The organism is Tabrizicola sp. (assembly GCF_016793705.1).
GTDB lineage: Bacteria > Pseudomonadota > Alphaproteobacteria > Rhodobacterales > Rhodobacteraceae > Tabrizicola.
Window position 1 is genome coordinate 1 of record NZ_JAEULO010000028.1, and the last position, 55784, is coordinate 55784.

Annotated in this window: 52 protein-coding genes, 2 tRNA genes and 1 pseudogene; 38 read left to right on the forward strand and 17 right to left on the reverse strand. The window is 67.1% G+C overall.

Annotation, left to right across the window (positions count from 1 at the left end; genetic code table 11):
• The 11 genes from lon to JNJ68_RS06135 form a co-directional block, all read left to right on the forward strand.
• The coding region (gene lon / locus JNJ68_RS06085) for an endopeptidase La (protein ID WP_294980216.1) at window positions 1-1504 on the forward strand (1504 nt) is incomplete at its 5' end.
• Window positions 1505-1634: 130 nt separating this feature from the next.
• Window positions 1635-2027: an HU family DNA-binding protein gene (locus JNJ68_RS06090; protein WP_294980219.1), complete on the forward strand. Its 393-nt coding sequence runs from the start codon at window positions 1635-1637 to the stop codon at window positions 2025-2027.
• A 13-nt stretch (window positions 2028-2040) separates the two neighbouring features.
• Window positions 2041-2115: transfer RNA gene (locus tag JNJ68_RS06095), tRNA-Val, on the forward strand.
• Between the two features lie 94 nt (window positions 2116-2209).
• A complete protein-coding gene (locus JNJ68_RS06100; protein WP_294980221.1) occupies window positions 2210-2896 on the forward strand; it encodes a hypothetical protein in 687 nt (228 codons plus the stop codon).
• A 46-nt stretch (window positions 2897-2942) separates the two neighbouring features.
• Window positions 2943-3018, forward strand: a tRNA-Val gene (locus JNJ68_RS06105).
• A gap of 115 nt (window positions 3019-3133) precedes the next feature.
• Entirely contained in the window at window positions 3134-4390 is a 1257-nt protein-coding gene (locus JNJ68_RS06110; RefSeq protein WP_294980224.1) for an efflux RND transporter periplasmic adaptor subunit, read from the forward strand.
• A gap of 1 nt (window position 4391) precedes the next feature.
• Window positions 4392-5111: an ABC transporter ATP-binding protein gene (locus JNJ68_RS06115; RefSeq protein ID WP_294980226.1), complete on the forward strand. Its 720-nt coding sequence runs from the start codon at window positions 4392-4394 to the stop codon at window positions 5109-5111.
• A complete protein-coding gene (locus tag JNJ68_RS06120) occupies window positions 5108-6310 on the forward strand; it encodes an ABC transporter permease (protein WP_294980228.1) in 1203 nt (400 codons plus the stop codon). Before JNJ68_RS06115 ends, JNJ68_RS06120 begins: the two co-directional genes overlap by 4 nt.
• A 128-nt stretch (window positions 6311-6438) precedes the next feature.
• Window positions 6439-7155, forward strand: coding sequence for an ABC transporter ATP-binding protein (locus JNJ68_RS06125; protein WP_294980230.1), 717 nt, complete (start codon window positions 6439-6441; stop codon window positions 7153-7155).
• Window positions 7149-9512 (forward strand): ABC transporter permease, encoded by a 2364-nt coding sequence (locus JNJ68_RS06130; RefSeq protein ID WP_294980233.1) that lies wholly within the window; start codon window positions 7149-7151, stop codon window positions 9510-9512. Before JNJ68_RS06125 ends, JNJ68_RS06130 begins: the two co-directional genes overlap by 7 nt.
• A 3-nt stretch (window positions 9513-9515) precedes the next feature.
• Window positions 9516-10700, forward strand: coding sequence for an HlyD family efflux transporter periplasmic adaptor subunit (locus JNJ68_RS06135; protein ID WP_294980235.1), 1185 nt, complete (start codon window positions 9516-9518; stop codon window positions 10698-10700).
• A gap of 6 nt (window positions 10701-10706) precedes the next feature.
• Here JNJ68_RS06135 and JNJ68_RS06140 read toward each other — a convergent pair whose 3' ends face one another.
• The 4 genes from JNJ68_RS06140 to JNJ68_RS06155 form a co-directional block, all read right to left on the reverse strand.
• Window positions 10707-11843, reverse strand: a complete 1137-nt coding sequence (locus tag JNJ68_RS06140) for a serine/threonine-protein kinase (RefSeq protein ID WP_294980238.1) — start codon at window positions 11841-11843, stop codon at window positions 10707-10709.
• Window positions 11844-12322: 479 nt separating this feature from the next.
• Window positions 12323-13885 (reverse strand): CRTAC1 family protein, encoded by a 1563-nt coding sequence (locus JNJ68_RS06145; RefSeq protein ID WP_294980241.1) that lies wholly within the window; start codon window positions 13883-13885, stop codon window positions 12323-12325.
• Entirely contained in the window at window positions 13882-15201 is a 1320-nt protein-coding gene (locus JNJ68_RS06150) for a vanadium-dependent haloperoxidase (protein ID WP_294980244.1), read from the reverse strand. Before JNJ68_RS06150 ends, JNJ68_RS06145 begins: the two co-directional genes overlap by 4 nt.
• A 72-nt stretch (window positions 15202-15273) precedes the next feature.
• Window positions 15274-16647, reverse strand: a complete 1374-nt coding sequence (locus JNJ68_RS06155) for an FAD-binding oxidoreductase (protein ID WP_294980246.1) — start codon at window positions 16645-16647, stop codon at window positions 15274-15276.
• A gap of 125 nt (window positions 16648-16772) precedes the next feature.
• Between JNJ68_RS06155 and JNJ68_RS06160 the strand changes: the two genes are divergently transcribed.
• The 6 genes from JNJ68_RS06160 to JNJ68_RS06185 all read left to right on the forward strand — a co-directional run bounded on the left by JNJ68_RS06160 (window position 16773) and on the right by JNJ68_RS06185 (window position 21157).
• Entirely contained in the window at window positions 16773-18350 is a 1578-nt protein-coding gene (locus JNJ68_RS06160) for a N,N-dimethylformamidase beta subunit family domain-containing protein (RefSeq protein ID WP_294980249.1), read from the forward strand.
• 69 nt (window positions 18351-18419) lie between these two features.
• A complete protein-coding gene (gene ccmA / locus JNJ68_RS06165) occupies window positions 18420-19034 on the forward strand; it encodes a heme ABC exporter ATP-binding protein CcmA (protein WP_294980251.1) in 615 nt (204 codons plus the stop codon).
• On the forward strand, window positions 19031-19687 hold the full coding sequence (gene ccmB, locus JNJ68_RS06170) for a heme exporter protein CcmB (RefSeq protein ID WP_294980254.1): 657 nt from the start codon (window positions 19031-19033) through the stop codon (window positions 19685-19687). The genes ccmA and ccmB overlap by 4 nt, the downstream gene beginning before the upstream one ends.
• Before the next feature lie 54 nt (window positions 19688-19741).
• Window positions 19742-20470, forward strand: coding sequence for a heme ABC transporter permease (locus tag JNJ68_RS06175; protein WP_294980257.1), 729 nt, complete (start codon window positions 19742-19744; stop codon window positions 20468-20470).
• Complete coding sequence (gene ccmD / locus JNJ68_RS06180) at window positions 20467-20628, forward strand: heme exporter protein CcmD (protein WP_294980259.1); 162 nt, start codon at window positions 20467-20469, stop codon at window positions 20626-20628. Before JNJ68_RS06175 ends, ccmD begins: the two co-directional genes overlap by 4 nt.
• Window positions 20621-21157: a DsbE family thiol:disulfide interchange protein gene (locus JNJ68_RS06185; RefSeq protein WP_294980260.1), complete on the forward strand. Its 537-nt coding sequence runs from the start codon at window positions 20621-20623 to the stop codon at window positions 21155-21157. Before ccmD ends, JNJ68_RS06185 begins: the two co-directional genes overlap by 8 nt.
• 37 nt (window positions 21158-21194) lie before the next feature.
• Here JNJ68_RS06185 and JNJ68_RS06190 read toward each other — a convergent pair whose 3' ends face one another.
• Together JNJ68_RS06190 and acnA are read right to left on the reverse strand one after the other, a co-directional pair.
• Complete coding sequence (locus JNJ68_RS06190; protein WP_294980263.1) at window positions 21195-22364, reverse strand: Hint domain-containing protein; 1170 nt, start codon at window positions 22362-22364, stop codon at window positions 21195-21197.
• 299 nt (window positions 22365-22663) lie between these two features.
• Window positions 22664-25411 carry an aconitate hydratase AcnA gene (gene acnA, locus JNJ68_RS06195; protein WP_294980264.1) on the reverse strand — a complete coding sequence of 916 codons (2748 nt, stop codon included), beginning with the start codon at window positions 25409-25411 and terminating at the stop codon, window positions 22664-22666.
• A 180-nt stretch (window positions 25412-25591) separates the two neighbouring features.
• Between acnA and JNJ68_RS06200 the strand changes: the two genes are divergently transcribed.
• Entirely contained in the window at window positions 25592-26287 is a 696-nt protein-coding gene (locus JNJ68_RS06200) for a DUF1223 domain-containing protein (RefSeq protein ID WP_294980267.1), read from the forward strand.
• Window positions 26288-26357: 70 nt separating this feature from the next.
• Here the strand turns inward: JNJ68_RS06200 and JNJ68_RS06205 are convergent, their stop codons facing one another.
• Both JNJ68_RS06205 and JNJ68_RS06210 read right to left on the reverse strand, forming a co-directional pair.
• Window positions 26358-27245 (reverse strand): lauroyl acyltransferase, encoded by an 888-nt coding sequence (locus JNJ68_RS06205; RefSeq protein ID WP_294980269.1) that lies wholly within the window; start codon window positions 27243-27245, stop codon window positions 26358-26360.
• Window positions 27246-27257: 12 nt separating this feature from the next.
• Window positions 27258-28133, reverse strand: a complete 876-nt coding sequence (locus tag JNJ68_RS06210; protein ID WP_294980271.1) for a DMT family transporter — start codon at window positions 28131-28133, stop codon at window positions 27258-27260.
• A 363-nt stretch (window positions 28134-28496) separates the two neighbouring features.
• Here JNJ68_RS06210 and JNJ68_RS06215 point away from each other — a divergent pair, with 363 nt between their 5' ends.
• Window positions 28497-28943 (forward strand): VOC family protein, encoded by a 447-nt coding sequence (locus JNJ68_RS06215; RefSeq protein WP_294980274.1) that lies wholly within the window; start codon window positions 28497-28499, stop codon window positions 28941-28943.
• 99 nt (window positions 28944-29042) lie between these two features.
• Here the strand turns inward: JNJ68_RS06215 and JNJ68_RS06220 are convergent, their stop codons facing one another.
• From JNJ68_RS06220 to purB, 4 genes are all read right to left on the reverse strand, one after another.
• On the reverse strand, window positions 29043-30119 hold the full coding sequence (locus JNJ68_RS06220; RefSeq protein ID WP_294980277.1) for a FliG C-terminal domain-containing protein: 1077 nt from the start codon (window positions 30117-30119) through the stop codon (window positions 29043-29045).
• A gap of 62 nt (window positions 30120-30181) precedes the next feature.
• Window positions 30182-30340 carry a hypothetical protein gene (locus tag JNJ68_RS06225; RefSeq protein ID WP_294980279.1) on the reverse strand — a complete coding sequence of 53 codons (159 nt, stop codon included), beginning with the start codon at window positions 30338-30340 and terminating at the stop codon, window positions 30182-30184.
• A 16-nt stretch (window positions 30341-30356) separates the two neighbouring features.
• Window positions 30357-30890 carry a tetratricopeptide repeat protein gene (locus JNJ68_RS06230; RefSeq protein ID WP_294980282.1) on the reverse strand — a complete coding sequence of 178 codons (534 nt, stop codon included), beginning with the start codon at window positions 30888-30890 and terminating at the stop codon, window positions 30357-30359.
• A gap of 98 nt (window positions 30891-30988) precedes the next feature.
• Window positions 30989-32293, reverse strand: a complete 1305-nt coding sequence (purB, locus tag JNJ68_RS06235) for an adenylosuccinate lyase (RefSeq protein ID WP_294980284.1) — start codon at window positions 32291-32293, stop codon at window positions 30989-30991.
• Window positions 32294-32495: 202 nt separating this feature from the next.
• Between purB and JNJ68_RS06240 the strand changes: the two genes are divergently transcribed.
• The 7 genes and pseudogenes from JNJ68_RS06240 (at window position 32496) to JNJ68_RS06270 (ending at window position 39030) form a co-directional block, all read left to right on the forward strand.
• Entirely contained in the window at window positions 32496-33392 is an 897-nt protein-coding gene (locus JNJ68_RS06240) for an endonuclease/exonuclease/phosphatase family protein (protein ID WP_294980286.1), read from the forward strand.
• Window positions 33393-33531: 139 nt separating this feature from the next.
• Window positions 33532-34412, forward strand: a pseudogene (locus JNJ68_RS06245) (bestrophin family ion channel).
• An 81-nt stretch (window positions 34413-34493) separates the two neighbouring features.
• Complete coding sequence (locus tag JNJ68_RS06250) at window positions 34494-34859, forward strand: LysR family transcriptional regulator (protein WP_294980289.1); 366 nt, start codon at window positions 34494-34496, stop codon at window positions 34857-34859.
• A 62-nt stretch (window positions 34860-34921) separates the two neighbouring features.
• Window positions 34922-35680, forward strand: a complete 759-nt coding sequence (gene modA, locus JNJ68_RS06255) for a molybdate ABC transporter substrate-binding protein (protein ID WP_294980291.1) — start codon at window positions 34922-34924, stop codon at window positions 35678-35680.
• Between the two features lie 22 nt (window positions 35681-35702).
• Window positions 35703-36401: a molybdate ABC transporter permease subunit gene (gene modB, locus JNJ68_RS06260; RefSeq protein ID WP_294980293.1), complete on the forward strand. Its 699-nt coding sequence runs from the start codon at window positions 35703-35705 to the stop codon at window positions 36399-36401.
• Window positions 36398-37486 (forward strand): molybdenum ABC transporter ATP-binding protein, encoded by a 1089-nt coding sequence (modC, locus tag JNJ68_RS06265; RefSeq protein ID WP_294980334.1) that lies wholly within the window; start codon window positions 36398-36400, stop codon window positions 37484-37486. Before modB ends, modC begins: the two co-directional genes overlap by 4 nt.
• Window positions 37487-37599: 113 nt before the next feature.
• On the forward strand, window positions 37600-39030 hold the full coding sequence (locus tag JNJ68_RS06270) for an aldehyde dehydrogenase family protein (RefSeq protein ID WP_294980296.1): 1431 nt from the start codon (window positions 37600-37602) through the stop codon (window positions 39028-39030).
• A 44-nt stretch (window positions 39031-39074) separates the two neighbouring features.
• Here JNJ68_RS06270 and JNJ68_RS06275 read toward each other — a convergent pair whose 3' ends face one another.
• Complete coding sequence (locus JNJ68_RS06275) at window positions 39075-39785, reverse strand: GntR family transcriptional regulator (RefSeq protein WP_294980298.1); 711 nt, start codon at window positions 39783-39785, stop codon at window positions 39075-39077.
• A gap of 176 nt (window positions 39786-39961) precedes the next feature.
• On the opposite strand from JNJ68_RS06275, the gene JNJ68_RS06280 reads away from it, so the two are divergent.
• From JNJ68_RS06280 to JNJ68_RS06325, 10 genes are all read left to right on the forward strand, one after another.
• A complete protein-coding gene (locus JNJ68_RS06280) occupies window positions 39962-41149 on the forward strand; it encodes an ABC transporter substrate-binding protein (protein ID WP_294980300.1) in 1188 nt (395 codons plus the stop codon).
• Window positions 41150-41236: 87 nt separating this feature from the next.
• Window positions 41237-42106 carry a branched-chain amino acid ABC transporter permease gene (locus JNJ68_RS06285; protein WP_294980303.1) on the forward strand — a complete coding sequence of 290 codons (870 nt, stop codon included), beginning with the start codon at window positions 41237-41239 and terminating at the stop codon, window positions 42104-42106.
• Window positions 42107-42110: 4 nt separating this feature from the next.
• A complete protein-coding gene (locus tag JNJ68_RS06290) occupies window positions 42111-43118 on the forward strand; it encodes a branched-chain amino acid ABC transporter permease (RefSeq protein WP_294980305.1) in 1008 nt (335 codons plus the stop codon).
• Window positions 43115-43897, forward strand: coding sequence for an ABC transporter ATP-binding protein (locus JNJ68_RS06295; protein ID WP_294980307.1), 783 nt, complete (start codon window positions 43115-43117; stop codon window positions 43895-43897). The genes JNJ68_RS06290 and JNJ68_RS06295 overlap by 4 nt, the downstream gene beginning before the upstream one ends.
• 42 nt (window positions 43898-43939) lie before the next feature.
• A complete protein-coding gene (locus JNJ68_RS06300; RefSeq protein WP_294980337.1) occupies window positions 43940-44653 on the forward strand; it encodes an ABC transporter ATP-binding protein in 714 nt (237 codons plus the stop codon).
• Between the two features lie 3 nt (window positions 44654-44656).
• Complete coding sequence (locus JNJ68_RS06305; RefSeq protein ID WP_294980308.1) at window positions 44657-45367, forward strand: aspartate/glutamate racemase family protein; 711 nt, start codon at window positions 44657-44659, stop codon at window positions 45365-45367.
• 138 nt (window positions 45368-45505) lie between these two features.
• On the forward strand, window positions 45506-46897 hold the full coding sequence (locus JNJ68_RS06310; RefSeq protein ID WP_294980340.1) for a circularly permuted type 2 ATP-grasp protein: 1392 nt from the start codon (window positions 45506-45508) through the stop codon (window positions 46895-46897).
• A gap of 4 nt (window positions 46898-46901) precedes the next feature.
• A complete protein-coding gene (locus JNJ68_RS06315) occupies window positions 46902-47852 on the forward strand; it encodes an alpha-E domain-containing protein (protein ID WP_294980309.1) in 951 nt (316 codons plus the stop codon).
• Entirely contained in the window at window positions 47852-48658 is an 807-nt protein-coding gene (locus tag JNJ68_RS06320; RefSeq protein ID WP_294980312.1) for a transglutaminase family protein, read from the forward strand. Before JNJ68_RS06315 ends, JNJ68_RS06320 begins: the two co-directional genes overlap by 1 nt.
• 30 nt (window positions 48659-48688) lie before the next feature.
• Window positions 48689-49411, forward strand: a complete 723-nt coding sequence (locus JNJ68_RS06325) for a proteasome-type protease (protein WP_294980315.1) — start codon at window positions 48689-48691, stop codon at window positions 49409-49411.
• A 17-nt stretch (window positions 49412-49428) separates the two neighbouring features.
• On the opposite strand, the gene JNJ68_RS06330 is transcribed toward JNJ68_RS06325, so the two are convergent.
• The 4 genes from JNJ68_RS06330 to JNJ68_RS06345 all read right to left on the reverse strand — a co-directional run bounded on the left by JNJ68_RS06330 (window position 49429) and on the right by JNJ68_RS06345 (window position 53533).
• Window positions 49429-50943 (reverse strand): tripartite tricarboxylate transporter permease, encoded by a 1515-nt coding sequence (locus JNJ68_RS06330; protein WP_294980317.1) that lies wholly within the window; start codon window positions 50941-50943, stop codon window positions 49429-49431.
• 3 nt (window positions 50944-50946) lie between these two features.
• Window positions 50947-51435 carry a tripartite tricarboxylate transporter TctB family protein gene (locus tag JNJ68_RS06335; protein WP_294980320.1) on the reverse strand — a complete coding sequence of 163 codons (489 nt, stop codon included), beginning with the start codon at window positions 51433-51435 and terminating at the stop codon, window positions 50947-50949.
• Window positions 51432-52376, reverse strand: a complete 945-nt coding sequence (locus tag JNJ68_RS06340; protein ID WP_294980323.1) for a tripartite tricarboxylate transporter substrate binding protein — start codon at window positions 52374-52376, stop codon at window positions 51432-51434. Before JNJ68_RS06340 ends, JNJ68_RS06335 begins: the two co-directional genes overlap by 4 nt.
• Window positions 52377-52486: 110 nt before the next feature.
• A complete protein-coding gene (locus tag JNJ68_RS06345) occupies window positions 52487-53533 on the reverse strand; it encodes an ABC transporter substrate-binding protein (RefSeq protein ID WP_294980326.1) in 1047 nt (348 codons plus the stop codon).
• A 172-nt stretch (window positions 53534-53705) separates the two neighbouring features.
• On the opposite strand from JNJ68_RS06345, the gene JNJ68_RS06350 reads away from it, so the two are divergent.
• Both JNJ68_RS06350 and JNJ68_RS06355 read left to right on the forward strand, forming a co-directional pair.
• Window positions 53706-54371 (forward strand): response regulator transcription factor, encoded by a 666-nt coding sequence (locus tag JNJ68_RS06350; protein WP_294980329.1) that lies wholly within the window; start codon window positions 53706-53708, stop codon window positions 54369-54371.
• Window positions 54372-54374: 3 nt separating this feature from the next.
• Window positions 54375-55751: a sensor histidine kinase gene (locus tag JNJ68_RS06355; protein WP_294980332.1), complete on the forward strand. Its 1377-nt coding sequence runs from the start codon at window positions 54375-54377 to the stop codon at window positions 55749-55751.
• Window positions 55752-55784 lie beyond the last annotated feature (33 nt).

Consider the following 55784-nt stretch of genomic DNA (forward strand, 5'->3'; position numbering starts at 1 on the left):
GGGCGTGAAGTCCCGGGTCAAGAAGGATCTGGCCCGCGCCGAGAAGGTGCTGGATGACGACCACTATGGCCTCGAGAAGGTCAAGGAGCGGATCATCGAGTTCCTGGCGGTGCAGCAGCGCTCGCAGAAGCGGAAGGGGCCGATCCTGTGCCTCGTCGGGCCTCCGGGTGTCGGCAAGACCTCGCTGGGGCGGTCGGTGGCCAAGGCCACGGGGCGCGAGTTCATCCGCATCAGCCTTGGCGGCGTGCGCGACGAATCCGAGATCCGCGGCCACCGGCGGACCTATATCGGCTCCATGCCCGGCAAGATCATCCAGTCCTTGAAGAAGGCCAAGACCACCAACCCGCTGATCCTGCTGGATGAAATCGACAAGATGGGTCAGGACTTCCGGGGCGACCCGGCCTCGGCCTTGCTTGAGGTGCTGGACCCCGAACAGAACAATACCTTCATCGACCACTACTTGGAGGTCGAATACGACCTGTCGAACGTGATGTTCATCACCACGGCGAACTCCTACAACATGCCGGGGCCGCTGATGGACCGGATGGAGATCATTCCGCTGGCCGGCTACACCGAGGATGAAAAGCGGGAGATCGCGAAGCAGCACCTCTTGCCGAAGCAGATCGCGGCGAACGGGCTGAAGAAGGGCGAGTTCAGCGTCAGCGACGACGCGCTGAACCATGTCATTCGTTACTATACTCGGGAAGCCGGGGTGCGGAACGTGGAACGCGAGATCGCGAAACTCGCCCGCAAGGCCGTGACCGACATCCTGAAGGGCAAGACGAAGAAGGTGGAGGTCGACCCGGCGAAGGTCGAGGAATATCTGGGTGTCCAGCGCCACCGCTATGGCCTGGCCGAGAAGGAGGATCAGGTCGGCGTGGTGACGGGCCTCGCCTGGACCTCTGTGGGCGGCGATCTGCTTCAGATCGAGGCGCTGAAGCTGCCGGGCAAGGGCCGGATGAAGACGACCGGGAAACTGGGCGACGTGATGAAGGAATCCATCGACGCGGCGGCCAGCTACGTCCGCTCGGTCAGCCCCCAGATCGGGGTGAAGCCGCCGAAGTTCGACACGATCGACATCCACGTCCACGTTCCGGACGGGGCGACGCCGAAGGACGGTCCCTCGGCGGGTCTGGCGATGGTGACCTCCATCGTCTCGGTCCTGACCGGGATTCCGGTGCGGAAGGACATCGCGATGACGGGCGAGGTTTCCTTGCGCGGCAACGCCATGCCGATCGGCGGGCTGAAGGAGAAACTGCTCGCCGCGCTGCGGGGTGGGATCAAGACCGTCTTCATTCCGGAGGAGAATGCCAAGGATCTGGCGGAGATTCCGGAGAACGTGAAGACAGGCCTGAAGATCATCCCCGTGAGCCATGTCCGCGAGGTCCTGGCCCAGGCACTTGTGCGCCAGCCCGAGCCGGTGGAGTGGGACGAGGCGGCGGAAGAGGCTGCCGCAGCGGCCCGGGCGGCGGCGGCGGTGCAGCCGGTGCAGACCGCGCACTGATCGCTCGACGAGATGGAAAAGGCGCGCCTTTCGGGCGCGCCTTTTCGCATTCGGGGCGGGGGAATCGGCTGGCCCTGGGACCGAACCCACTCTATCGTCCGCCGCCGACAGCGTTTGAAGGACAGGCAGGATGGCCCGCACCCCCAAGGACAAGACCGACACGAAACCCGCCAAGGCGGCGAGGCCCGCAAAGGCAAGGTCCGCCGCCGAAACGACCGCCAAGCCCGCACTGACGGTGGTCGAAACCGCACCCGAGGCCAGTGGCGGCACGATGAAGCTGAAGGACCTGATCGAGGCGGTGGCCAGCGCGACCGGCGGCCGGAAGCCGGAGGTGAAGGCGGCGGTCGAGGCTACGCTCGCCGCCTTGGGCGAGGCGCTGGCCAGCGGCAAGGCGCTGGCGGTGCCACCTCTGGGCAAGCTGCGGGTGGTCAAGACCAAGGGTCCGGCGCTGACCCTGAAGCTGCGCCGCGCCGAGGCGAAGCCTGCGGGATTGGCCCTTGCGGACAGCGAAGAGGATAGCTAAAAGCCGCGGCATCGGGCGATTAGCTCAGCGGTAGAGCGCTTCGTTCACATCGAAGATGTCAGCGGTTCAAATCCGTTATCGCCCACCATCCTAGCGAAAGCGCGCCCCGCCCGGGCGCGCTTTCTGCATTCCGGCGGGGATGCTTGCAGGCTATGCTCGCGGTCCGACGATCGGAAGGGCCCATGCGTTCGTTCGACTTTTCCAGCTGGCAATCCGTGCTGACGACGCTGATCGGCATCGCGCTTTTCGCGCTGGTGGGGATCGGCATCCGCATCCTGTTCATGGTCACGCTGCAACAGCGGCGGGAACGGATGAACCGGCAGATCAACGAGCGGCTGAAGGTGCTGATCGCCGCCTACAAGGTCTTGGGCGGGTCATTCACCGGGAACCTTGCCGTCGATCCGCGCCATCTGCGGGACCTGGCGCCGGACGCGGAAAGTCCGGGGTCGGACCGTTCGCGCCGCATCCGCGATGCGGTGGAGGGTGCCTTGTCCGACATCCTGCTTCTGGGCACCGAGGAGCAGGTGGAACTGGCCGCCGCCGCCGCACGCGACCTGGCGGCGGGGCGTCCGGTTCCGACGCAACCCTTGGTCGCCTCACTGCGTGCCTTCATCCGCAGCGCGCTGGATCTGACGCCGATCCCCGCAGGGGTCGCGATTCCCGCGCAGGGGCCGACCCGTCCCGGCGGGGGCAGCGGCGGCAAGGGCGGGGGTGGACGCGAGGGCGGGGGCCGGGGTGGCGGTGGCGGGCAAGGGGGCGCAGGGGGTGGCGGCATGGCTATGGGCATGGGCCTCGGAGCCGGGGCCGGAGCCGGGCTTGGCGCCGCTGCGGACCCCTCCGACGACCCGCCTGCGACCGGCGCAGGCTGAACCGGCTTGCATCATGCCCGCCGCTTCGCTACTTCGACGAAGGTCGGGGCGGTTAGCTCAGTTGGTAGAGCGTCTCGTTTACACCGAGAATGTCGGGGGTTCGAGTCCCTCACCGCCCACCATCCATCCTGCGACCGGCGACGGAAACGCCATTCTGCGGCGTTGAAACAGTGGCACAGCGGTCCGGTCACCGGAAGCGCACTGCCGACGATGTGACTGCAACAAGGAAAATGCGCGATGGCGAAGTCGGCGGATGACATGGCCCGCATCCTGGGACAGGGCAGGCATCCACGCCGCCGTTGGTTTTGGCTGCTGCTGGCGGCGCTGGCCCTGTCCGGCGGAGGCGCCTGGCTCTGGCTCGGGCTGCGGCAGGAGGCTGGCGTGGTCCGCTATGAGACCGAGGCGGTCAGCCGGGGTCAGCTGGTCGTGACGGTGACGGCGACGGGATCGGTCCAGCCGACGACGCAGGTCGACGTGTCGTCGGAACTGTCCGGGGCGCTGGCCGAGGTCGCGGTGGATTTCAACGACCGGGTCCAGGTGGGGCAGGTGCTGGCCCGGCTGGACGACACCAAGCTCAACGACCAGATCCTGACCGCCGAGGCGCAGTTGCAGGCCGCCGAGGCAAGCCTGGAACAGGCCGAAGCCGCAGTGCGCGAGGCCCAAGTCACCTATGAGTCGCAAGCCGAACTGGACAAGCGCGGTCAGAGCACGCGGCTGAAGATGATCGCTGTCGAGGTGGCACGCGACCGGGCGCTGGCGGTTGTCGATGGTGCGAAGGCCGAGGTGGCGCTGGCCCGGGCGCGGCTTTCGGAAGCGAAGACGGAACTGGGCAAGGCCACGATCCGCTCGCCGATTTCCGGGGTGGTGCTGAACCGGGCCGCCGAGCCGGGGCAGATCGTCGCCGCCTCGCTGAACGCGCCGGTGCTGTTCACCCTGGCCGAGGACCTTGCGCGGATGGAACTGCGGGTGGATGTGGACGAGGCAGACATCGGCCGGGTGGCGGTGGGCAACGAAGCGCGCTTTACCGTCGATGCCTTCCCGGGCCGGAGCTTTCCGGCGGTGATCACCACGGTGCGCTACGCCCCCGAGACGACGGATGGCGTAGTCACCTACAAGGCGATCCTCTCGGTCGACAATGGTGAGGGCTTGCTCCGTCCGGGCATGACCGCGACGGCGACCATTGCCGTCACCGTGGTCGAGGATACCCTGCGGGTGCCGGGCGCCGCTCTTCGCTACGAGCCGCCACAGGTGGCGCAGACCGGCAGCGGCCGGGGTGGCAACGGGCTGATCGGCATGATCATGCCACGCCGGCCGGACGCGGCGCCGAAGGAGACCGGCGGGTCCGACACACCGACCGTCTGGGTCCTGCGCGATGGCATCGCCACCGAGGTCGAGGTCCAACCGGGTGAAAGCGACGGCAAGCTTACGGCGGTGGCCTCTGAGAACCTGTCGGAGGGCGATCTAGTGATCCTCGACCAGAGCACGGGGAGCTGAGATGTCCGAAGCCGTCGACCCGCCGCTCATCGAGCTGTCCGATGTCTCGCGTGTCTATGGCAGCGGAGAGACCGAAGTGCGCGCGCTGGACCATGTCGACCTGGTGATCGGCCAGGGCGAGTTCGTCGCGATCATGGGGCCGTCGGGATCGGGGAAATCCACCGCGATGAACACGATCGGGCTGCTTGACCGGCCGACCTCGGGGCGCTTCCTGTTCAACGGGGTCGAGGTCCAGGGATTGGACCGCGACCGCCGGGCGCTGCTTCGGCGGCATTTCCTGGGCTTCGTCTTCCAGGGCTTCAACCTCTTGCCGCGCACCTCGGCGCTGGAGAACGTGGAACTGCCGCTGATCTACAAGGGCATGCCGCGCGCCGAGCGGATCGAGCGCGCCCGTGCCGCGCTGCACAAGGTCGGGCTGGAGGGGCGCGAGGACCACGATGCCTCGCAACTGTCCGGCGGCCAGCAGCAGCGCGTCGCCATCGCCCGGGCGCTGGTCGGCGACCCGAAGGTGATCCTGGCGGACGAGCCTACCGGCAATCTCGACAGTCACCGCAGCCACGAGATCATGCGGCTTCTCCAGTCCCTGAACCGCGAGGACGGCATCACCATCGTCATGGTCACGCATGAAGAGGATATCGCGGCCTATGCCGGCAGGCTGATCGTCTTTGCCGATGGCAAGGTGCGCAGTGACGGGCCGGTGCCGGAAAGGGCGGGCGCATGATCTGGGAAACTCTGCGCCTGGCGCTTCTGGCCCTGCGGCGCAACAAGCTGCGCTCGGGGTTGACCATGCTGGGCATCGTCATCGGGGTAGCGGCAGTCATCGCGATGGTGACGGTGGGGCAGGGGTCGTCGCGGTCGGTCACGGCCAGCGTGGCGAGCCTGGGGACCAACGTGCTGTCGATCCGCCCCGACCGCGGGCCCGGTCCCGGCGGTACAAGCGTGACGCGCCCCTTCACCCTGCGCGACGCCGATGCCCTGGAAGAGCTGTCGGTGATTGCCACCCTTTCGCCCACGGTGAACAGCACGCAGACCGTGGTCGCGGGCGGGCAGAACCTGTCCACGACGATCACCGGCGCGACCTCGGGCTATCTGGTCACCGGCAACTGGACGCTGTTGCGCGGGCGAAGCTTCAGCCCGTCGGAGGACCGCTCGGGCACCGCCGTTTGCATCATCGGCGAGACGGTGCGCCGCGCGCTCTTCGGCAATTCCGACCCGACCGGCCAGCAGATGCGGGCGGGCAATGTCTCGTGCGAGGTGATCGGGCTCCTGCAAGCGAAAGGCGCCGGGACCTTCGGGCAGGACCAGGACGACATCGTGCTGATGCCGATCCGTACGGTGCAGCGCCGCCTGCTGGGCAGCGACAACGTCAGCTCGATCTCGGTGGAGCTTGCTTCCGGCGTCTCCAGCGCGCGCGGTATCCGCGAGATCCAGACGCTGATGCGCGAACGGCGGCGGATCGCGGTGGACGAGGAGGATGATTTCAGCGTCATGGACATGGCGCAGCTGGCCTCGATCCTGACCGGGATCAACGCGGTCCTGACCGGGATGCTGTCCTCGGTCGCCGCCGTCAGCCTGCTGGTCGGCGGGATCGGGATCATGAACATCATGCTGGTCTCGGTCACCGAACGCACGCGCGAGATCGGCATCCGGCTGGCTGTCGGGGCCGAGGGGCGGCAGGTGCAGATGCAGTTCCTGGTCGAGGCGGTGGTGCTGTCTCTGGTCGGCGGCATCATCGGCGTCGCGGTGGGGCTGGCGCTGGCCTTCGTCGCCTCGCTTTACATGGCGATCCCCTTCGCGCCGCAGCTTTACGTCGTGGTGCTCGCCTTCGGCTTCTCGGCGCTGATCGGGGTGATCTTCGGCTACTTCCCGGCGCGCAAGGCCGCCGCGCTTGACCCGATCGTCGCCCTTCGGCACGAATGATCCAGGCGTCGTCGCGTGCGGGGCCGCAGCGGTATGCGCGCAAGCTTTGCGCGTGGCGGCCGCGCTTGATGCGGATCAACGCGCCCCGCGTCTCGGGCGAATAGGTTGCGGGCCGAAGGAGGCCCCCGATGCTCCAGCCGAGCGAAACAGTCTTCCGGGCGGAAGGCCTGACCAAGGTCTACCGCAACGGCGCGCTCGAGGTGCAGGCGCTGCGCGGCATCGACTTCAAGGCGCGGCGGGGCGAGTTCATCGTCATCCTCGGCCCCTCCGGCTCGGGGAAATCCACCTTCCTCAACATCGTCGGCGGGCTGGACCGGGCCACGGGCGGCGAGGCCTGGTTCGGGGACCAGCAGCTCACCCGCCTGAGCGAGGCGCAGCTGACCCGCTACCGGCGCGATCATGTGGGTTTCGTCTTCCAGTTCTACAACCTCGTCCCCAGCCTCACTGCGCGCGAGAATGTCGAGCTGGTGACCGAGATCGCCCGCCAGCCGATGCCCGCCGACCGGGCGCTGGCGCTGGTGGGGTTGTCGGACCGGGCCGACCATTTCCCGGCGCAGCTGTCGGGCGGCGAACAGCAGCGCGTCGCCATCGCCCGCGCCATCGCGAAGAATCCCGAGGTGCTGCTCTGCGACGAACCCACCGGGGCGCTGGACAGCACAACCGGCATCAAGGTGCTGGAGGCGCTCACCCTGGTGAACCGCGCCGTGGGGGCGACGACGCTGGTCATCACCCACAACGCCGCGATCCGCGAGATCGCCGACCGCGTCATCCGCTTTGCCGATGGCCGGATCGTCGAGGAGACCGTCAACGAGGTGAAGAAGTCACCCGCGGAGGTCGCATGGTGATCAGCCCGCTGCGCCGCAAGGTCCTGCGCGACCTGCGAAGGCTCTGGGCGCAGGTGCTGGCCATCGCGCTGGTGCTGGCGGCAGGGGTGGCGACGCTGATCCTGGGCAACGGGGCCTATGCCTCGCTGCACGAGACGCGGGCGCGCTATTATGAGGACTACCGCTTCGCCGATGTCTTCGCCACTGTGACCCGCGCCCCGCGCGCGCTTCTGGCCGAGATCGAAGAGATCGGCGGCGTGCTCGATGCCGAGGCGCGGATCGTCAAGCTGGGCAGCCCCGATCTGCCGGGCATGTCCGGCCCGGCCTCGGTCCAGCTGGTCTCCTTGCCCGAGGGCGCGGCGGGATTGAACCGGCTCTACCTGCGGCAGGGGCGGCTGCCGGATCCGCAATCGCTGCGCGAGGCGGCGGTGTCCGAGGGCTTTGCCCGGGCCCACGGGCTTGGTCCCGGCGATGTGCTGCCGGTGGTGATGAACGGCCAGCGGCGCGAGCTTCTGGTCACCGGGCTGGCGCTGTCGCCCGAGTTCATCTACGCGCTCGGTCCCGGTCAGATGATGCCCGACCCGGATCGCTTCGGCGTGGTCTGGCTGCCGCGCGCAAGCCTTGAAGCCGCCTACGATCTGGAAGGCGCCTTCTCTAGCCTGGTGCTGAAGCTTGCCCCCGGCGCCAGCCCCGAACGGGTGATCGAAAGCCTGGACCGGCTGATCGCGCGCTATGGCGGGGCGGGGGCCACGGCGCGCAAGGACCAGATCTCGCATGCTTTCCTTGATGCCGAGTTGCAGCAGCTTTCGGCGATGGTGAAGGTCCTGCCGCCGATCTTCCTTCTGGTCGCGGCCATGCTGGTCAACATGACGCTGTCGCGGCTGATCACCCTGGAACGCGAGCAGATCGGCCTTCTGAAGGCGATCGGCTATTCCTCGCGCGCGGTGGCGCAGCATTATGTGGAATTCGTCCTGCTCATCGCCGTCGCGGGCATCCTGATCGGGTTTGCCGCCGGGGCCTGGCTGGGGGTGGGACTGGCGGGGATGTATGCCCGGTTCTTTGCATTTCCCTATCTCGTCTTCACCCGCGATCCGCAGCTTTACGGGCTGGCGGCGCTGATCACCCTCGCCGCGGCCGTGGGCGGCGCCCTTTACGCAGTGCGCTCCGTGGTACGGCTGCCGCCCGCCGTGGCCATGTCGCCGCCCGCGCCCGCAGCCTACCGCGCGCGGCTGGGCGGGCTGCGCCGTCTGTTTCACCTGCGCCAGACCGGGGTGATGGTCGCCCGCCACCTGATGCGCCGACCGTTCCGGACGGCCAGTTCGACCCTCGGCGTTGCCATGGCCGGCGCGATCCTGGTGGCCTCGCTTTGGTCCTTCGGGTCGATCGAGCGGATGATCGAGATCACCTTCTTCCGGTCCGAACCCCATGATGCGCAGATATTCTTTGCCGCGCCCGAGCCTCTGCGCGCGGTATATGCCGTGCGCGGCCTGCCGGGGGTGATCTCGGCCGAGCCGTTCCGCCAGGTTGCCACCCGGATCAGCCATCGCGGCTGGTCGAAGACGCTGGCGATCATCGGCCGCCCGGTCGAGCCACGGCTGTCGCGTGTGCTCGACCCCGGGCTGCGGCCGATGAAGCTGCCCGAGGCCGGGCTGATCCTGTCCGAGGCCCTGGCGGATGCCCTGCATGTCCGCCCCGGTGATCTCGTCACCGTCGAAGTCCAGGAGGGCCGGCGCCCGACAGTGACCCTGCCGGTCAGCGGCCTCTCGGTCGGCTATGTCGGCCTTGGCGCGGCGATCGAGATCGGAGCGCTGAACCGGCTCATGGGCGAGGATGCGATGGTTTCGGGCGTCAACCTGCGCCTCGACCGCGCCGGGGAGGCCGCCTTCTTCGCCGCCGCGAGGGCCGCGCCGAAGACCGAACTGATCAGCGTGACCCGCCTGATGCTCGACCGCTTCCGCGCCACGCTGGCCGAGAACATCACCGTGATGATCACGGTCTATACCGGGCTCGCGGGAATCATCGCCATCGGCGTGGTCTACAATTTCTCGCGCATCGCCTTGTCCGAACAGGGCCGCGAACTGGCCAGCCTGCGCGTCCTGGGCTTCACCAGCCGCGAGGTGTCGGGCGTCTTGTTCGGCGAAGTGGCGGTGGTGGTGGCGCTGGCGCAGCCGCTGGGCTGGCTTCTCGGCCATGGCATCGCGCGGGCGATGGTCGCGGCCTTTTCCTCGGACCTTTACCGCGTGCCCTTCGTCATCGGGCGCGAGGTCTATGCCATCGCCAGCCTTGTCGTCTGCGCCGCTGTGCTGGTTTCTGCCATTGCGATCCGCCGCCGGATCAACACGCTCGACATGATCGAAGTCCTGAAAACGCGGGAGTGACCCATGCGCCGCCTGCTGCCCCTTGCCGCCGCTCTTGCCGTGATCGCCGCACTGGTCTGGGCCTTCCTGCCGCGCCCGGTCGAGGTGGACCTGGCCGAGGTCGCGGCTCGTCCGCTGGAAGTGGCGGTCGAGGAAGAGGGGGAGGCGCGCATCCGCGAGGTCTTCACCGTCTCGGCGAGCATCGCGGGCCGGTTGCAGCGGATCAGCCTGCACGCGGGCGACGCGGTGCGCGAGGGCGAGCGGGTGGCGGCCATCGGCCCGGCGGCGCCGGTGCTTCTGGACAGCCGGTCGCGCGCGGTGGCCGAAGCGACGGCGGCCGCGGCGGTGGCGGCGACCGAGCTTGCCCGCGCGCAGCTGGCCCAGGCCGAGGCGACGCAAGACTTCATGACCGCCGAGGCCGCGCGGGCCACGGCGCTCTACCGCAAGGGCGCGCTGTCCGCGCGGGCCTATGACAGCGCGGTACGCGAGGAAAAGACCGCCCGCGCCGCCGTCGCCAGCGCGCTGGCCAATCTGGCGGTGCGTGAAAAGGAACTGGAAAGCGCGCAGGCGGTGCTGCGCCTGGACGGGGCCAGCCCCCCGGCCGCCTGCTGTGTCGATATCCTCGCCCCGGTGTCCGGGCGGGTGCTGCGCGTGCTGACGGAAAGCGAGCAGGTGGTGCAGCCTGGCACCCCGATCCTGGAACTGGGCGATCCGGGCAATCTGGAGATCGTGGTCGAGCTTCTGTCGCGCGATGCCGTGCGTGTGGCCGAGGGCGCGCAGGCCACGGTTTCGGGCTGGGGTGGTGCCCCCATCGCCGCGCGGGTCGAACGGGTGGAGCCTGCGGCGGTGACGCGGGTCTCGGCCTTGGGGATCGAGGAGCAGCGGGTGACGGTGGTCCTGGCGCTGGAGGGAACCCCGGCGGACCGCAGGCAGCTGGGCCACGGCTTCCGCGTCACCGCCCGGATTGCGATCTGGCAGCAGGAGGGGGTGCTGACCATCCCGGTCGGCGCGCTTTTCCGCGACGGGACGGACTGGGGCACCTACACTCTGCGCGACGGTCGGGTGGCGCTCCGGAAAATCGTTCTGGGCGAGCGCAACGAGGATTTCGCGCAGGTGCTTGACGGGCTCGCGGCCGGGGACCGGGTCATCCTGCACCCGTCCGACCGGGTGGCCGACGGGGTGCGCGCGGTGGCGCTGCCGGGCGGCTGAGGCGGCTCAGGTCAGGAGCGACAAGAGGACCGCGATCCCCGCCATGAGGAACACCGTCCCGGCGCCGATGACATAACCCATGTTGTCGGCAAGGAACCTGCCCGGCGGCGGGACCGGCTGGCGGGTAACGGGACGGGTCTTCAGCTTCGGCGGTTCCTCGGTCAGCGCGGCGGGGAGCGGTCCGCCCTCCTCGCCGATGCGGATCCAGTCCAGCCAGTCGCCCGCCGACTGGATGCGGTCCTTCGGCATGACGCGCACCGCCTTGTCGATCGCCTCCAGAAAGCCCGGCGGATACCCGTCGAACCGGCCCGCGAGCGGCTGGTAGGGATCGGCCTCGCCCTCGGCCACGCGGGCGAGGCGGCGCTGGCTTTCCGGTGGCGGCTGGCCGGTAATGACGTGGTAGAAGGTCGCGCCCAGCGAATAAAGATCGCTCGCCGGGCTTTGTTCCGCCCCGGTCAGGTAGAACTCCTGCGGCGAATAGCCTTCCTTGATCACCCGCCGCCCGGTCAGCACCCGGGTCGCGCGCGCGACCTGTTCGCTGGCGGCGCCGAAGTCGATCAGGATCGGGTTGCCGGACCTGTCGACCAGCACGTTGTCGGGCGAGATGTCGCGGTGCAGGATACCGACCTGGTGGATGAACTCCACCGCACTGAGCATCCTCTTCAGCATCGCGACGATCTGGTCGGGGGTGAAGGCGTGGTCCGTGGAATCGAGAATGTCGTGCAGGTCGCGCCCGTCGATGTAGTCGATCGCCATATAGGCGGTATCATTGTCCTCGAACACCTGGTGCACTCCGACGATGTTCGGATGCACGAGGCGGGCAAGGCTCTTCGCCTCGGCCAGGAAACTGTCGACGAAGCCCCGGAAATCGCCCTGGTGCTTGCGCGACCGCGCCCGGACCAGGCTGGTCGAGCGGCGGCAGAGCGCGTTTGGGAAGCATTCCTTGATCACGACCGTGCGGTCGAGGCTGTCCTTCGCCAGGTACGTGATCCCGAATCCGCCGCTGTTGAGGAAGCCCTCGATGGTATAATGCCCGCCCAGAAGCCGAGTGCCGGGTTTCAGGTCATCGGCGAACGCCTCGGGGTCGACCCGGCCCAACTCGCCCTCGAGTTGATTGCTGATCTGTGTCGGACCCTGTGTCACGTTCGTTCCTCGGTTGGCAACTCATCACAAAAGATTACGCAATCGCGGAACGCGTTGCGCCATCGCAAACAGCTCTACTTTCCCACCGGTAAATCCGCTCCGGCCCCAGCATCGGATCGGCATTTGTCCTAGTTCCATTCTAGCGCTTGACGCTGCGTCTGCGCAAATACGCTGCGCGGGGCACCAGCAGCGCAGAAGGGGGCTGGGGCGGACGATCCAGCGGTTCTCCGACTGCAGAACCACCGACCGGGGGGTGGAAGCTGTTGATTGCAAACAGTTTAATGGCTGCCCGCAACCTTCGGTACGGGATATTTGCAAAATGCATACTGTGACAAAAACATCAACGATCCCAGTGGGATGCGCCGCGATCTTGCCTTATTCCACGCCCCGGATCGACCCCTGCGCGCAGGTCAATCGCGAAACAATACCGCAGGTTGCGTGACTCACCCCGCACCTGGTGCCCCAAAGCGATTCGTGGCTCAGCGCGGCGTCCAGGCTTCGGGCGGGGCATCCGGGCGCAGGATCTGGAAGGTTCCGGCGGGCAAATCCATCCAGTCGCCCTCGGCGCCATCCGGCCAGATGACCCTGACTTCGGCCCGATCGGCCGCGCCCAGCCCGAAATGCAGCCAGCCGACCGAGCCCGAGCCATGCCCGCCCCCCGAGGTGATCTCATGCCGTTCCACCGCCTCGCCGCGCTTGATCTCGATCACCGCACCGATGGCATCGCGGTTTGCGCCGTCCTGCTGAAGCCGCAGCTCGGCCCAGGCCCCGGCCTCGCCTGTCTGCCGCCACACCTCCGGCCCGGTCCAGCGGTTCTGCACCACAAGGTCAAGCTTGCCGTCGAGGTTCAGGTCCACCACCTGCGCCCCCCGCGCCACCGCCACGCTGGCGACACCCGCCTTGTCCCCGGCCTCGATGAAGGTGCCGTCACCGACCCCGAGCAGTAGGTTGTTCGGGTCCTTCGCGGCGAAATCCGGCATCTGGTCGACGTTGCCCTTGGCGACGAAGAGGTCGGCGATCCCGTCGTTGTTCACGTCGGCGAACTGTGCGTGCCAGGCGGTCGAGGGGCTCGGGTCATCCCCGGTATAGGGCTTGTGTGCGGTGACGCCGGACTTGAAGGCGATATCGGCATAGTCCGGCTTGCCCGCAGCGATGTCCTTCAGCACCTGCAACTTGTTGTCGGCCATCGAGGTCAGGAAATAGTCCGGGTAGCCGTCCAGGTTCACATCGGCGCTGGCGATCCCCATCCCCCAGATGCGCAGGCGCTTCCATCCGTCATCCTTTTCCGTGAACAGTCGCGGTGGCTGGCCCGGCTCCAGATGCCAGAGCTGTTCCTGCCCGCCCTTGTAGTATTCCCGGTCGTTCGAGACGCGCAAGCTGGGGTGGCCGGTACGGTTCCAGTCGGTGAAAAGCATGGACAAGGCGCAGTAGGACGGGCTCAGCGGGATCTGTGCAGCGAAGCGTTTCCCATCGGGGCGATGCAGCCAGTTGTCGGTGCAAGAACCCCAGGGGAAGGCCTCCTCCCTGCGGTCGATGTAATTGCCGATCGCCAGCGTCGGCCAGTCCTGTCCCTTCTCCCAGATCGCGGCGAAAGCGGTGGACCAGGCATCGCCGCCGTCGAAGCCCCAGGCCTCGTTCGCCGCCTCGAAGCGGCAGTCGCCCAGGCCGCGCATCAGCCGGTTCTCGCCCTGGCGCAGGACAACAAGGTCCATCGTCCCGTCGCTGTCGATGTCCAGGGGATAGGCCCCCAGCACCGCGTCCAGGGTGATCGCCTCGGTCTTCTCGAAAGCCAGCGCCCCGCTCTGCGGACTGCGATTCCGGTAAAGCGCGGACGGACCCGCGCCACCGGACAGGAAGATTTCGGGGAATCCGTCGCCGGAACAGTCGAACGTCGCGACCCCGCCGCCAGCCATGTATTCCCATTCGCCCTCATAGACCGTGGACAGGTCTGCCGTCGCGGTCTCGTCGGTGAAGGTCGGGATCGCCGGGTCGGCCAAAGCCGGGCTGGCCAGAGACAGGACAAGCGCTATCGGGCGAATCATGCAAACACCTTCAGCGCGGCGGCATAGGCGCCGATGCAGCGGCCCTGCGCCAGACCTTGAACCGAGGAGAAGCGGTAGTGGATGCCGCCGTATAGCCGCGACAGCGCCGCATCTTCCGCCGCCTCCCAGAAGCTTGCGAAACTCCGGATCGGCAGGTCGTCGGGCTCGTGCGTCGGGTCGTCGAAGGCGAAATCCTCACCCAGAAACGCAGTCAGCACCATCGCCGCCGCGCCGGAGACTGTGCTGTGGCCGGACGGGTATTCCGGGAACGGCGGCGTGATCAGCAAGGGCTCCCATTTAGGGTCAATCAGGCGCTTGATCACCGTGACCGGGCGGACCAGGTTGAATTCATATTTCGTGGCCCAGCAGCCGATGAAGGCGTCGGCCATGCCGATGCCCAGCACGGCCATCATCGCGGCCACCCGATCGGCGGGCATGACATCACGCTCGGCCAGTTCGATCGCGATGGCGATCCAGTGGCCGGGCGGGGTGGAGGACAGCATCGGATCGTCCGACCAGAAGCGGGCGGATAGTGTTTGGTCAGCGGTCAGCGAGATGCCGATGTCATACACCTCCTTGGCCGCCTTGAAGAACTCCGATGCCGGGTCCTCGCTATAGGCGGGCGGCGGCGCCAAGGCGCAGGTGTTGCCGGTGGGCATGGCAAAGGTGCGGTTCCCGCCCCAGTCTGGCAGAAGCGGCGCCTGTTGCTGACGGATGAGGCTCGTCGGCACCCAGTCTTCTGGGTCGGTGCCAGGGGTATAGCTGCGCGGAAAGCCCATGTTGGTGATAACCGCACCGCCGTCGGCTTCCGCCCAGGCCAGCACATGCGCCGCAAGCGCGCGACCGTGGGCGATGCTGCGCTCGACAACAGCGGCGTCGATCCCCTCCATCGCCTTCGCGCCCAGCTTTTCATCCATCTTGGTCAGCGCTCGCTGGCCGCTTGGCCCGGTATTGGCAAACAGCACCTGTGCCGAGGCGGCGAGGGCCGCATGCAGGACGCAGGCCTCATCATGCGCGCCCGTCTCACGTGCGGGCGCCGGGGGCAGCCCGTTCACCTGTCCGGCCAGCGAGACGAGCGAGACGTTCCCGGTGGTCAGCGCCTCATGCGCGGCGATGCCGATATAGGCGAAGGCGCGGCTGGCGACGGGCGGCGACTGGGTGGCAGTGTGGCGCACCAGTTCCAGCACCAGCCGATACCAGGTCGTCACCATCTCGCGCTCGATGGTCTGCCGGTCGGCAGCCTGCGCGGGGCCAAGCGCCAGCGCCATCGGCGTGGCCAGGGCATAGCCAATCAACTGGCGGCGGCCGAGCGTCATGAAGTCCTCCCCATTATTTTTGCAGAGTTTGTTGCACGCGGACCGGGTTCGCGCAATCTCCTTGCGATCCGCCTAGCCCCGCCCCGTCAGCCAGTTCCCCACGGCCGCCAGCCTCGACGCGCCCGCGCCTGGCCGGTCCTCGCGCCGGTCGGCCGCGTTCAAGAGAGCGTACATCCCGTGCACTCCCAGCCAGCGCAACGGCTCTGGCTCCCAGTCCTTCACGCGGCGGTTGACCCAGGGCAGATGCGCAAGGTCGGTATCCCGGCCAAGCGCCAGGTCGGCCAGTGTCCGCCCGGCGAGGTTCGAGGTCGAGACGCCTACGCCCACATAGCCCCCGGCCCAGCCGATCCCGGTCTCCGGGTCGAGGCCCACCGTCGCGCACCAGTCGCGCGGCACTCCCAGCACGCCGCACCAGGCATGGTCGATCTTCGCTGCACGGGTGGCCGGGAAATGCCGGTGCAGGATCGTCGTCAGCCGCCGGACCGTCTCGGCATCCGGGGCGCCGTTGGTATCGAGGTTCGATCCGAAGCGATAGGGCACTCCCCGCGCGCCCACCGTGATCCGGCCTTCGCGGGTGCGCTGGCAGTAGCAATAGGCATTGGCGAAATCCCCCACGATTTCCTGCCCCTGCCAGCCGATCTGCTCCCAGAGCTCCGGCGGCAGCGGTTCCGTCGCGATCTGGGCCGAGTTCATCGGCAACCATTCCCGTTTCAGCCCGGGCAGCCCCGCCGTGAAGCCTTCGGTGCAGCGCAGGATCACCGGAGCCTCGACCCGCCCGTGGTCAGTTGTGACCACGCCCGGCTCAAACGCTGTGACCGTGGTCCCCTCGACGATCCGCACCCCCAGCCGTTCCACCGCCTTCGCCAGCCCGCGCACCAGCTTCGCCGGCTGGACGCGCGCCACGTTCGTCACCACCATCGCCCCCAATGCGCCGGGGATGCGGATGCGCTCGGCCAGATCGGCCGCGCCCATCTCGAAGACACGGCCCTCCTCGCCCCAATGCCTCCGGTGCGCGACTTCGGCCTGCATCCGCCCGACCTGCGCGGGCTTGGTCGCCACCATCAGCTCGTCCGTCCGGTGGATGTCGGCCTCGATCCCCTCGACTTCCGCCACGCGGATCACCTCGTCCACCGTGCCGTTCATCGCCTCGACCATCGCGCGCACGGCATGCTCCGACGAGGTTTCCAGATAGCGCGCATGGTTCCAGGCAAAACCGCCCGTCAGCCAGCCCCCGTTCCTGCCCGAGGCGCCGAAGCCCGCGAATTCCTTCTCGATCACCAGCACGTCCAGCGCGGGATTGGCCTGTTTCAGGTAATAGGCGGTCCAAAGCCCGGTATAGCCCGCGCCGATGATCGCCACGTCCGCCGTCGTGTCCCCCGCCAGCGCCGCGCGCCGGTAGGGCAGGCCGATGTCGGCATACCAGAAAGAAATGTCGCCGATCCGCATGGCTCTCCCTTTTTGTCGCAGAGAGGGGCACAGGCCCCGCCGCATTTCAAGGGCCAAGCGGCAACTTACCCCGTTGCCAAGGGCCGGTTGCCTGCCGATGCTGCGGAAAAGGCAGGGAGTGCGCCATGCAGGGTTTCTTCATCACCGGACCCTATGACGACGGCGATGCGGTCACGGGACATTACTACGAAATGGCCTCGGACGATCCCGCGCGGGCGCAGGTCTGGGGTTATGCCGCGGCGCTGTCCTATCGGCCGGGCAATTCCCTGCGCCTCCACGCCATGTCCTCGGCCCGCGAGGCGCGACTGACCATCGCCCGCGACGGGCTTGCGCCGCAGGTGGTGCTGGAAACCACGATCCCCACCGCCTTCGCGCCCACCCCCGCCGACTGCTCGGTCAAGGGTTGCGGCTGGCCGATAGCCTTCGAGATGGTCATCCCGGAAAGCTGGGCCTCCGGCGTCTACAGTCTGACCCTGGAGATCGAGGGTCACAGCTCGCAAGGCATGTTCGTGCTGAAAGCCGCAAAGCCCACGGCGAAGCTGGCCTTCATGCTCGCGACCGGAACCTGGTGCGCCTACAACGACTGGGGCGGATCGAACCATTACCAGGGCCTGACCGGCCCCACCGGCGGCGACTTCGCGGGCGAGGTCAGTAGCTTGCGCCCCTGGGCCAAGGGCTTCGTCCGCTGGCCCGAGGACGCGCCGCGCATCCCGCATGCCTCGCCCCTCCTGACCCGGCCGCGCTATCCGCATATGGACTATGCCCGCGCGAACGGCATCTCGAAGAAATACGCCTCTTCCGGCTGGGCGGCTTTCGAGCGGCCCTTCGCGCTTTGGGCCGAAAGGCAGGGGATCGCCTTCGACTTCTTCACCCAACATGACCTGCACGCCGACCCTGGGTTGCTGGAGGGCTACGGCCGCGCGGTGATCGTGGGCCATGACGAATACTGGACCTGGGAGATGCGCGACCATCTCGACGCCTGGCTCGACCGGGCTGGCCAGCTTGCCCGCTTCGGCGGCAATTTCTTCTGGCAGACCCGGCTGTCGGCGGACTTGACCACCCAGACCTGCTACAAGACCCGTGCCGAGGCCGAGGATCCCTTGGGTGCCACCGACCGGCTGACGAGCTACTGGGATCACCCTCAGGCCCGCCGGCCGGCGGCCGCCACGATGGGCCTGACCGGCAGCATGGGCGTCTACGCCGGGTGGAGCCGCTGCGCCGCCCACGGCTCGGGCGGCTTCACGCTTTACCGTCCCGACCACTGGGTGATGCAGGGGACGGGCCTCGGTTACGGCGACGTATTGGGCGCGACCTCGAAGATCTTCGGCTACGAGGTCGACGGGATCGACTATGAGATCCGCAAAGGCCTGCCCTTTCCGGCAGAGGGCACGGGGCTGGAAGGCGATCTCACCATCGTCGCGATTTCCCCGGCCACCACGCTTGCCCATCACACCGGGCGGCATGACATGGACCACTTCATCGGCACGCTCGACGCCGAGGAGGTGGCGCAGACCATCTACGGCGAGATCACGCCCGAAACCCTCGGTCTCGCCAGCCGGGGCAACGGCTGCATGGCGGAATACCGGCGGGGCAGGGGCGCGGTCTTCAACGCCGGAAGCTGCGAATGGGTGGCGGGTCTGATCGCGCGGGAACGCCCGGTCGAGGTCGTTACCCGGAACCTGCTGCTGGGCGACTGGGGTTAGGGCGCAAAAGGTCGCAGGACTTGACCAATCCCCTTTTCCCGCAGCGCCCTATCGGCTAGGCGTTTCGCCATGTTGAGCCTGTCGAACCTTGCGGTGGCCCGGGGCGGCGTCACGGTCCTGCGCGATCTGACCCTGAGCGTGCAGCCGGGCCAGGCGCTGATCCTGCGCGGTCCGAACGGCTCGGGCAAGACCACGCTCCTGCGCACCCTCGCGGGCCTGCAATCACCCGCCGAGGGCAGCTACGACCTGCCGCCCGACAGCGTCGCCTATTCCGCCCATGCCGACGGGCTGAAATCCACGCTCACGGTGCTTGAGAATCTCGCCTTCTGGTCCCGCATCTACGGCGGCCCGCCGATCGACCATGCGCTGAAGGCGCTCGACCTGGTGCAACTCACCCGCCGCCGCGCCGGAGAGCTTTCCGCCGGCCAGAAACGCCGCCTTGGCCTTGCGCGGCTGCTGGTGACGGGGCGCCCGGTCTGGCTTCTGGACGAGCCCACCGTCAGCCTCGACGTTGCCTCGGTCGCGATGTTCGCCGACATGGTGCGCGATCACCTGAAGGACGGTGGTCTTGCCGTGATCGCCACCCATGTCGACCTCGGCCTGCCCGAGGCCACGGTCCTCGACCTCGACCCGCACCGCGCCCGCGACATCCAGAGCACCGGCTTCGACGAGGCTTTCGCATGAAGGCGCTACTCCTGCGCGACCTGATGCTTGCCTTCCGCTCCGGCGGCGGCTTCGGGCTGGGGCTGGCGTTCTTCTTCCTCCTCTCCGTCCTTGTGCCGCTGGGCGTCGGTCCAGAAGGTGGGATGCTGGGCCGCATCGCCCCCGGCGTGCTCTGGGTCGGCGCGCTGCTGGCCTGCCTCCTCTCGCTCGACCGCATCTTTGCGCTGGACCACGAGGACGGCTCGCTCGATCTCCTCGCCACCGCCCCGATCCCGCTGGAGGCGGTGGTGGCCGTCAAGGCGCTGGCGCACTGGCTGGTCACGGGCCTGCCGCTGACGCTGATCGCGCCGGGCCTCGCGGTCCTTCTGAACCTGCCCCCTGCCGGCTATTCCTGGCTGGTCCTCAGCCTGTTCCTTGGCACCCCCGCGCTCTCGGTCATCGGGGCCTTCGGCGCCGCCATCACCGTCGGCCTGCGCCGCGGCGGTCTCCTCCTCAGCCTCCTCGTCCTGCCGCTCTACGTGCCCACCCTGGTCTTCGGGGGCGAGGTCGTCCGGCGCGGGGCCGAGGGCATGGCTCTGGCGACCCCGCTGGCGCTCCTCGGCGCGATCAGCCTGGGCGCGGCGGCCCTTCTCCCCTTCGCGGCCGCCAGCGCGATCCGCGTCAATTTGCGCTAGTCTGTCGCGCGATGGTGTGTTGAGCGGCGAACCGGAACAGGATAGGCGAACCCCATGTCGATCTGGGAATATGCGAACCCGAAGAAGTTCATGCAGACCTCGGCCTGGGCTTTGCCCTGGGTTGTCGGGCTGACGATTGCGCTGCTGGTCACGGGCTTGGTCTGGGGCTTCTTCTTTACCCCTGACGACTACAAGCAGGGCGCGACGGTCAAGATCATCTACCTGCATGTCCCCGCCGCGATGATGGCGATCAACGCTTGGGGAATGATGCTGGTCACGTCGCTGGTCTGGATCGTCCGCCGCCACCACGTCAGCGCGCTCGCCGCCAAGGCCGCCGCCCCCGTGGGGCTGACCTTCACGCTCATCGCGCTGGTGACGGGGGCGCTCTGGGGCCAGCCGATGTGGGGCACCTGGTGGGCCTGGGACCCGCGGCTGACCTCGTTCCTGATCCTGACCCTGTTCTACTTCGGCTACATGGCCCTCTGGGCCGCGATCGAGGACCCGGACACGGCCGCCGACCTGACCTCGATCCTCTGCCTCGTCGGGTCGGTCTTCGCGCTCCTCTCACGCTATGCCGTGCTGTTCTGGAACCAGGGGCTGCACCAGGGGGCCTCGCTGTCGATGGATGAAAAGGAGAACGTGGCCGACGTGTTCTGGCTGCCGCTTCTGGTCTGCATCGCCGGGTTCATCCTGTTGTTCGTGACCATGGTCCTGCTGCGCACCCGGACCGAAATCCGCTCGCGGCGGCTGAAGGCGCTTCTGGCGCGGGAAAGGGTGGCGTGATGCCGGACTTTGGGAAGTACGCCTTTGCGGTGCTGGGCTCGTATCTGGCGACCGCGCTGCTGATCGCGGCTCTGGTCGGGCTGACTCTCTGGCAATCGGCCCGGATGAAGCGGGCGCTGGCCGAGGCCGAGGCACGGCAGGGGAAGACGGATGGCTAGGTGGCTGTTGGTCGTGCCCCCGGTCCTCTTCGCGGGGCTGGCGGGACTGTTCTACGCGGGGATGTACCGTGAAAATCCCGGCGAGCTGCAATCGGTCTTCGTCGGGCGTCCTGCGCCCGTGCTGCCCACTACCACGCTGCCTGGCATCCCCGGCCTGAGCGACGCCGACCTGCGGGCGGGCGAGGTGACGGTGGTGAACTTCTGGGCCACCTGGTGCCCGCCCTGCCGGGCCGAGCATCCCGTGCTGAAGGAGATGGCGGCGAAGGGTATCCGGGTCGGGGGCGTCAACATCATGGATGACGACGCGAAGGCGGTGGAATACCTGGCCGAGGAGGGGAATCCCTTCATCGGTGTCGCGACCGATCCGAACGGTCGGAACCGGGTGGAATGGGGCGTCACCGCCCCGCCTGAGACCTTCATCGTCGGTGGCGACGGGACCGTCCTCTTCCGCTTCGTCGGGCCCTTGGTCGGGACCGACTACGAGGACCGTTTCGTGCCGGAGCTGGAGAAGGCGCTGGCGGGAGGCTGACTGTCCACGCGGGACAGATAAAGATTTTACAATGATTTCAGACTTTGAACCTTTGTCGTTCAGGACCTGTTAACTGCGGGGACTCGACCAGGGGTTTCTGGTTCCTGACCGATCGTTCCACCAGCTTGCGCGCGACCCGGCCGCGCAGGAAGGTGCGGGCGGGGCAGCGCGCCGCGGTGGGCAGGCCGCTGGCCAATTCGGGGAACAGCGCAAGGATTTCCGCCCGTGCGGCCTGTCCGACCGCCGTCAGTGCCTGATCGCCGGTGTAGAAGGATTCCGAGATGAGGCCGTTCGAGCACACAAGTTCGTGCCGGTCGAACAGCAGGTGGAGATAGGTCACCGGGGCGGGCGCCGGGGCCAGGCTTACTCCCGGCAGGTCCAGCAGATGCTTTGCCGCCACCAGGACCTCGCGCGCGCCGAACATCCGCTCGGCGATGGTCGACCGGACCAGGCAGCGGTGCTGCGGCGACACGGTCAAGGTCCTGCGGGGCAGGTCGCTGCCAAGCGCGCCCGCCGCGATCCGCACCGGGACCAGGTTTGCCGCCCGGTCCAGCTCGTCCGGCGACAGGGTGCGGCGGCCGATCCAGCGGATCGGTTGCAGCCCATGGTCGACGGTCAGCACCCGGTCGCCGACCGCCAGGGTCTCGATGGGACGCTCGCCGCAGTCCGTCAGGATCAGCGTGCCGAGGGTGAAGCAGGTAAACTGCATCCCGTCGGCATTGTTCAGGTCGAAGTTCAGCAGGGTGTTGTTTTCGACATAGGCCGCAATCGGCCCGATGATGGCCTGAACCGGGCCAAGCAGCGGACCGAGCGCGCTGATGACCTGGTTTGTCAGCCCGTCCAGCAGCGCCGCCGGATCGGCATCGGTGCCATCGGCATTGTAGTAGCGGACATACTGGGTTCCATCGACCTCGAAGACGCCGACAGGGACGGGGCTGGACAGGTTGATCGTCAGGTTGACGAGGGGCGGGACGCTGATCGTGACACCAAAAGCAGCCGTGCCGGTGGCGGTCAGCGAGGCGGAATCGCCGTTGATCGTCGCCGTCTCGCCGAAATCCCACTGGTCATCGTTGTTGGTATCGTCGACCGCAGCCTCGCCGGTGACGCTGGCCTGGAAATTGGTGAAGCTCACGATCTGGTTCGACCCGATTCCAAGCAGGGCGCCCTGATTCTGATAGAATTCGATTGTCTGGTCGATTGAAGACATGGGAGCATCCCGTCAAATTTCAGGGAATTGCCGGGGCCCGCCGACATTGATAATCGAATCACGCGGCCCTTAACTGAAACCGGATTTGGACTGGGTCAGTATTCTGATTCTGGTTGTGATTTCCAAAGCATCTCAAGCATTTGATTCAAAATCAACCCTAAGGAGATAAATCTAAGCGATTTTCTATGATGCAATATTTTCAGGCATAGCAGAAATGAGAATTCCTTCTCAAAATTGCTTGTGGACAAACAAAAAGGCCCCGGCGGAAAGCCGGGGCCTTTTGATCAGTGAAACAATCCTCAGGAAGCTGCGAGATTGCGCAGAACGTAGTGCAGCACGCCGCCGTTCTCGACATATTCGATCTCGATGGCGGTATCGATCCGGCACTTGAGCTGGATCACCTTCTCGGTCCCGTCGGCGTAGCGGATGGTGCAGGGGACCTGGCTCAGCGGCTTCAGCCCGCCCTCAAGACCGCCGATGCTGACCACCTCGTCGCCTTTCAGGCCCAGGGTCTTGCGGTTCTCACCCGGCAGGAACTCGAACGGGATGACACCCATGCCGACCAGGTTGGAGCGGTGGATCCGCTCGAAGCTTTCGGCGATCACCGCCTTGACGCCGAGGAGCGCGGTGCCCTTGGCCGCCCAGTCGCGGCTGGAGCCCGCGCCGTATTCGATGCCGCCGAAGATCACCAGCGGCGTGCCTTGCGCCTGGTATTCCATCGAGGCGTCGAAGATCGAGGTCTGCTTGCCGTCCGGACCGAGGGTGTAGCCGCCTTCTACACCGTCCAGCATCTCGTTCCTGATGCGGATGTTGGCGAAGGTGCCGCGCATCATCACCTCATGGTTGCCGCGCCGGGCTCCGTAGGAGTTGAACTCGGACACCGGAACCTGCCGTTCGGTCAGATACTTGCCGGCCGGAGTCGAAGCCTTGAAAGAGCCTGCGGGGCTGATGTGGTCAGTGGTGATCATGTCGCCCAGAAGCGCCAGGATACGTGCGCCGGTAACGTTCTTGATGACCCCCGGCGTCTTCGACATGCCCTGAAAATAAGGCGGGTTCTGAATGTAGGTCGAGGTCGGCGGCCAATCATAGGTCTCGGCTTCCGTGACCTGCACGCCTTGCCACTTGGCATCTCCCTTGAAGACATCGGCGTATTTGGTCTGGAACGCCTCGCGCGTGACGACCGAATGCACGATGTCGGCAACTTCCTTGTTCGTCGGCCAGATGTCCTTGAGGTAGACCGGGCCGCTCGTGCCCATGCCCAGTGGCTCGGTGGTCAGGTCGATGTTCATGTCGCCCGCCAGCGCATAGGCCACGACCAGGGGCGGCGAGGCGAGGTAGTTCGCGCGAACGTCAGGGGAAATCCGGCCTTCAAAGTTGCGGTTGCCGGACAGGACGGCGGCGGCCATCAGGTCGCCCTCGTTGATCGCCTTCGAGATCTCGGGCTGCAAGGGGCCGGAGTTGCCGATGCAGGTAGTGCAGCCGTAGCCGACGAGGTTGAAGCCGACGGCGTCGAGGTCTTCCTGCAACCCGGCGGCGGCGAGGTATTCGCCCACCACCTGCGAGCCGGGGGCGAGCGAGGTCTTGACCCAGGGCTTCCGCGTCAGCCCGAGCGCGCGGGCCTTGCGCGCCACCAGACCGGCGCCGACCATCACATAGGGGTTCGAGGTGTTGGTGCAGGAGGTGATGGCGGCGATCACCACCGAGCCGTCGCGCAGCACATAGTCCTGGCCGTCCACCCGCGCGGTCTTGCGGCAGTCGCGCGGCGCCACCACCACGCCGCCGCCTTCGCCCTGCATCTCGCGGGCGTCGGCGCTGACATCGACACCGCGATAATCGGCCACGGTCTTGTAGAAGCCCGAGGCGGCATCGCCGAGCGGCAGATAGTCCTGCGGGCGCTTGGGGCCGGAGATGGCGGGAACGATGGTGCCCATGTCGAGGAGCAGGGTCGAGGTGTAGACCGGGTCATAGTCCGGACCGCGCCACATGCCGTTGGCCTTGGCATAGGCTTCGACCAGCTCGATGCGGGACTCTTCGCGCCCGGTGTTGCGCAGGTAGCGGATGGTTTCGCCGTCGATCGGGAAGAAGCCGCAGGTCGCGCCATATTCCGGGGCCATGTTGGCGATGGTGGCGCGGTCGGCCAAGGGCAGGTGATCCAGCCCCTCGCCGTAGAATTCGACGAACTTGTTCACCACGCCATGCTTGCGCAGCATCTGCACGACCTTGAGCACGAGGTCGGTGGCGGTGGTGCCCTCGACCATCTTGCCGGTCAGCTTGAAGCCGACGACTTCCGGGATCAGCATCGAAACCGGCTGGCCCAGCATCGCCGCCTCGGCCTCGATTCCGCCGACGCCCCAGCCGAGGACGGCAAGGCCGTTGACCATGGTGGTGTGGCTGTCGGTGCCGACGAGGGTGTCGGGGTAGGCGACGGTCTGGCCGTTCTGGTCCACGTCGGTCCACACGGTCTGCGCGAGGTATTCCAGGTTGACCTGGTGGCAGATGCCGGTGCCGGGGGGCACGACGCGGAAGTTGTTGAACGCCTTCTGGCCCCATTTCAGGAAGACATAGCGTTCCATGTTCCGCTGGTATTCGCGGTCGACGTTCATCTGGAAGGCGCGGGGATGACCGAATTCGTCGATCATGACGGAATGGTCGATGACGAGGTCGACCGGGGACAGCGGGTTGATCTTCTGCGCATTGCCGCCGAGGCCCTTGATCCCGTCGCGCATCGCGGCAAGGTCGACCACGGCGGGAACCCCGGTGAAGTCCTGCATCAGCACGCGCGCGGGGCGGTAGGCGATCTCGATCGGGTTCTGGCCACCCTGCTTGCCCCAGGTCGAGAAGGCCTTGATGTCATCTACCGTGACGGTCTTGCCGTCCTCGAATCGCAGCATGTTCTCCAGCACGACCTTGAGGCTGGCGGGGAGCTTTGCAAACTCGCCCAGGCCAGCGGCCTCGGCCGCGGGGATGGAATAGTAGCTGACCATCTGGCCCCCGGCAGTCAGGGTCTTGCGGGTTCCGGAAAGGTCTTGTCCAACGGTGACGGTCATTGTCGTGGCTCCTGAAGAGGGCGGCTGCTGCGATGTTTGTATACCATTGTATGCCGATTATCCAGCCCCGGTTTCGGCTTTCCTTAGAGCATATGACAGGCCTCTCGCAAAACCTTGATTGGCTCGTGTCGCCCTGCAATCCTATAACCGGGCAGGGGACCACGGATCAGGATAGGCACCATGCGACATTTCGTCAGCGCCGCTTGCGGCTTCTGGCTTGCGGCGGTGGCCCAGGTGCAGGCAGAGCCGGTGGTGGTGGTGGAGCTTTACACCTCGCAAGGCTGCTCCTCCTGCCCGCCGGCCGACGAATTCCTGGCGATGCTGGCCTCGGACCCGCGCATCCTGCCGCTTGCGCTGCATGTCGACTACTGGGACTATATCGGCTGGGCCGACAAGTTCGCGCAAGGAAAGTTCACCGACCGCCAACGCGCCTATGCCAAGGCGGTGGGGTCGCGCACGATCTACACGCCGCAGCTGATCATCGGCGGCGCGGACCGGATCGAGGGCTATGCGCCGGAAGAGACCGCCGAGCGGCTGCGCGACCATCTGGCGGCGGGGACGCCGGTCCGCCTGACCGTGACGCGCGAGGGCGACCGGCTGGTGATCCGGGCCGAGGCCGACCCGCCGCTCACCGAACCCGTCCGGGTGCAGCTGGTGCGCTACCGGCCGGAAGAGACGGTGACGATCGAGCGGGGCGAAAATGCCGGCAAGACCATCACCTACCGCAACATCGTGACGTCGTGGGAACGGGTCGGGGACTGGGGCGGCGACGCGCCTCTGGAGGTCACGGCCCCCTATCCGGGCGACGAACCGGGCGCGGTGATCGTGCAGACGGCTGGCCCGGCGGCGATCCTGGCCGCAGCGCGGGTAGAGTGATTTGACGTAGGACGGGTGCCAACCCACCGTTTTGCACGGGGGAATGGGCGGGAGCGTGATTTCACGCACCCTACAGGTTGCCGCCCTTCCAGCGCCGGTGAATCCAGAACCATTGGCCGGGATAGGCGATGACCCGCCGCTCCAGAGCCTGCGTGACCTGGCGCATCATCGTCTCGGGGTCGGTGTGTGGCACGGGCGTGTCCAGCGTGACCCGGAAGTCCAGACCGTCAGTTTGACGGATGGCGAAGAACGGGATCAGGTCCGCCTTCAGCCGCAGCGCCAGTTCCGCCGCCGACAGAGCCGTCCGCGCCGGGTGGCCGAGGAAGGGCATCGCGGGCGCGCCCGGCACGTCCTGGTCGAAAAGCAGAACCAGTTGCCCGCCCTCCTTGAGGTGCCGCACGAAGCCTGCCGTCCCCGCGCGGCCCTGCGGGAAAACCGGCCCACCGAAGGCCTGCATCGTGCGCACGTAGTGCGCGTTGAAATAGCGGTTCGAGAGATTGCGGTAGAGCCCGCCGATCTCGAAGCCTCGTGCCACCAGTGCCGCGCGCGCCGCTTCGTAATTGCCGAAATGGCCGGAGACAAGGATCACCGGGCGCTTGTCATTGCGCGCGGCGATAAGCGCGCCGTAGCCCGGACCCTCGGGTTCGATGGTACGCGCCCGTGCGGTGAAGGCGCGGGTCGAGTAGTTCTCGATCAGCGTCCGGCCGGCATTGTCTAGCGCGGCTTCGGCGATGGCATCGCGCTCGGCATCGGGCTTTTCGGGCCAGATCAGCGCGAGATTCTCGCGCGCCCTTGTGCCATAGCCCGCGAAAGGCCCGATCACCCGCCGCATCAGCCAGCCGGTGAAGGCGACGCGCCAGGGATAGGGCAGGGCCAGCGCCAGCCCGATCAGCCCGCGTGCGGCGAGATTGACCAGGAAATGATCGGGCCGGAAGGGGGGATTGGTGCCGTCTGACATCGGGGCCTTGGCTCAGGGCACGCGCCGCGCCCGGGTTTCGCGGTGCCAGACATAAAGTCCGGCCCCGACGATCACAAGCGCGCCGATCACCGTCCAGCGGTCGGGCCACTGGCCATACAGCACCGCGCCCCAGAAGGTCGCGAAGACGATGCCCAGATAGGCGAAGGGCGCGACGATCCCGGCCTCGGTGATGGAGAAGCTGCGGATGATACAGAGCTGCGCCCCGGTGCCGAGGCAGGCGATCAGGCCGAATTTCCACAGGTCTTCGGTCGCCACGGGTTCCCAGACGAAGGGGAGCGCGGCGCCCGCGACGATGCTGCCGAAAAGCGCGGCATAGATCATCGAGGCCCAGACGCTTTCCTGTGCACCGATCTTGCGGGTCAGCAAGGCTGACGCAGCATATGAGAGCGCGCAGGCGAAGGGCAGAAGCGCCCACCAGGTGAAGACCCCGGCGCCCGGCCGGATCACCATCAGCGCGCCGATCAGCGCGACAACGACCCCCGCGACGCGCCTTGGGCCAAGGCGTTCTCCGAGGAAGAGCGCGGCACCCAGCGTGATCAGGACTGGGTTGATGTCGGCGATGGCGGTGGCTTCCGCGAGGCCGATGTAAGGCAGCGCAAGAAAGAAGAAGGTTGTCGCTCCGAATTGCGAGGCCGAGCGCCAGAAATGCAGCACCGGAAAGCGGGTGCGCAGGACCGGCCCAAGGCGGTGGCGCAGGATCAGGAGGACGAGTGTCAACTGTCCGGCGAAGCGGACCCAGATCACCTGCGGCGCCGGGTATCGGTCGATCAGCCCCTTGGCGGTGGCGTCCATCGCGGTGAAGAGGAAGATCGCAAGGATCATCAACGCCACGCCGCGCGTGACATGCGAAGAGGAGGCGGCGGACATTGGGCGGTTGTAGGGGGTGGGGACGGGGGGCGCAAGGGCGGGCGCAAGGGCAGTCTGCGGCGGTTCGTGCGCGTCGAAGTCTGCTGCGGGAAATGACAGCCGGCGAATGTCGGTCGCCGCGATGCTTGTGCGAAACATCATGGAAAGGCTTGGAAAGGGCTTTCTCCGGCGATCATCTGAAAAGAGTTTTCGCAGAAAGCTGGCGTGGGCAATCATGTTCGGTTCCGGCGCGGCGCATCACTTCCCTGGTCTCCTTGTCCGTGATGCGCCTGTCAGCGTCGGCCACTTCCACAAATGCGCCGCACCGGGTGCAAATTGCCGAAGGCCAGCGCCGGGCAGGAAACCATCCGCTTGCGCCGCTCCATGACTTTCTGGAAGCTACAGGCGCGGCGGCTTCCGAAGGACGGGACTGGCATGGACCTCAATCAGGTTACGATCCCGGTGCGGGATTTCGAGGAGGGGGTCGCCTTCTGTTCTGTGCTGGGGTTCCGCCAGATCGTGCACAATGGCGACGGCAGATACGCTCGCTTCGAGCTGCCGTCGGGGTCGACCACCCTTTCCCTCTACGAGGACCGGACTGCCTGCCCCGGCGATACGGTCCTTTATCTCGAAGTGGACGACGTGGATCGGAAATATGCCGACCTTCGTGCCGCTGGCCTTGTGTTCCAGACCGCCCCCGCGGATCAGGACTGGCGCTGGCGCGAAGCGCATTTCGTCGATCCGACCGGAAACCGGTTCTGCCCTTACCATGCCGGGGCGGAGGAGAGACGGTTCCCGCCGTGGCGCCTGAACGTCGCGAGAGACGAGTAACCTTCACCGGTCCACCAATCGGAGAGAGGTTGCCACCCGTGAGACACCTGCCGTCGTGAGCCGCGCCGCATCTTTCCGCCTCCTCTCTGATCGCCGCGGCTACTCCTCCTCCGGCTGGATCAGCGTGATCTCGCCGCTGGTTTCCAGCGTGCGGATGGCGGCGATGATGGTGGTCATTGCTTCCTCGGCGTCCTTCTCCTTCACGCGCCCGCGGGTTCCCATCTCCTCGCGCAACCCCTGTGCCAGGCGTTGCGAGATATTGGCCAGGATGAATTCCGCCGCCTCCTCCAGCCCAGGCTTGCCCGTCGCACCTGCAAGCGCCGTCACCAGCTGCGGCTGGTCCACCAGCCGGGTGATCTTCGGCGCATCGCGCGGGTTGAGGCGCAAGGGGATGTGGACGAAGGTGAAGATCGCCTTCCGCACTTCGGCGGCGAAACCGGCATCCTCCGCCTCCAGCCCCAGGAGCACCTCGTCGCGTGTCAGCGTGGGCGAGACGTTCAGGATCGCCCCCACCCGCTCCACCGGCCCCTGGTCGAAGGCCTTCGGCGGCTGGTTGTCCAGTTCGGCCAGCAGCGCCGCGCCGATCCGCCGCACCGTCTCGGGGTCGACGTTGCCGGTCATCGACACCGCATAGGCCACCCGACGCGCCCGGTCGCCCGGCAGCTTGCCGAGGAGTTCCGCCGCCTTGCCCACGGGCAGTTTCGACAGCATCACCGCGCCGACTTCCACCGCCTCGTTCACCAGGATCGGCAGCAGGCGGTCGGGGGGAAGGGCGGTGATCCGCTCCCACGGGTCGATCTTCGAGGAGGTGGAGGACATCCGGCGCAGCCGCTGGGCGGCGGATTGCGAGATATGGCCGTCCATCATCGACAGCGCCCCCTCGATCCCGCCGGGGAAGGCGAGGCCCACCGAGTCGAGTTCCGTCAGGAATTCGGCAACCACATCGTCCAGCGTGGCGCGGTCGATCAGTCGCATCTGGCCCATCTGTTCGGCGAGCGCCGCCTGCATGTGTTCGGGCAGCGAAGACAGGGGCAGCGACGTGCCTTCAGTCAGAAGATAGCGAACGATCACCGCCGCCTTCTGCCGGGGCGTGAGCACCCGTTTCGGCACTGGCGGGACCGTGACGATCCGGCGTTCCGGGGTGATCCGCGCGAGCGGCACCATGTCCTGCGGCATCGGGGCCTCATCGATTCCTGTGACGGAAACCCTGACAGCCGCAGGTTAACGCAGGCTTGACGTCAGCTGGTCGGTTTCTCGACGCAGGTGCCCGTGCCTTCGTCCCAGACCATGCCGGGCATGCAGCTGGCGGCGCTTTGATGGTCGCCCCGGCATTCCGCGGCGGCGAGGCTTGGCCACAGGGTCAGGGCCAGGACGGCAAGGGTAGAGAGGGTCTTCATGGTCTCCTCCGCTTGGTCAGAAGGTATAGGTCGCTCCGGTCTCGATGGCTGTCGACAGGGCCTGTTCGGCCCAGCTTCCTGCGCCGCCGTGCAGGCGGATCTGGGCCAGCTGCTCCCCGGCCAGGGCAAGCTCGTCCATCTGGACGAGAAGCTGGCCGTAGTAGCTGCGGGCGAGGTTGTTCGCGGGATCCAGCGCGATGGCGCGTTCGTAGGCCGCGATCCCTTCCTCCACACGGCCGGTCTGGCGCAAAAGGAAGCCGCGGTAGGTCAGCACCCGGCTGGTCTCGCCCTCGGTCATCGCGGAAAGAACCGCCATCGCCTCGTCGGGGCGCCCGGCATAGGCGAGTTCGCGCACCGCTCCGAAGCGCTGGTCGTCGTTCAGGCTCTGGTCCTCGGCCTTGACGCAGGTCTGGGTCTTCTCGTCCCAGATCGTGCCTGCCTCGCATTCGGTGGTGGTCGCGGTGGGCTTCGGGGGCTGGCTGTCATCGCTGCCGACGGCAAGCGCCATGCAGGGGGCCAGAGCCAAGGTTGCGGCAAGGATCATGCGCATCGGCGTTTCCTTCGGAAGTTTCCCGAAAAGTAGCACGATTGACGCAAGGGCAAGAACGGAAAACCCCGAAGGGCCCGTCCGGGCCGATCACGCTTCCGTTACGCGCCGAAAACCCGGGCGAAGATCGTGTCGACGTGCTTGGTATGGTAGCCGAGGTCGAACTTCTCCTCGATCTCCGCCGGGGTCAGCGCCGCGGTGACCTCGGGGTCGGCCAGCAGCTCGGTCTTGAAATCCGCGCCCTTCTCCCAGACCTTCATCGCGTTGCGCTGGACGAGGCGGTAGGCGTCCTCGCGGGAGACACCCGCCTGGGTCAGGGCCAGAAGCACGCGCTGGCTCATCACCAGGCCTTTGAACTTGTTCATGTTCTTCAGCATGTTCTCAGGGTACACCACCAGCTTCTCTACAACCCCCGCCAGCCGGTGCAGCGCGAAGTCCAGCGTGATCGTGGCATCGGGGCCGATCATCCGCTCCACGCTGGAATGGCTGATGTCGCGTTCATGCCAGAGCGCCACGTTCTCCAGGGCCGGGACCACCGCCATCCGCACCAGCCGGGCAAGGCCGGTCAGGTTTTCGGTCAGCACCGGGTTGCGCTTGTGCGGCATCGCCGACGATCCCTTCTGGCCGGGCGAGAAGAACTCCTCCGCCTCCAGCACCTCGGTCCGCTGCATGTGGCGGATCTCGATGGCGACATTCTCGATGCTGGAAGCAATCACCCCCAGCGTCGCGAAAAACATCGCGTGGCGGTCGCGCGGGATCACCTGCGTCGAGATCGGCTCGGGCGTCAGGCCCAGCATCTTGCAGACATGCTCCTCGACCGCCGGATCGATGTTGGCGAAGGTGCCGACCGCGCCCGAGATCGCGCCGGTCGCCACCTCGGCCCGTGCCGCAACCAGCCGGGCGCGATTGCGCGCCATCTCGGCATGGAAGCGGGCGAAGGTCAGGCCCATGGTCGTAGGCTCGGCATGGATGCCGTGGCTGCGCCCGATGCGGAGCGTATCCTTGTGCTCGAAAGCCCGGGCCTTCAGCGCGGCAAGAACCCGGTCGAGACCCTTCAGCAGCAAGTCCGCCGCCCGGCAGAGCTGGATGTTCAGCGTGGTGTCCAGCACGTCCGAGGATGTCATCCCCTGATGCACGAAGCGGGCCTCCTCGGCGCCGATGTGCTCGGCGAGATGGGTCAGGAAGGCGATCACATCATGCTTCGTCACCGCTTCGATCTCGTCGATGCGGGCGACGTCGAAGGTCACGTCCTTCGCCCGCCAGATCGCCTCGGCATTCTCCTTGGGGATCACGCCAAGTGCCGCCTGGGCATCGCAGGCATGGGCCTCGATCTCGAACCAGATCTTGAAGCGGGTTTCCGGGGACCAGATCGCCACCATGTCGGGACGGGAATAGCGCGGGATCATCGGGGCCTCCGGAAACGCGAAACGTGGCGACCCCTTACGCCGCAGGGGAAAGCGGCGCAACCCTTGCCCGTTGCCCGATTGCCGCGCGCCGCCAGCCATCGAACTGTTGCCAAAGGCGCAACGCATTTATGCCGTAGTGATTGTGCTAATGGGGACCGAAAGACCGAATGACCGTCGGCGCGTCCGGCGGAGGGGAATGCGGATGGAAGACGAAGGCAGGATCTGGCAACAGCTGATCGGGGGTGCCCTTGGCCTTTCGATCCTGGCGCTGGCTGCGGGATACCTGGGATGGTTGCATCCGCTGGGCGATTCGCTGTCGGTCGGGCGCGGGCTGGCTGCCGCGGCAGTGCTGGTCCTTGCCGTGTTCGCCAGTTTTGCTGGCCTCAGGATGGCGGCCTTCGTTTCGATGCTGCTTGCCATGCTGACGGGAGGGCAGGTGCTTCTGGCCTATACCTGGCCGGGACTGCCCGGCAGCTACACGCTTTACCAGAAGAACATGCTGTTCCGGAACGCCGAGCTTTCCGTGCTTGCCAAGGATATCCGCGATACGCACCCGACGATCGTGACGCTGCAAGAGGTCCTGCCCGAGAACCGCGCCTGGATGGAGACGCTGACGGATATCCTTCCGCACCAGCTTCTCTGCCCCGGCGGCAGGGTCGGAGGCCCGGCGATCCTGACACAGCTGCCCGTGGTCAAGCGGACGGAAGTCTGCGGTCCCGGTCTTGCGGCGATGCAGGTGGTGGGTGGAACCGCCGACAATCCGGAACGGTTCTGGATCGTCTCGGTGCATCTGCATTGGCCCTGGCCCTATCAGCAGGCCGATCATGTGCAGCTCTTGCTGCCGATCCTGGACAAGTTTCAGGGTCCGGCGGTCATGGCGGGCGATTTCAACATGGTGCGCTGGGCGAACTCGGTGAAGCGGATGTCCGACATTCTGGGCGTCAAGGCGGCGGGCCCGATGACGGGCAGCTATGTCGGGTTGTCCGGGCTTTTGCCGCTGCCCATCGACCATGTCTTCTCCACCCTTGGCGGCAGGGTCGCGCCGCGCCCGGCAGCCGGATCGGACCATCTGGGATTGCTGGCCGAGGTCGCGCTTTGACGGGTCGTCCCGGGCGGATCGGCCGCAGGCAGACGCGCCTCGCGCAAACGGGTGACGGAAGGTCGCCTTCGCGCAGACTTTCGCCCCGCCCGGCGGCATGATGCAACGCGGGTGAAGCGGCGGGCCGGAAGGGACGGGCATGATCGTCAGGGAAAAGCCGGGGTTCTGGGACCTCCTGACCGCGCTGCGCGGGTCCATCGTGCCGCGCGTCATTGGGCCCGTTGCCCTGCTCTGCGGCGCGGCGCTCCTTATCGTTGCCTTCGACCGGCTGACCGGACTTGCACCGCATCTGGACGGCTCGGCCTTCGCGGTCTTCGGGATCGGGCTGTCGCTTTTCCTGGGCTTCGCAACAACGCGGCCTATGACCGCTGGTGGGAGGCGCGCAGGCTCTGGGGCGGGCTTTTGGCCGACATGCGCAGCCTTGCGCGCGAGGTCGAGGTCTTCCTGCCCGACCCGGTCCTGCGCAAGGAGGTGCTGCGCGCGGCGCTGGTCTTCCTGCATGCCCACCGGCTGAACCTGCGCGGCCTGTCACCCCGGTCGCCGGGGCAGGAGGCGGTGGGCGAGGCGGCCCATCCGCCGGATGCCGCGCTCGACCGGCTGAATGCGGTGCTGGCGACGGCGCATCACGCGCGCGTGCTGGACGGTTTCGGCGCGCGGGCGCTGTCGGCGCGTCTTGGAAGCATGGCGCTGCAACAGGCGGGCTGCGAGCGCATCGCGAACAGCCCCTTGCCCTTCGTCTATTCGCTGCTGATCTACCGCACGACCTATCTCTATTGCCTGCTGCTGCCCCTGGCGCTGATCGGCACGACCGGCTGGATGACGCCGGTCTTCGTGGCGGTGGTGGCCTACATGTTCCTCGGCCTCGCCGAAGTGACCGAGGAACTGAGCCATCCCTTCGCCACCAGCCTGAACGGAATCGCGCTGGACGCGATCTGCCGCGCCGCCGAGATCAGCCTGGCGCCGCATCTGGGCGAGGCGCCGCCGCTGCCCCTGCAACCAGAGCACCACTACCTGAGCTGACCCGCCCTCCGGTGCCAGGCGGCTTGCCAGCGATGTGCGGTTCGGGAAATATCGCTGCACAGGCTTGAGAGAGACGGCGCCATGACCTCATTGAAGCTGCGCATCCTGTTCGACGGGGCGATGGTCGGTCCGGGCAAGGCCGAGCTTCTGGACCGCATCGCCGCGACCGGGTCGATCGCGGCGGCGGGCCGGCAGATGGAGATGAGCTACAAGCGCGCCTGGACGCTGGTCGAGGAGATGAACGCGGCCTTCGCTGTGCCGCTGGTCGCCAGTGCGCGCGGCGGGCAGGGCGGCGGCGGTGCGCGGCTGACCGAGACCGGTGCCGAGGTGCTGCGGCTCTATCGCGAGGTGCTTGCCCGGGCCGAAGCGGCGGCGGCGGTGCCGATTGCCGAACTGGAGGCGATGCTGCGTCGGCAAGGGGCAAGCGAACGGTCTGACGGAAAATAACGCTTGCGCCGTCCTCCGGCCTGCTTGATATGTTCTGCGGGATATATCGATTGGAGGATCAAATGACCCGCCGCCTGGCCTTTGCCTCGGTTCTTGCCGCCACCCTTGCTACCCCTGCGCTGGCGGAGGAGGTGGTCGTCTTCGCCGCCGCCTCGCTGAAGGACGCCCTCGATGCCGTCGCCGCCGATTTCCAGGCGGAAACCGGGAACACCGTCACGATCAGCTATGCGGGATCGAACGCGCTCGCCAAGCAGATCATCGAGGGTGCGCCCGCCGACATCTTCATCTCGGCCGCCGTGAACTGGATGGACGAGGTCGAGAAGGCCGGTCTGGTCGTCCCCGACACCCGCGAGGACCTTCTGGGTAACACTCTGGTGCTGGTCGCGCATGGCAAGGACGTCGCCCCGGTCGAGATTGGCGAGGGCTTCGACCTCAAGGCGCTGCTCGGCGATGGCAAGCTGTCGATGGCGATGGTCGATTCGGTTCCCGCCGGGCAATACGGCAAGGAAACGCTGGAGAAACTGGGCCTGTGGTCGGCGGTCGAGGGCTCGGTCGCGCAGTCCGAGAACGTGCGCGCCGCCCTTGCGCTGGTCTCGACCGGCGAGGCGCCCTACGGCATCGTCTACGCCTCGGATGCCGTCGCGGACGAGAACGTGACCGTGGTCGGCACCTTCCCGAACGACAGCCACAAGGCCATCGTCTACCCCGCCGCCCTGCTGACCGGCGCGGCGGATGCGGCCGACAAGGCCTTCTTCGAGGCATTGTCGTCGGACGCGGCTGATGCCAAATTCACCGCACAGGGCTTTGCCATCCTGAACTGAGGCAGCCCGGAAACGGGTTGCGATGTTCGAAGCCCTGTCAGCCGAGGAATGGCGCGCGGTGACATTGTCGCTGCGCGTCTCTGCCGTGGCGACGGCTCTGAGCCTGCCCCTCGGCATCTTCGTCGCCTATGCGCTGGCCCGCTGGCAGTTTCGTGGGCGCCAGCTTCTGAACGGGCTGGTGCACCTGCCGCTGATCCTGCCGCCGGTGGTGACGGGCTACCTTCTGCTCATCACCTTCGGGCGGAAGGGCTATGTCGGGCAATTCCTTGACCAGTGGTTCGGCATTGTCCTTGCCTTCCGCTGGACCGGGGCGGCGCTGGCAGCGGCGGTCATGGCCTTTCCGCTGATGGTGCGCGCGATCCGGCTGACGGTCGAGGCGGTGGACCCGAAGCTGGAGGAGGCCGCCAGCACTTTGGGCGCGCCCCGGCTCTGGGTCTTTGCGACCGTCACGCTTCCGCTGGTCCTGCCCGGCATCGTCGCCGGGGCGATCCTCGCCTTTGCCAAGGCGATGGGCGAGTTCGGCGCGACGATCACCTTCGTCTCCAACATCCCCGGCCAGACCCAGACCCTGCCATCGGCGATCTACGCCCATCTGCAAGTGCCGGGGGGCGACGACCAGGCCTTCCGGCTGGTGCTGGTCGCCATCGTCATCGCCATGGCGGCGCTCTTGCTGTCGGAATGGGTCAGCCGGGCGGTGGCGCGCAGGATATCCGGGCAATGACGCTGTCGGTCGCCCTGCATCACCGCTTCGCCGAGTTCACTCTGGACGCGGAGTTCGAGGCGCCCGGCGGTGTAACCGCGCTTTTCGGCCGGTCCGGGTCGGGCAAGTCGACGGTGGCCAATGCGGTGGCGGGCCTGTTGCGGCCCGACCGGGGACGGATCACCCTGGACGGGACGGTGCTTCTGGACACCGACGCGGGCCGGATGCTGCCGCCGCACCGCCGCCGGATGGGCTATGTGTTCCAGGACGGGCGGCTCTTTCCGCATCTGACCGTGCGGCAGAACCTGCTTTACGGACGCTGGTTCGCGCCGAAGGGGCAGGGGGCCGAGATGGGCCGCATCGTCGACCTGCTGGGCATCGCGCCGCTTCTCGACCGCAATCCCGGCAGCCTGTCGGGGGGCGAGAAGCAGCGGGTCGCCATCGGACGGGCGATCCTGTCGAACCCCCGGCTCCTGCTTATGGACGAGCCGCTCGCTGCACTGGACGAGGCGCGGAAGGCGGAAATCCTGCCCTATCTGGAGCGTCTGCGCGACGAGCTGCGCCTGCCGATCCTCTATATCAGCCATTCCGTCGCAGAGGTGGCGCGGCTCGCCACAACCGTCGTCCTGCTGGAGGCGGGCCGCGTCGTCGCCTCGGGGTCCGCGGCCGAACTGCTGGCCGATCCGGCCATCGCCCCGACGATGGGCTTGCGCGAGGCCGGGTCGATGATCATCGCCCGCGTCGCGGCGCAGGAGGAGGACGGGCTGACCCGGCTTGAAACCGGGGGCGGTCCGGTGTTCCTGCCCGATGTCGGGGCCAGTCCCGGGGCCATGCTGCGGCTGCGCATCCTGGCGCAGGACGTGATGCTGGCGACCGAACGCCCGCTTGGTATCTCGGCCCTGAACGTGCTGTCGGCCACGGTCGAGGATATCCGGCTGGGCGATGGGCCCGGCGCAATGGTGCGGCTGCGGCTGGGCGACGAGCACCTGCTGGCGCGCGTCACCCGCCGCTCGGTCCGGTCGCTGGACCTGCGGCCCGGCGCGAAGGTCTTCGCCGTGCTGAAGACCGTCTCGGTCGGACGCGAGAACGTGGGCACGGCCTCCTGACCCCCAGCCGTGTCGGAAACATCGTGCAGGGATGCGCAACCGCCCTAGCGGTCCCCCGTCTTTACCGTTAGTTTTTCCCGGACATATCGGAAGCGATCGCCAAGGAGCCCGCCATGATCCCCGCCAACATGCTGAAATTCTACATAGACGGCCAATGGGTCGACCCGATCTCGACCGCGCGGATCGGCGTCGAGAACCCCGCAACCGAGGAGATCGTCTGCGAGGTCGCCATGGGCAATGAAAAGGACGCGGACCGCGCGATCCTTGCCGCCCGCGCCGCCTTCGACGGCTGGACCTACACCCCGGTCAAGGACCGCATCGCGCTGGTGAAGCGCATCCTCGACATCTACAACGACCGCTACGAAGATTTCGCCCAGGTCATGTCCACCGAGATGGGCGCCCCGATCACCTGGGCGCGCAATGCCCAGGCCTGGGCGGGGCAGGTCCATATCGAGGCGACGATCAAGGCCGCCGAGGAGATGGTCTGGGAATACAACCGCGGCTCGACCCGGATCGTCTACGAAGGGATCGGCGTCTGTTCGCTGATCACCCCGTGGAACTGGCCGATGAACCAGATCGCCTGCAAGGTGGCGCCTGCGCTGGTCGCGGGCTGCACCATGGTGCTGAAACCGTCGGAAATCGCGCCGCTGTCGGGCGTACTCTTCGCGCAGGTTCTGCATGATGCGGGCGTGCCGAAAGGGGTTTTCAATCTGGTCAACGGTTCCGGCCCCGAGGTCGGCGCGCGGATGTCCTCGCACCCCGAGGTGGACATGGTCAGCTTCACCGGCTCGACCCGCGCCGGGACGGCCATCGCCGCCGCCGCCGCGCCGACAGTCAAGCGCGTGGCGCAGGAGCTGGGCGGCAAGAGCCCGAACATCATCCTGCCCTCCGCCGACATCGCCGAGGCGGTGGCGGCAGGTGTCAACGCGGTGATGTCGAACACCGGCCAGTCCTGCGACGCCCCGACCCGGATGCTGGTGCCGCGCGCCGCCCAAGCCGAGGCGCTGAAGGTCGCCAAGGACACAGCCGATGCGATCAAGGTCGGCGATCCGCGCGACGAGGAGACGGTCCTCGGACCGCTGGTCTCGAAGCTGCAATTCGACAAGGTCCAGCGCCTGATCCAGGCCGGGATCGACGAGGGCGCCACCCTTGTCACCGGCGGGGTAGGGCGCCCGGCCGATCTCAACCGCGGCTGGTTCGTCCGGCCCACCGTCTTCGGCGACGTGGTCAATGCGATGACCATCTCGAAGGAGGAAATCTTCGGCCCGGTGCTGGCGATCCAGCCCTATGACAGCATCGAGGACGCAATCCAGCAGGCCAACGACACCGTCTACGGCCTTGCCGCCTATATCGCCGGGCCGGTGGAGGATGCGAAACCCGTGGCCCGCCGCTTGCGTGCCGGGACGGTGAACCTGAACTATCCGGACTGGGACACCTCCGCCCCGTTCGGCGGCTACAAGCAGTCCGGCAACGGGCGCGAATATGCCGACTGGGGCATCCACGACTTCTGCGAGGTCAAGGGCATCCTCGGCTACGGCGACTGAGACCCGCGCGCCCCGGTGCCGCAAATGGCTGCCGGGGCCGCCTTCTAACGACGGAAGATCGCCACCAGGTCGCTGGTGGTTTCGGTGCGGCTGCCAAGCTCCAGATGCTCCTGGATATGGCGCAGGTGGTCGGTCATCAGCCGGGCGGCCAGGTCGCTGTCGCGGCTGCGGAAGGCAGCGAAGATATCGTCGTGATCCTCGTCCCGGCAGTTCGACACGCCGGGGCTGCCGAAGATGCCGATGATCAGCGAGGTGCGCGTCACCAGTTCCTTCACCATGCGCAAGGCGACGGAATTTCCCGCAAGTTCCGCCAGAAGCACATGGAATTGCCCGGACAGACGGATGGCATCCCGGCGTTTGTTGCCGCGATGGGCGGTGTGTTCCAGTTGCAGGTGCTGCTCCAGCATGGTCAGGTCGGAGTCCGAGGCACGTTCCACCGCCAGCCGCGCGACATTCGGCTCGATCATCAACCGGGTCTCGAACACCTCGCGCGCCTGTTCGGCCGATGGCGAGGCGACGAAAGCGCCGCGATTGGGCAGGAGGTCCACCACCTCGCGGCTCGAGAGCAGGAGCAGGCTTTGCCGGATTCGCATCCTGCCGACGCCGAACGCCTCGCAAAGCGCCGCCTCGGACAGCTTGGTGCCAGGCGGCAAGCGCTGGTCGATGATTGCCTCGAATATCCGCTCGACGATCTCTTCCTCGCCAAGCTCGTCGTCTCGCGCGTCCTGTTCGGCGACGGTGCCGAGGGTGCCCATGCCTGATGCCCGTTTCAAATCTGACTGGATTCTACGCTACAGGGGAACAAGCGCGCCCATCAAGAGGCACATCGTGAACTATCGGAATCTTTTTTGTTGACAATTTTGTCAGCACGTCCGTCAATCAATCTGTCGTGGACTCGAATTCCGCAGACCAACAACAGGGAGTCACCAGAATGAAGAGACGCAGTTTCCTTGCGACAACCGGCTTGTCCCTCGTGCTCGCCGTCACGGCAACCACCGCAGCCTGGGCCGAGAATGCCAAGCTGAAGATCGGCTTCGTCGGCGTGACCTCCGGTCCGGCGGCGGCCTGGGGGATTTCCAACCAACGCTCGATGGAGGCCCGCGCCGCCTGGCTGAACGAGCTGGGCGGGGTCAAGATCGGCGACACCACCTATGACATCGAGATCGTCCCCTTCGACGACCAGAAGGACCCCAAGCGCGCCATCGCGGGCATGGAGAAGATGGCGCAGGATGGCATCCACTATGTCGTCGGCCCCAACGTCGATGACGGCGCCGCGGCTGTCCGCCCGGTCGCCGAGCAGAACGGGATCATGTATTTCCCCTATGCCTTCCCGAAAGAGCTGTACACGGCGCCTGCCTCGAACGCGATCCTGGGGATGGTGGCGAACTACCAGTCCGGCCCGGCGATCTACAAATACCTGATGGAAAACAAGGGTGTGAAGACGGTCGCCTTCATCGCCGGCAACGAATCCGACCCGCTGTCGCAGCGTGATTCCGGTGCCGCCGCCGCGCGCGACCTGGGGCTTGAGGTGGTGTCGGACACCGTGACCTACCAGATGGACACCACCGATTTCACCCCGGTCCTTCTGCCGGTGATCCAGACCGCGCCGGACCTGCTGGTCCTGTCCGGCGTCTCGCCCGCCAACGCACCGCAGCTGATCCGCTCGGCCCGCGAACTGGGCTATACCGGCCTGATCTCCACCGAAACCGCGCAGGACGCGGCGGTGCTGGCGGAAGGCGCGGGCGAGCTGGCGAACGGCTTCATCTCGGTCGGCGGTGCCTCGACGCCCGAACTGGCCTCGGACACGATGAAGGAATTCGTCACCCGCTACACCGATATGTTCGGCGAATACAACGACGAGTCGAACACCAAGGTCTATGCGCTGGAATACATCGTCGAGACGCTGAAGGCGAACCCGGCGGCGATCGACAACGTGGACGAGTTCAAGAAGACGATGGACACGTTCGAGGCCCCGAACCCCTTCATGGTCGGTGACGCCAAGCTGACCTATGTCGGGACCACCTCGTTCGGCCAGAAGCGCCAGGTTTCGGTGCCGCTGGTGGTGAACGAGTTCAAGGACGGCAAGTTCGAGACCCTGTTCGTCGCCCAGGTCGACTGAGGCCTCAAGACGGTTCAGAGTCTGTTGCAGGGTCCGGGCACGCTCCCGGTCCGGGCCCTGCTGTCCCTGCCGCAAAGGACCCCCATGATGGAACAGATCCTTGCCAACGGCCTCTATCTCGGCGCGCAATATGCGCTGATCGCGCTTGGCCTGACGCTCATCTTCTCGCTGATGAACGTGCTGAACTTCGCCCACGGGCAGATGTACGTCTTCGGCGGCTTCGTGACTTATACGGTCGTGGCCCAGTTGGGACTGCCCTTCACCGTCGGGCTTCTGGCCTCGGCCGTTGTGCTGGCGGTGATGGGGGCACTGATCGAGAGGTTCCTGTTCCGACCGGTCATCGCCCGGTCGAAGCGCGACGAATCCACCATGCTGCTGGCCGCAGGCATCGCCTTCTTCCTCGACGCTGTGATCCTGCTCCTGTTTGGCGAAAAGCAGCGCGGCGTGCCGAAGGTGGTAAACGGCGTCTTCAACTGGGACATGCGGCTGATCATGCCCTATGACCGCATCCTGATCGCGGCGCTGGCCGTGGCGCTGATCGTGGGCTTCATCCTGTTCATGCAGTATTCCCGCACCGGCCGCGCGATGCGTGCCCTGGCGCAGGACCGGATGGCCGCGCAGCTGATGGGGGTGGACGTCGATCGCTATTCGATGATCGGCTTCGCCCTTGGCGCGATGCTGGCGGGCCTCGTCGGCGGGCTTCTGGTCACGATCACCGGCATCAACCTCGGGATGGGCGGGCCGACCTCGGTCAAGGCCTTCCTGATGATCATGATCGGGGGCGCAGGGGTGATTTCCGGCGCCATCGCCGGCGGGTTCATCCTGGGGATGATGGAGTCTATCGGCCTGACCGTTCTTGCCGCCTATGGCGATGTCACTTACCTCGTGATCTTCGTCACCCTGATGATCTTCCTCGCCATCCGGCCGCAAGGCCTGATGGGCAAGCCCTGGGGGTGAGACCATGACCGACCAGACGCAATCCGTGCCGCAGAGCCGCCTGTCGCCCACCCGCCTTGTCGGCGTGCTGGCCTTCCTCGTGGCTGTCTTCGTCCTCGTCCCCGCCTTCATTGCGCTCACCGGGCGCTGGGACTTCTACTACACGCTGACCTCGGTCGCGCTTCTGTCGGTGGCCGCTGCCGGGGTCTGGCTGACCTTCTATATCGGCCGGATCAACATCGGCCAGGGCGCCTATGCGCTGACCGGGGGCTATGTCTCGGCGATCCTGATCACGCAATACGGGGTCAGCTTCTGGCTGACGCTGCCCTTGGCGGGGATCTTCTGCGCCGCCGTCTCGGTGCTGATCGGCTTGCCCATCCTGCGCCTGCGCGGCGTCTACTTCGCCATGGTCACGCTGGTCCTGACCGAGGTCGCCCGGCTGACCGCGCTGGCGCTGCCGGTGACGAACGGGGCGAAGGGGATCACCTCGATCCCGCTGCCGGGCGAGCTTTCCATCCTCGGCCTGACCATCATCCCCGACTTCGCGACGCTGGCGAACCCCAAGCTCGCCTTCTACCTGATGGCCGCAGTGCTGATGGCCGTGACCTATCTCGTCCTCTGGCGCATCGTGAACTCCCGCCTCGGCCACCTCTGCCGGTCGCTGCAGCAGAACGAGGAACTCTCGGCCTCCATCGGCGTCAATACCGCGATGCTGCGGGTCCTGGCCTATGCCATCTCCTCCTTCTTCGGGGGGCTCGCCGGGGCGATCTTCGTCGCCATCTCGCAGTCGATCTACCCCTCCTCCTTCGTGGTGCAGGACAGCGTGAACTTCATGCTCTACTGCTTCCTTGGCGGCCTCGGCTATGTCTTCGGGCCGATGCTCGGGACGCTGCTCCTCTACTTCGGCTGGGACCTCCTTTCCGTCGCCAAGCAATACCAGCTCCTCATCTACTCCGGCGCCCTGATCGCGCTGATGCTGGTGCTGCCGAACGGCGTCCTCAGCCTCTTCGACCGGAAAGGGGGTCGCAAATGACCGCCATCCTGCAAGTGAAGAATGTCACCAAGCGCTATGGCGGGCTGACGGCCAACAACGACATCAGCTTTGATGTCGCCCCGCAGGAAATCCTGTCGGTGATCGGGCCGAACGGGGCGGGGAAATCCACCCTTTTCAAGCAGATCGCCGGGTTCGTGACGCCGACCACGGGCGAAGTGATCTACAAGGGGGCCAAGATCTCCGGCCTGCCCCCGCACAAGGTGGCGCGGATGGGGGTGGTCAGGACCTTCCAGGAGACCACCATCTTCAAGTCGATGACAGTGCGCGAGAACGTCATCGTCTCGCATCACCTGCGGTCGAAAGCCTCGCTCCTCGGCTTCTTCTTCGGGTCTTCACAAGCGAAGGCGGACGAGGTCGAATTCGGCAAGTCTGCCGATGACATCATCGACTTCCTGGGGTTGCAGGCGATCCGCAACGAACTGGCCTCGAACCTCCCGCAAGGCCACCTGCGCGCGCTTGGCATGGCCATCGGGCTGGCGACCCAACCCGAGATCATCCTCCTGGACGAGCCCTTCGCCGGGATGAACCATGACGAGACGATGCGCATGGTCGCCCTTGTGCGCCGCTTGCGCGACGAACGCGGGCTGACGGTGCTGCTGGTGGAACACGACATGCCAGCGGTGATGAAAATCTCCGACCGGATCGTCTGCATCAACTTCGGCGAGAAGATCGCCGAGGGCACGCCATCGGAAATCCAGGCCAACCCGCGCGTCATCGAGGCCTATCTCGGCAGCGAAGACGCCGCCATCGGGATGTGAATGATGACCCAGACAGCGACCAAACTGGAACCCGCCCGCAAGATGCTCAGCTTCGACGACGTCGAGCTGTACTATGACCACGTCTATGCGCTGAAAGGCGTTTCCATCGACCTGATGGAAGGTGAGACGGTGGCCCTGATCGGCGCGAACGGGGCCGGGAAATCCTCGATCCTCCGCGCCATCATCGGCCTCAGGAAGATCAAGTCCGGCACGATCAGCTATCTCGGCGACCGCATCGACGGCCGCCCCGCCGCCGAGATCGTGAAACGCGGCATCGCCATGGTCCCCGAGGGCCGCCGCGTCTTCCCGCTGATGAGCGTGAAGGACAACCTGCTGATGGGGGCCTTCACCCGCAGCGACAAGCAGGGGATCGAGGCGACGCTGGACAGCGTCCTCACCCGCTTCCCGCGCCTGAAGGAACGCTTTACCCAGCAGGCCAGCACCCTTTCCGGCGGCGAGCAGCAGATGATGGTGATCGGCCGCGCGCTGATGGCGAAGCCGAAGCTGCTGCTGCTGGACGAGCCGAGCCTCGGCATCGCGCCGAAGCTGGTGCAGGACATCGCCCGCGCCATCGTGGCGATCAGCCGGGACGAAGGGGTCTCTGTCCTCCTCGTCGAACAGAACAGCCGCATGGCCCTGTCGATCTCGAACCGCGCCTATGCCATGTCGACGGGCCAGGTCGTCCTGTCCGGCAACTCGAAGGACCTGATGCACGACGACCGGATCAAGGCCGCCTACCTGGGCGGGGAGCTTTAGAAAATGCGCCTTCTGGTGATCAACCCGAACACCACCGCCTCGATGACCGAAAAGATCGGCCTCGCCGCCAGGGGCGCGGCCAGTCCCGGAACCGAGATCGTCGCCATGAATCCGGCGCAGGGACCGGTCTCCATCGAGGGTTACTACGACGAGGCGCTCAGCGTCCCCGGCCTTCTGCACCTGATCCAGACCACCCCCGGCTATGACGCGGTGATCATCGCCTGTTTCGACGACACCGGCCTCGACGCCGCGCGCTGCCTGACCGACCGCCCGGTGATCGGCATCGGCGAGGCCGCCTATCACTTCGCCTCCATGCTCGCGAACAAGTTCTCGGTCGTCACCACGCTCGCTCGCTCTGTCCCGGCGCTGGAGCACAACCTGCACAGATACGGGTTGTCGGCCCGCTGCGCGCGCGTGCGGTCGTCGGACGTCGCGGTGCTGGATTTGGAACATCCGGGTTCTGACGCCTGCAACCGGATCAGCGCCGAGATCGGTCGCGCGGTGGCCGTGGACCACGCCGAGGCCATCGTGCTCGGCTGCGCCGGAATGGCCGATCTGGCGGGGCGGCTGGCGGCGGAACACGGGCTGCCGGTGCTCGACGGCGTCACCTGCGCGGTCAAGCTGGCCGAGGCGATGGTGGGGCTCGGCCTGAAGACCTCGCGTCTGGGAGGCTATGCGCCGCCGCCGGTACAGAAGCTGCGCGTGGCGGGCTGACCTTTCCAACCGCCCAATTCCTGTGCAGCCGGGTGCCATGCGGGCATGCATCTGCCGCTTTTTCCTTCCCGCAGCGCCCGTGCTCTGGTCTAGTCGGACCAGGGCAGAGCGAGGGAAGTGGTGACGCAGTTCAACGAGATGTTCCAGGGGGTCGAGGTCCGCATCCCCTATGCCCGACTGAAGGACTGGGTCGCGACCATGCCGCAGGAACTGCGCAGCCTGAAACAGGCCGAGGCCGAGGCTTTGTTCCGCCGCATCGGCATCACCTTCGCCGTCTATGGCGAGGGTGGCGATCCCGACCGGCTGATCCCCTTCGACATGTTCCCCCGCGTCTTCTCCGGCGCCGAATGGTCGCGGCTGGAACGCGGCATCAAGCAGCGCGCCCGCGCCCTGAACGCCTTCCTCGTCGATGTCTATGGCCGGGGCGAGATCATCCGCGCGGGCCGCATCCCCGCCCATCTGGTCTACCGCAACGAGGCCTACGAGAAGGCCGTCGCCGGTTTCGTGCCGCCGAAAGGGGTCTATTCCCATATCGTTGGCGTCGACATCGTCCGCACCGGCCCGGACGAGTTCTACGTGCTGGAGGACAACTGCCGCACGCCCTCGGGTGTCAGCTACATGCTGGAAAGCCGCGAGATCATGATGCGGATGTTTCCCGACCTCTTCCGCGAGAACCGGATCGAGCCCGTCGACACCTATGCCGACAAGCTGCGCCGCACGCTCGCCAGCGTCGCCCCCGCCCGTTGCACGGGCGAGCCCACGGTGGTGATCCTGACGCCCGGCCATTTCAACAGCGCCTATTACGAACATTCGCTCCTGGCCGACCTGATGGGGGTGGAACTGGTCGAGGGGCAGGACCTCTTCGTCGATGGCGACCATGTCTGGATGCGCACGACCGAGGGGCCGCAAAGGGTGGACGTGATCTACCGCCGCATCGACGACGCCTTCCTCGACCCCCTGTGCTTCCGGCCCGATTCCATGCTGGGTATCCCGGGCCTGATGGACGTCTACCGTTCGGGCGGCGTGTCGATCTGCTCGGCGCCGGGGGCCGGGGTGGCCGACGACAAGGCGGTCTACACCTATGTCCCCGAGATGGTGCGCTTCTACCTCGGCGAAGAGCCGATCCTGCAAAACGTCCCGACCTGGCAATGCGGTCGCCCCGAGGACCTTGCGCATGTGCTGGCGAACCTGCCCGATCTGGTGGTGAAAGAGGTCCACGGCTCGGGCGGCTACGGGATGCTCGTCGGACCGAAGGCCAGCCGCGACGAGATCGAGCGGTTCCGGGCGAAGCTTTCCGAGGACCCGGCGAACTACATCGCCCAGCCGACCCTGGCGTTGTCGACCGTTCCCACCTTCGTCGAGCAAGGCGTCGCCCCCCGCCACGTCGACCTGCGCCCCTATTGCCTGGTCGGCGAGCGGATCGAACTGGTTCCCGGCGGGTTGACCCGCGTTGCGCTGAAGGAGGGATCGCTGGTGGTGAACTCCTCGCAGGGCGGGGGCGTCAAGGACACCTGGGTTCTGGCGGAGTGACAAGATGCTAAGCCGCACCGCTGACAACCTTTACTGGATCGCCCGCTACATGGAGCGGGCGGACACCGTCGCGCGCCTTCTGGAGGTCGGCTCCCGCATCAGCCTTCTCCCCTCCGCCCAAGGCTACCGCAGCGAATGGGACAGCCTGTTGCAGGCCACGGGCATGGCCCATGCCTTCGCGCAAAAGTACGGCGACCCGGTGCAACGCAACATCGAGAGCTTCCTGTTCTTCGACCGCGACAACCCCTCCTCGGTTGCCAGCTGCATCACCGCCGCGCGCGAGAACGGTCGCATCGTCCGCACCGCGCTGACGACGCAGGTCTGGGACGCGCTCAACACCGCCTTCCAGGAGTTGAAGCAGCTGGAACGCGAGGAACGTTCGAAGCTGGAGCTTTCGCGCCTCACCGACTGGACCATGCGCCACGCCGCCATGTTGCGGGGCGCCATCGACGCCACGCTCTTGCGCGACGACGGGTTCAACTTCCTGAACATCGGCTATTATCTGGAACGCGGCGACAACACGGCGCGGCTGATGGACGTGAAGTACTACGTCCTCCTTCCCCGGGTCGATTTCGTCGGCTCTGGCCTCGACAACTACCAGTGGACGACGCTTCTGCGCGCCATGGGGGCGCATCGGGCTTTCCACTGGGCCTACGGCGGCGATGTGACGGCTGCCAAGATCGCCGACTTCCTGATCCGCAACCCGCAGGCGCCCCGCTCGCTTTGCACCTGCACCGCCGGGCTGACCAACCACCTCGGCCGTCTCGCCAAGGCCTACGGGCGCGAGACCGAGGCGCAGGTGGAGGCCCAAAGCCTCGCCGCCGGGATCGAAAGCGCCACTGTCGAAGCGATCTTCGACGAGGGCCTGCACGAATTCCTCACCCGCTACATCGCCGAGGCGGCGGTGCTCGCCAACGCCATCCACGCCTCCTACCTCAGCGGAGAGATGCGCTGATGCGGCTGACCGTCGACCATGTGACCCGCTATCGCTACGACACGCCCGTCCGGTCGGTGGTGCAAAGCCACCGCCTGACGCCTTCGGTCTTCACGGGTCAGAAGGTGTTCGACTGGGAGGTCACGGTGACGGAGGGCACGAAAGGCGCGCGGCACCGCGACGGGGCAGGGGATGTCGTGCAGGGCTGGACCATCGCCGGACCCGTCACCGAGATCGCCGTCCGGGTGCAGGGCACGGTGGAGACCGAGGATATGGCGGGCGTGTTGCGCGGCCACCGCGAAACCGTCGCCCCCGACTGCTATCTCCGCGAAACCGCCCCCACCCGGATCGACGTGGCGCTCGCTGCCCTCGCCAATACCGCCACCGGCGCCGACACGCTTGCACTTGCCCATGCGCTGTCCGCCGCCGTCGCCGGGGCCATCGCCTACCGCCCGGGCGTGACCCATGCCCATACCACCGCCGCCGAGGCGCTGACCCTGGGCGAGGGGGTCTGCCAGGACCATGCCCATGCGCTGATCGCCTGCGCCCGAAGCCGGGGCATCCCGGCGCGCTATGTCTCGGGCTACCTTTTCGCCACCGAAGACGGCACCCCGCATGAAGCCGCCCATGCCTGGGCCGAGCTGCACATTTCTGGCCTCGGCTGGGTCGGCTTCGACCCCGCGAACCTCTCCTGCCCCGACGCCCGCTTCATCCGCCTCGGCTCGGGCTTCGATGCGCAGGATGCCGCCCCGATCCGCGGCATTGCGCGCGGCGGGGCGCGCGAGGCGATGGATGTGACGGTTGCGGTCCAGCAATCCGCCCAATAGGCTCTGCGGCGCGGAACCGGGGGACAACGGATGACTTACTGCGTGGGCCTTCTCTTGAACGAAGGCATGGTACTTCTGTCGGACACGCGTACCAACGCGGGGCTCGACAACATCTCGACCTACCGCAAGATGTTCACCTTCGAGGACCCCGGTGAGCGCGTCATCGTGATCATGACCGCCGGCAGCCTGTCGGTTTCGCAGACCACCATCGCCCAGCTGCGCGAGGCGATCGACGACCCCGAGGCCACGCCCGATACTTCGATCATGCTCGCGCCCACGCTGCTGAAGGTGGCCGAGATCGTCGGGGCGACCCTGGCCAAGGTCAGGGCCGAGGTGGACGAAAAGCTCTCCGCCATGCAGGGGGCCTCGGCCTCGATGATCGTCGCCGGGCAAAGGAAGGGCGGCGCGATGCGGCTCTTCCTCATCTACCCCGAGGGCAATTTCATCGAGGCGACCGAGGACACGCCCTTCCTCCAGATCGGCGAGCACAAATATGGCAAGCCGATCCTCGACCGGGTGGTCAAGCCCACGACAAGCCTGGCCGACGCGGTGAAGGCCGTCCTTCTGTCGATGGATTCGACCCTGCGTTCGAACCTTTCCGTCGGCATGCCGCTCGATCTTGCCGTGATCGAACACGATGTCTGCAAGGTGACGCAGAAACGTCGGATCGAAGCAGGCGATCCGGCGTTCCGCGCCATGTCAGAGGCCTGGTCGAATGCGCTGCGCGACGGTTTTGCCCGCATCGTGATATGACGCGGGCAGCGGGCTGCTCAGTCCGCGTCGCCCGCCACCTGGCTCAGCACCTGGCCGCGACCACGCAGCCGCATGATCATCGGCACGACCAGGAACACCGCCGAAACCCCCAGCAAGACGGCCGAGACCGGGGTGGAGACCAGCGTCATCCAGTCGCCCTGCGCAATCGACAGCGCCCGGCGCAGCTGCTGTTCCGCCATCGGCCCCAGGATCAGCCCCACCACCACCGGCGCGACCGGATAGCCGTAAAGCCGCATCCCGTACCCCATGACCCCGAACAGGATCAGCATCCCCAATTCCACCGGCGATGGGTTGACCCCGATGGTCCCGAGCGTGGCGAAAAGAAGAATGCCGCCATAAAGCCAGGGCCGGGGGATCGACAGCAGTTTGATCCACAGCCCGATCAGCGGCAGGTTCAGCACCACCAGCATGACGTTGGCGATCAGAAGGCTTGCGATCAGACCCCAGACCAACTCGGCGTTCATCACGAAGAGCAAGGGCCCCGGCTGCAACCCGAACTGCTGGAACCCGGCCAGCATGATCGCCGCCGTCGCGGTCGTCGGCAGCCCTAGCGTCAAGAGCGGTACCAGCGTTCCTGCCGCCGCCGCGTTGTTTGCCGCCTCCGGCCCGGCGACGCCCTCGATGGCGCCATGACCGAACTCCTCGGGGTGTTTCGTCAGCTTCCGCTCCGCCGCATAGGACAGGAACGAAGCCACATCCGCACCCCCGGCGGGCATCGAACCGATGGGAAAGCCGATGAAGGTCCCGCGCAGCCAGGCCTTCCAGGACCGGCGCCAGTCCTCCCGCGTCATCTTCACGCTGCCCTTCACCCGGTGCATCCCGTCCGGCGGGTCCAGCATCGCCGCCACCGCCAGCGCCTCGCCGATGGCGAAAAGCGCGACGGCAAGCGTCGTCGTCTCGATCCCGTCCATCAGCTGCGGCACGCCATAGGTCAGCCGCGCCGCCCCGGTCAGCCCGTCGATCCCGACGCAGGCCAGTGCCAGACCGAGGAACAGCGAGGTCAGCCCCCGCAAGGCGCTGTCGCCGAAAGTCGCCGACACCGTGACGAAGGCCAGCACCATCAGCGCGAAATATTCCCGTGGGCCAAGCGTCAGCGCCAGCTTGACCACTTGCGGCGCAAGAAACGCCAACAGCAGCGTCGCGATCAGCCCGGCGACGAAACTGCCAATGGCAGCGGTCGCCAGCGCCGGTCCTCCACGTCCCTGCCGCGCCATCTGGTTGCCTTCGATCGCCGTGACGATCGAGGCGCTTTCCCCCGGCGTGTTCAACAGGATCGAGGTCGTCGACCCGCCATACATGCCGCCGTAATAGATCCCCGCGAACATGATCAGCGATCCGGCCGGGTCGAGCCCGTAAGTGACGGGCAAGAGCAAAGCCACGGTCAGCGCCGGGCCGATCCCCGGCAGGACGCCGACGGCTGTGCCCAGCGTCACCCCGATCAGCGCATAAAACAGGATCATCGGCTCAAGCGCGGTCGACAGGCCCTGCATCAGGAGCGAAAAGCTTTCCATGGCCTACCCCCGGAAGATCAGCAGTTCGAGCGGACCGCCCGGCAGGTTCAGCTTCAGAAGCCGATCAAAGATGCCGTAGATCACGAAGGCCAGCGCGAAGCCGACCAAGATGTTGCGCCACAGCGGCTTCTGCCCGAAGCCCCGCGCGGTCATCCCGAACAGGATCGCCCCCGACAGGATGAACCCGGCCACATGCAGCAGCAGCAGCTGGCCAATGAGTCCGCCCATGATCCACAGCACCGGCGCCGGGGCCTGCGGCGGCGGGCGCGGCAGGTCGCCCTTCAAACCGGAGATCACCGTCAGTCCCGCCAGCAGCAAAAGCCCGTAGGCGATGATCCGCGGCACATCCGCCGGGCCGACCCCGGCATAGCCGCCGTCCTGCTTCAGCCCCGACGCATCCCACAGGATCATTGCGGCAAGCCCCGCAAGGCCCGCCGCAATGACGAACGCCGCCCACCTGGGGCGGCGTTCCAAGGGAAAACCCTCGCTCATTTCACCAGACCGATGTCGCGCAATACGCCGTCGGTCGCGGCGATATCCGCGTCCAGCTGCGTCGCGAAGGCGTCGCCCGCCAGATAGGTGTTGGCCCAGCCCCTGTCGGCCAGCATCTTGGTCCAGCCGGCGCTGGCATTCAGCTTGTCCATGTCGGCGGTGATCTTCGCCACCTGCTCGTCGCTCAGCCCCGGTGCGGCTGCGACCATGCGCCAGTTCTCGACCACCACGTCGAAGCCCGATTCCTTGATCGTCGGCGCGTCAATGCCCTCCAGCCGCTCGGCGGAGGACACGGCCAGCAGCCGCATCGTCCCGGCCTTCACCTGTTCCTGGAACTCGCCGACCGAGGAGACCCCCGCCGTGACCTGGTTGCCCAGGATCGCCGCCATCGCCTCGCCGCCGCCCGAAAAGGCGACATAGTTGATCTTGGTCGGGTCGACGCCCGCAGCCTTGGCCAGGAGACCGACGAGGATATGGTCCGTGCCGCCCGCCGATCCACCGGCCCAGCTGACCGAACCCGGATCGGCCTTCAGCTTCTCGACCAGATCACCAAGCGTCTGGATGTCCGAGGCCGCCGGAACCACGATTGCCTCGGTATCGCCCGTCAGCCGCGCGATGGGGGTCACGTCCTTCAGCGTCACGGGCGAGGCGTTGGTCAGGATCGCCCCCACCATCACATAGCCGCCGACGATCAGCTTGGTCGGGTCGCCCGCGCTGTCGGCCACGAACTGCGCCAGACCCACCGTACCGCCCGCGCCGGGGACGTTGATCACCTCGACCGAGGGGGCGATGCCTTCGGCCTGCAGGACCTCCTGCATGGCGCGCGCGGTGCCGTCCCAGCCGCCGCCGGGGTTGGCGGGCGCCATGATCGTGTAGTCCTGCGCGAAAGCGGGAACCGCCAGCGCAGCCGCGAAGGCCACGCCAAGAAGGGTGTGTTTCATCTGTTTTCCTCCCATGGGGCAACCGGGGTTGCCGAATCTGCCGGGGCTCCTCTCCCCGGAACGGGGCCAGCAGAGCATGTCAACCTGTCACCAAGCTGACATGGCCCGCCCTATTCGCCCCCCTCCAGCGCCGCGTTCCAGGCGGCCAGCACGCGCGCCCGGCTGGCCGCGTCCAGATAGGCCAGCAACCCCGGCGACACCGCGACCGGGCGCAGCTTCGCCCCCAGCGTCTCCTGCATCGCCGCCGCCGAATCCTTGCCCGCCACCTCCAGGCTGATCGCGGGCAGGCGCAGCCGCTCGGCCAGCACGGTCTGCCCCTCGCGCGACAGAAGGAAGTCCAGGAAGGCCTCACCCAGATCGGGTGAATGTGCCGCCCGCGGCACCAGCGCCACCCGGCTGACCACCACCACATAATCGCGCGGCAGCATCAGCCCCAGGTCCGGCAACCGCGACGCCTGGTCGGCCGCATAGGACCCCAGCACGTTGTAGCCGAGCTTCAGCGTGCCTGCGTTCACCCGGTCGATCACGTCCTGCGAGGTGGGGAAGACCTGCACCCCGGCCCGTCCCATCGCCCGCACCAGCGTCCAGAGGTCGGCGAAATGCTCCTCGTCCCGCATCAGGAACAGGTATCCCACCGCCGAGCGCGCGATGTCATAGGTGCCGATGGACCCCTTCGGCGCGGTCCGCAGCCAGTCGATCAGCGCCGCCCGGGTGTCCGGCGGGCCGCCGGGGAACGAGGGCCGGTGATAGACGATCACCGCAGGCTCGAAGGTCAGCGCGAAGACCATGTTGCGCCAGACCGCCCAGTCCGGCCAACCCGCCGCCCCCGGCACATCGGCCTCGCTTGCATAGCCGTCATTGGCCAGCTTCACCGTGACGTCCATCGCCGAGGAGAACACCAGATCCGCCGTGGCCGCGCCCGCATCCGTCTCCTGCATCACCCGATCCGCGATCTCGCCGGTCAAGAGGTCCTCGTAGCGCACCGCGACATCCGGGGCCCCGCGCTGGAACGCCTCGATCAGCGGGCGGGCCAGCGGCGAATCGAGCGAGGAATAGACCACCAACTCCCGCGACCCGCCGCCCGGCGCGGGAAACACCACCACATCCGCCGCGGCAGGCAGGGCAAGGCAGACCAGAAGTGCGCGCAGGACCCACATGATCGCGAGCCTAGCCCGGCCACCCCGGTGCGACAATCACCCCCTCGCCGCGCGACCTTGTCTTCCCGCCGGAAAGCCCTTTCCTCTTTGCCCCAAATATCCCCGGCGGAGCCATCCGCGAGGCGTGACGAAGTCATCGACGAGCAATCCCCGCCTGTCCTACGCTCCGCCCATGCGAATCCTGCTTGTCGAGGACGACCTGCCCCTGGCCGAGGCGCTGACCACGCTCCTTCACGGCGCGGGTTATGCCGTGGACGTCACCCATGACGGGCTCTCCGCCGAAACCCTGATCGGCGCCGAACGGTTTGACCTCGTGATCCTCGACCTGAACCTGCCGGAAAAGGACGGGCTGTCGGTGCTTCGGTCGCTGCGCGGGCGGAAGAACCCGGTGCCGGTCCTGATCCTGACCGCGCGGGGTGAACCGGCCGAAAAGGTCGCCGGACTCGACCTCGGCGCCGACGACTACATGGTCAAGCCCTTCGATGTGGGTGAATTCGAGGCCCGCGTCCGCTCGATCCTGCGACGGCAGGCGGGACTCCATGCCTCGGACGTCCAGATCGGCCCGGTCCGCTTCGACATGGCCGCGCGCCGCTTCCATGTCGGCGAGGAACATCTCGACCTTCCCGCCCGCGAATTGGCGCTGCTCGAACTGTTCTTTCTGCGCGCCGGGCGCGTCGTCGGCAAGGAGGCCATCGTCCAGTCGCTGACGACGCTGGACGACAGCCTGTCGGACAATGCCATCGAGCAATATGTCAGCCGCCTGCGACGCCGCCTGCATCCGCACGGGCTGGTGCTGCGCACCGCCCGCGGCCTCGGCTATCTGCTGGAAAGGCCCTGATCCTTGGACCATCCCGCCTCGCTCCGCCGCTCGATCCTGCTCTGGCTTGTCCTCGCCACCGCCGCCATTGGCGTCCTCGCCCTGCTCGACACCCGGACCGAGGCCCTGCGCACCGCCCGCGAGGTGTCGGACCGCGTCCTGGTCGGTTCGGCGATGGCGATCGCCGAAGGGGTGGATGTCGCCGCGGATGGCGGGCTTTCGATCGCGATCCCCTTCTCGGCGCTCGACATGCTGTCCTCGACCGCGCAGGACCAGGTCTTCTACCGGGTGGACGGGCCGCAGGGCATCCTGACGGGATACCGGGACCTTCTTCCCGCCATCGTCCCGCCGGGCCAGGAAACCGGGCTTGCCGATGCGCTCTACCGGAGCCTGCCGATCCGCACGGCGACCCTCGCGCGCGAACTCACCACCGGCGAGGGGACGCTGCCCTTCACCGTCACCGTGGCCGAGACCACTCGCGCCCGCGATGCGCTGGCACGGTCGATCCTGACCCGATCCGCGCTGCGCATCGCCGGGCTGATCGCCGGGGCCGCGCTGGTCGCCTGGGCCGCCGCGACCTATGCGCTGCGCCCGCTCGACCGGCTGTCGCGCGCCATCGCCTCGCGCGCGCCCCACGACCTGACCCCGATGCCTCCCGACGCCCCGGCCGAATTGCGCCCGGTCGTCGATGCGCTGAACGGCTTCCTTCTGCGGCTCTCGCGCGCCATGGCAGCGCTCCAGAACTTTGCCAGCAACGCCAACCACCAGATCCGCACGCCGCTGACCGTCGCGCGCACCCAGATCGCGGTCGCTGTCCGCCCCGATGGCACGCGGCCCGAAGCTCTGGACAAGGCCGACGCGGCGCTCGTCCGCATCGAGCGCGTCCTGGAACAGGTCCTGCTCCTCGCGCGGGTCGAGGCCTCGGGCACAAGGCCCGCGCTGCGTGACGTCGATGTCGCGGCGCTCGCCCGCGCGGTGACCGCCGACCTCATGCCGCAGGCGGTCCGGCTGGGGCAGGATCTCGGCTACGACGGCCCGGAGCGGGCGCTGGCCCGGACCGAGGACGTGCTCCTCGGCGAGCTTCTGCGCAATCTGCTCGGCAATGCCCTGACGCATTGCCCGGCCGAGACGATGGTGACGGTGCATCTGGAATCCGCGGGGCAGGGAGCCCTGCGCCTCACGGTGACCGACACCGGCCCGCGCCTTGCCGAGGCCGATCTCGCAGCCCTGCGCGCCCGGCTTCTGCCGGCGCCCGGCCCGGCCGAAATGCGCTCCGGCACCCGCGGCCTCGGTCTGCACATCGTGGCCGAAATCGCCCGCGCCCTCCGCGCCGGTGTCGACATCGACCACGGCTCCGAGGGCAGGGGCCTCGCCGTCACCGTCACGCTGCCGGTGGCCTGAAACTGCGCTCTGCGGAAGGTTGGCTGGGGCGCT

Bases quoted from the DNA above. Each gene is read 5' to 3' on its own strand.
- JNJ68_RS06135 (WP_294980235.1), top strand. From the start codon at position 9,516: ATGCGCCGCCTGCTGCCCCTTGCCGCCGCTCTTGCCGTGATCGCCGCA.
- JNJ68_RS06315 (WP_294980309.1), top strand. From the start codon at position 46,902: ATGCTAAGCCGCACCGCTGACAACCTTTACTGGATCGCCCGCTACATG.
- JNJ68_RS06200 (WP_294980267.1), top strand. From the start codon at position 25,592: ATGCGACATTTCGTCAGCGCCGCTTGCGGCTTCTGGCTTGCGGCGGTG.
- JNJ68_RS06125 (WP_294980230.1), top strand. From the start codon at position 6,439: ATGCTCCAGCCGAGCGAAACAGTCTTCCGGGCGGAAGGCCTGACCAAG.
- JNJ68_RS06350 (WP_294980329.1), top strand. From the start codon at position 53,706: ATGCGAATCCTGCTTGTCGAGGACGACCTGCCCCTGGCCGAGGCGCTG.
- acnA (WP_294980264.1), bottom strand. From the start codon at position 25,411: ATGACCGTCACCGTTGGACAAGACCTTTCCGGAACCCGCAAGACCCTG.
- JNJ68_RS06175 (WP_294980257.1), top strand. From the start codon at position 19,742: ATGTCGATCTGGGAATATGCGAACCCGAAGAAGTTCATGCAGACCTCG.
- JNJ68_RS06305 (WP_294980308.1), top strand. From the start codon at position 44,657: ATGCGCCTTCTGGTGATCAACCCGAACACCACCGCCTCGATGACCGAA.
- JNJ68_RS06120 (WP_294980228.1), top strand. From the start codon at position 5,108: ATGATCTGGGAAACTCTGCGCCTGGCGCTTCTGGCCCTGCGGCGCAAC.
- purB (WP_294980284.1), bottom strand. From the start codon at position 32,293: ATGATCCCGCGCTATTCCCGTCCCGACATGGTGGCGATCTGGTCCCCG.
- JNJ68_RS06110 (WP_294980224.1), top strand. From the start codon at position 3,134: ATGGCGAAGTCGGCGGATGACATGGCCCGCATCCTGGGACAGGGCAGG.
- JNJ68_RS06130 (WP_294980233.1), top strand. From the start codon at position 7,149: ATGGTGATCAGCCCGCTGCGCCGCAAGGTCCTGCGCGACCTGCGAAGG.
- JNJ68_RS06220 (WP_294980277.1), bottom strand. From the start codon at position 30,119: ATGCCGCAGGACATGGTGCCGCTCGCGCGGATCACCCCGGAACGCCGG.
- JNJ68_RS06240 (WP_294980286.1), top strand. From the start codon at position 32,496: ATGGAAGACGAAGGCAGGATCTGGCAACAGCTGATCGGGGGTGCCCTT.
- JNJ68_RS06325 (WP_294980315.1), top strand. From the start codon at position 48,689: ATGACTTACTGCGTGGGCCTTCTCTTGAACGAAGGCATGGTACTTCTG.
- JNJ68_RS06320 (WP_294980312.1), top strand. From the start codon at position 47,852: ATGCGGCTGACCGTCGACCATGTGACCCGCTATCGCTACGACACGCCC.
- JNJ68_RS06215 (WP_294980274.1), top strand. From the start codon at position 28,497: ATGACTTTCTGGAAGCTACAGGCGCGGCGGCTTCCGAAGGACGGGACT.
- JNJ68_RS06225 (WP_294980279.1), bottom strand. From the start codon at position 30,340: ATGAAGACCCTCTCTACCCTTGCCGTCCTGGCCCTGACCCTGTGGCCA.
- JNJ68_RS06290 (WP_294980305.1), top strand. From the start codon at position 42,111: ATGACCGACCAGACGCAATCCGTGCCGCAGAGCCGCCTGTCGCCCACC.
- JNJ68_RS06115 (WP_294980226.1), top strand. From the start codon at position 4,392: ATGTCCGAAGCCGTCGACCCGCCGCTCATCGAGCTGTCCGATGTCTCG.
- JNJ68_RS06345 (WP_294980326.1), bottom strand. From the start codon at position 53,533: ATGTGGGTCCTGCGCGCACTTCTGGTCTGCCTTGCCCTGCCTGCCGCG.
- JNJ68_RS06190 (WP_294980263.1), bottom strand. From the start codon at position 22,364: ATGTCTTCAATCGACCAGACAATCGAATTCTATCAGAATCAGGGCGCC.
- JNJ68_RS06340 (WP_294980323.1), bottom strand. From the start codon at position 52,376: ATGAAACACACCCTTCTTGGCGTGGCCTTCGCGGCTGCGCTGGCGGTT.
- JNJ68_RS06295 (WP_294980307.1), top strand. From the start codon at position 43,115: ATGACCGCCATCCTGCAAGTGAAGAATGTCACCAAGCGCTATGGCGGG.
- JNJ68_RS06330 (WP_294980317.1), bottom strand. From the start codon at position 50,943: ATGGAAAGCTTTTCGCTCCTGATGCAGGGCCTGTCGACCGCGCTTGAG.
- ccmA (WP_294980251.1), top strand. From the start codon at position 18,420: ATGTTGAGCCTGTCGAACCTTGCGGTGGCCCGGGGCGGCGTCACGGTC.
- JNJ68_RS06280 (WP_294980300.1), top strand. From the start codon at position 39,962: ATGAAGAGACGCAGTTTCCTTGCGACAACCGGCTTGTCCCTCGTGCTC.
- JNJ68_RS06145 (WP_294980241.1), bottom strand. From the start codon at position 13,885: ATGATTCGCCCGATAGCGCTTGTCCTGTCTCTGGCCAGCCCGGCTTTG.
- JNJ68_RS06090 (WP_294980219.1), top strand. From the start codon at position 1,635: ATGGCCCGCACCCCCAAGGACAAGACCGACACGAAACCCGCCAAGGCG.
- JNJ68_RS06160 (WP_294980249.1), top strand. From the start codon at position 16,773: ATGCAGGGTTTCTTCATCACCGGACCCTATGACGACGGCGATGCGGTC.
- JNJ68_RS06335 (WP_294980320.1), bottom strand. From the start codon at position 51,435: ATGAGCGAGGGTTTTCCCTTGGAACGCCGCCCCAGGTGGGCGGCGTTC.
- JNJ68_RS06250 (WP_294980289.1), top strand. From the start codon at position 34,494: ATGACCTCATTGAAGCTGCGCATCCTGTTCGACGGGGCGATGGTCGGT.
- JNJ68_RS06285 (WP_294980303.1), top strand. From the start codon at position 41,237: ATGGAACAGATCCTTGCCAACGGCCTCTATCTCGGCGCGCAATATGCG.
- JNJ68_RS06100 (WP_294980221.1), top strand. From the start codon at position 2,210: ATGCGTTCGTTCGACTTTTCCAGCTGGCAATCCGTGCTGACGACGCTG.
- JNJ68_RS06275 (WP_294980298.1), bottom strand. From the start codon at position 39,785: ATGGGCACCCTCGGCACCGTCGCCGAACAGGACGCGCGAGACGACGAG.
- JNJ68_RS06185 (WP_294980260.1), top strand. From the start codon at position 20,621: ATGGCTAGGTGGCTGTTGGTCGTGCCCCCGGTCCTCTTCGCGGGGCTG.
- modC (WP_294980334.1), top strand. From the start codon at position 36,398: ATGACGCTGTCGGTCGCCCTGCATCACCGCTTCGCCGAGTTCACTCTG.
- JNJ68_RS06205 (WP_294980269.1), bottom strand. From the start codon at position 27,245: ATGTCAGACGGCACCAATCCCCCCTTCCGGCCCGATCATTTCCTGGTC.
- JNJ68_RS06300 (WP_294980337.1), top strand. From the start codon at position 43,940: ATGCTCAGCTTCGACGACGTCGAGCTGTACTATGACCACGTCTATGCG.
- JNJ68_RS06270 (WP_294980296.1), top strand. From the start codon at position 37,600: ATGATCCCCGCCAACATGCTGAAATTCTACATAGACGGCCAATGGGTC.
- JNJ68_RS06155 (WP_294980246.1), bottom strand. From the start codon at position 16,647: ATGCGGATCGGCGACATTTCTTTCTGGTATGCCGACATCGGCCTGCCC.
- JNJ68_RS06150 (WP_294980244.1), bottom strand. From the start codon at position 15,201: ATGACGCTCGGCCGCCGCCAGTTGATTGGCTATGCCCTGGCCACGCCG.
- JNJ68_RS06210 (WP_294980271.1), bottom strand. From the start codon at position 28,133: ATGTCCGCCGCCTCCTCTTCGCATGTCACGCGCGGCGTGGCGTTGATG.
- modA (WP_294980291.1), top strand. From the start codon at position 34,922: ATGACCCGCCGCCTGGCCTTTGCCTCGGTTCTTGCCGCCACCCTTGCT.
- modB (WP_294980293.1), top strand. From the start codon at position 35,703: ATGTTCGAAGCCCTGTCAGCCGAGGAATGGCGCGCGGTGACATTGTCG.
- ccmB (WP_294980254.1), top strand. From the start codon at position 19,031: ATGAAGGCGCTACTCCTGCGCGACCTGATGCTTGCCTTCCGCTCCGGC.
- JNJ68_RS06230 (WP_294980282.1), bottom strand. From the start codon at position 30,890: ATGCGCATGATCCTTGCCGCAACCTTGGCTCTGGCCCCCTGCATGGCG.
- JNJ68_RS06310 (WP_294980340.1), top strand. From the start codon at position 45,506: ATGTTCCAGGGGGTCGAGGTCCGCATCCCCTATGCCCGACTGAAGGAC.